Genomic DNA, 57,671 nt, shown 5'->3' on the forward strand with positions numbered 1-57,671 from the left:
AATTCTTTTTCATATTGTTTGGTGTATTTGTTGTTCTTGAATTTGACACCATCAGAAGTAATAGCAAAGTCTTTTAAACCTAAATCTATTCCACAAAAAGCACCAGTCTTTTCTTTTACTTGATATTGTTCTTCTGATAGTATTCGTGAGTATATTCTCAATCAGGGTTAGTCGCTTACATCCCACAGGATAAAGACCTGTGGGTTTTACGCTCCGTTTTATAAAACTTTAACATTCGCTTCTCCCAATTCGTATCTTTAATCTTATTTAGGAAAATTCTATATCCAGAATTCACTTCTAGAAGTTTTTCAATTTTATGAATATCATTTGGTATATGAACTGCTTTACCCTCCTTGTCATCCAAATGAAATGCATGTTCTTGAGCAATCCTTTCATCGGTATAGGCCGAGATTAAAAACCCTTTGCCATTGTCAATAGAGGGCCATTGGAACCTTTGCAGAACATAATCCTTATACCCCCGCTCCACCAAATCCTGAAAAAGCTGAATATTAACCTACTCAAAAGGTATATACATCATAATATCCTAATTTACAAAACTTTATATATATTATAAGCATATCCAATATTAGTGTGAATCTACTGGAGAACCAGCTATCATACATAAAGGATTTAAAAAATAGACTAATAGGATTGTCTTAAAAGCAAAAGACACGCCCTTGGATGCTGTACTGATTGGTAGCGTGGCGTGTACTGTTAGTTCAAGGTAAATCTTTTGTTAATCATTACAAAGATTATTAAGAAATATTTATTTAGTTTTTTGCATAGCATAGCATTCTATCGGAAGTTATCTGCTAATATTTTTAATTAAAAATGAATACCAGGGTAGGGAGCCCTGGTATCATTATAAAACAATATTACCAATTATTGCTGTAGAGAATTAAATTTATTATTTAAAAAATGAAAGGGTCTTATTTTTCGCTTTTAGCTATTTTGAATTTCCTTCCTTATTAATATGTTATTATGTATATGAAGGATCATCAATTAGACATAAAATATGACCAAACGGATCGCGAACCCGAGCAATCATTACTTGACCACCTAAAACAAAAGGTTTTTGTACTACATTAGCTCCCATTGAAATTAGCCGATTAAATATTGTTGATATATCCTTTACGCCTACATATGCCATGTTGGTCCGCGGTTTTTCTAAAACCTCATCTTTTTCAGGGTAAAGCGCCAACTCATATCCCCCCAATGTAAAACAGGTATAATCTGGCTCCGTAATATATGCAGGAGAATTAAAAGCTACTTCAAACCATTTGACTGCTTCCTTAAATTCTCGATCGTCATTTGTTTTAATTCTTAGCTTGATCATAATTCATCAAGATTTAATACTAACCATCAATACACCATATATCCAGAAGGACAACAAATGGTTAATTTGTAAATACAATTACCATGCTATTAACAATCTTGTTGATTCATAAAATCCAAAACAAAAACCATAAGGTAATTCGTTTTAGTAATACTCATTACATATCTCAATAAATATTTAACTTATTAAATAATGGGACCATTATTAGTATTTAAACGCACACCTAAATTTTAAAATGATCCCAAATTAATTCCGCAATAATATTTATTTAGAACTAGCTATATTTAAATTTTTTTAACGTATTTTAGGTGTTGTCTTCTACCTAACATATATTTTAGTATTCATTTTTAAATATTGATCAAAGTTAAAACAGCATTTTTAATAAACCGGTGACATATTTATCTATTTATGAATTTTACTAACAAAACTTTCAAAGACTTTGAAAATATCCCAGAAATGGATATTAATGAGCGTTCAGAAATTTTTACGGAATACTTATCATATGTAAAATACGATGATCAACAAACCTATAGGGTAATTGCGACAAGTGGTTGCAATTCGAAAATTAAATTAAAAAGTCAATTTGGCGATGAATTTATTAGTTATGTTTCGAATGACTATTTAGGATTTACTCAGCATCCACAAGTAAAAAAAGCTGCCATAGAAGGCATATTAAAATATGGTACAGGAGCCGGCGCATCACCTTTAATCGGCGGTTTTTTTGATTATCATAACCTTTTGGAAGAAAAAATTGCTAGTTTCTTTGGCTATAGTAGTGATTCATCAGTAATATTTACCACAGGATATACGGCTAATAGCGCTTCACTTCAAGCTTTATTACAAAAAGAAGATGTAGCAATATTAGATAGTGGTGTACATACCTCTGTTCACGAAGGTTGCATCTTAACAAATAAAAAAACATTTCCGCATAATAACATTGAAGCACTAGAGAGAATTCTTCAACAATACCAAAATAAATTTAGAACAAAAATGGTAGTGGTTGATGGAATTTATTCTCAAGATGGCGATACGGCACCATTAAAAGAAATTTTAACCTTATGTCGTAAATATGGGGCATACTTAATGGTTGACGATGCACACGGAATAGGCGTAACGGGCAATACAGGAAGAGGAGTATTGGAACGAGATAATATTATAAAAGAGGTTGATTTTATAACGGGAACCTTTAGTAAATCATTTGGTAATATTGGAGGTTTTGTAATCTGCAGCCCTAAAAACGCTAAATTTCTAAAGTTTCAGTCTAAACAACAAATTTTTTCAGCGACAGCTGGAGCATCTACTTTAGGCATAGTAAAGGCTATAGAATTAATAGATCAGGAACCACAATGGTTAAAAAACCTTCAAGAAAATATTCGTTATTTTAATAATGGTCTTAAGAAGATTGGTATTGAGCTTGGAGAAAGAGAGTCTGCTATATTTCCTATAAAAATTGGTGATGACATAAAGACATTATATATCAGTAAAGAACTAATGAAAAAAGGTATATACACTAACCCAATTCTATATCCAGCGGTATCACGAGGAGATTCTCGTATTCGAATGAGCTTATCTGCTGTACATACTAAACAAGAAATGGATTATACTTTAAGTACGCTTTCAGAATTAATTTAAAATGAAAACTATATGCGAAAAATTGTTGATGGGGAGGTTCGTAATAAAGAACGAACAAAAGAAAAGCTTATTGAAGCTGTCGGAGAAATTCTAGTATCCGAAGGTTATACTAAGTTAGGAATAAACAATATCGCAAGAAAAGCTTTGGTAGATAAAAAGCTTATCTATCGTTATTTTGGAAGTCTCGATGAACTCTTAGCACAATATTTTCGTAAAAGGGATTTTTGGACCCAGCTCAGCGAAGGAACCTTTGAGAATATTGATTTATCTTTCCAAGATCATGGTAAACACCTTGCATCAGAATTTTTGATTCATCTATTTGATAATCTTTATAATCTCGAGGAGGCAAGAAAAATATTAACTTGGGAAATATCTGAAAAAAGCGATCATTTAAAGAGGCTCAGTTTTGAAAGGGAACTTTTAGGGAAAGATATGTTTGCACAAACGGATGAATATTTTAAAAATAGTCATATCAACCTGAGAGCCTGCTATGCTATTCTTCTTTCAGGAGTATACTATCTTACACTTCATGCCAAATCCACTGGAGGAGATTTTTGTGAAATAAATATCAATACTCCAGATGGTCAAAAGGAAATAAAAAAAGCGCTTTTCGACATTATTGAATTGATTTTCAATACATCAAACAAAAAGTAACTTAGAGATAATAGTATAAAAGCTATTATCTCTTATCCACATACATATATAACCAATCCTAAACTCTAGAATATGCCTCTTGATCAAAATAAAATACACAGCCCTTATGATTCCTTAAGATAGTGGAAGGCCATTCTGTAGACAATTCACCTTTTAATGTTTGCTCTACAGCAAGTGACTTATGCATCCCTACGACCACACAAAATAAATATTTAGCTGAAAGCAAGGTCGGGATAGTAAGTGTAATGGCGGTTTTTGGCACATCTTCAATTCTACCAAAACAACCATCTATAACTTGCTGTTCCCTACAAGAAAAATCTAACTCTACTTCTTTTACTAAAACAGGATCATTAAAATCTGCAACAGGAGGATCATTAAAAGCTAAATGACCATTCTGGCCAATACCCAAGCATACAATATCAATGGGTTCGGCATTAATTAAATAAGAGATCCTTTCAATTTCCTTCTCAACACCTCGTGAAGGATCAATGAGATTTACTTCTTTGAAAGGAACCTTTGTAAATAATCTTTCATTCAAGAAAGAGGAAAATAATTCAGGAGACTCCTGATCGAGCCCTATATATTCATCCATATTAAATGCAACCACCTTTGACCAATCTATTTTATTGGAGTTCCTTAAATACTCCAACATATAATCCTGAGATGGTGCCGCTGCAAAAATAATCCGGATATCATCCTTATCTTTTTGCAATTCAACAATTTTTTCTTCTATATCTTTCCCTGCCTCATACCCAGCAAGTTTACTCGTTTGAAATACCTTAATATTATCTTCTACAATAAACATAATAAACCCCTATTCAAAGCTTCGCTTTGATTTCTATATAATAAAATTCATTTAATTTTTTAACCTTCGAACTTCACGCTATCAATAACGATTTCTTGTTCTTGCAACGTTTTAGGCATCTGTCCTCTAAATAACCATAGGTTGATTTTCAATCGTTCTTCTTTATCCATAGGGATATCTTCACCTGTATATTCCCATTTATGTAAAACATTCGTCCTGCCTTGTTTATAATATTCACTATGAAAAGATATTTTGTCCTTTTGCCAATTGAAACTATGTGTGGTAGGCCCTAAATCCCTTGGTATATCAAACCTTACTTTGTTTCCATTTTTATCCGAAGGCTGTACAGCAAACTGTGCATTCATATTATTATTAACGGACCATTTGGAAAATTCAATATCTATTTCTTCCGTATTGGTCAGATAAGTAAATAACCCTGCTACGACATTATCATCTAATTTGGAAACATCTGAGTTAATGAAAAACGTATACTTTCCATAACTCAGAGTATTTCTTAATGTTATACCAGAACAATACCATTGACCTCCCTTCTGTGTAATTTTCAGGTGTAACTTTCCCTGATTATCCACCCAAACATTTTCCTGAGAATCGGAAAATAAATTGGGTCCTGGCCCCTCTTTAGCCGATTTAGTTTTCCGTACAATCCAATCGTAGCCTGAAAATTTAATTATTCTCTCCGAGGGAGTAATAACTTGATTTTCTTCTGGAGTACTCCTCTTGTCACAATTGGTGAATAAGAGGAGTAGCAATACAGAAAGTGTTGTGTTTAATAAACTCATAAAACCCTTAGTTAGCAACAATTTTTAAGATTATATTCTCTAGAATTGCTCCCGCTCTATCTCTTGCCGTCAGTACAACATTATTTGTTCCTGTAGCATTGCCATCATGAATGAACACGATATTATTCAAATCAATATCCAACTGCGAGAATCTACTTCCTTGTTTCAAAACTTCTGCTCCTTTGACCAACCATCCAAAACTTGGCAGTTCTTCAATCGTATAAATTATATCAGCAGCTGTCGCTCCAGAAACGAGCAAATTCGCTTGATCCAATACTATGACTTCTCCTTTTGCCATGCTGATGTCCTTAACGTGCTCTAATTCTAGTTTGGAATTACCAGAAGCAAGCGTAGCTATAATCATTGGAGGAGCTAAAGTTGGATGTTCTTTCGAGGCAATTTCATCCGTTTCATCCGACCTATATTGTCCATCCAACATAAAAGAAACTAAAGAAGGTGGGTTTGCTGACTTGTAATAATCCGTAATATCGAAATTGAACTTAGTGGCTTTACTACTTTTTAATGTGGCAATTCGAGGTGTATTAGGAAATACAGCATTGTTAAATTTTAAAGACGATTCCGTCCAATCTGTGCTTGGTGTAACGTAAAGGTCAAAGTCCACCCCCTTACCATGTGAAAAGGATACAGAAAGTTGCATCTGCATATCTGTTACAACACCTTCTTTTTTGAAATCACTGAAATCAAACATTAAGAAACCTTTCCTATCATAATCCCCGTCGTTTGTTACATTCTTAATTTTAATCAATGTATTTGTTCCAAAATTCACTCCAGATTCTGCTCCTCCATTTACGTATGTATCATGTTTGGCAAAGATGGTATCTTGGACCAAGTCTGGATTTGGTAAATTCGTATCACCCGTTGGGGCTGAATAGTAAACAATATTGTTGACTACATGAATTACGCCATTATTTGCCACCAAATTTGATGTTCTAATTTGCCATTGGATTTTGGTTTTTTCATTTATTAATCCCACGAAAGTACTCGTGTGTGAAAGAAACATTTGCTGACCATTTTTAGTAGGATACGCTATCGGACGATTGCTGGCAAATAAATCAGGATCATTAAAATTCACTACATCCTCTACAATATGGTATTTCAATACATTTCTTAGAATTGGAAGTGGAATATCGCGTAGGCTTGCGTATTTATTTTCTTTAAGGTAAGTTCTGAAAGCTGCATTATTTGGAACAATAAATGTTAAGCCATCTTCAGTGTCGTATATCGAACTTAAGCCCGCAATTTCAATAGCTTCTTTCATCAAAGAAAGAGAATCTGTGGTGGAAATAAACTCTAATGTCGTCTGATTTAATTTTGAGTTATCCGGCGATGGTGTATATTCAAAATTGTCTTGTATTTCACAGCTTACCAAAAATCCTAAACTTGTTATCGATAATAACATTAGAAATCGATATGTTTTTATGATCTGTATCATAATAGTTCGTTTTATTAGGGTTGATAAAAATTATTTGTAAAACTCATTTTGCTCAAGATTCGGATTTCTGAGAATGGTGGTTTCAAAAATTGGCCACACTATATTTCTTTCATCCGATAATCCATTAATAGGTTTCATCGTAGGTATAGCCAGCCCTGTACGAACAAGGTCAAACCAACGATGTCCTTCGAAACTTAATTCTATAGAACGTTCATGCAAAATTGCACCTATTAAAGAGCCATATAGATTGTTTGCAGAGGATGCATCCATTATTTCCAAACCTGCACGACGACGTATCTGATTCAATAAAGTAAGGGCATCGTCATTCTGATTTAAATTGGCATGAGCTTCTGCTTTTAACAAAATAATATCCGATAATCTTGTTAATACAATATTATTGGACGAAGGGTCAGCACTTTCGTCATTGAAACCTTCGCCAAAAAATTTCCAAATTTTACGGGGCTGAGCTTGAGTTACATCATAAATTTTTTCTTTGCGCAGATCACCCTCTTCTATTGAAGCAATAAAGTTCGCGCTTGGCACATAATCACTATCTGAACCTAAAGCATAAAGTACGCGCAGCGCATTGGTCTGAGTTTCATTATATCCCACCTCAAAAATACTTTCTGCGGAACGACCCATAGTGAAAATATTATTCCAATCGCTGATAGACACCAAGGAATGCCTATTGCCTGTGATAATTTTATCAGCAGTTTCAATAGCTTTATCATATCTTTTTTGCCACATATACAGATGCGTTAGAAATGCTTGAGCTGCAGATTTGGTGAAAAGGACTTTATCCCTGTCCCCCGTATAATTATCAGCGCAATTTTCAGCAGCAAAAAGTAAATCTTCTTCTACTTGCTTTAACACATCGGCTGAGGGTGTTCTGGCAACGAAAATATCCTGTTCAACACTTTCATAAGGCTCAGTAATAAGTGGCACATCGCCCCAAATACGAGTTAAATAAAAGTATGCTAACCCACGTAAGCCTCTCGCCTGCCCCAAAAGCTGGTTTCGCAATGGACTATCCTCTGTTTGAAAAACAGTAGGAGTGTATTTTATAGCGTAATTAGCTCTGGAAATCAATGTATAGAAGTTGTCCCATTTGGCAGAATTAATTATCGGTGTTAGCGCATTTTGTTGCAAAGCGAAAGGATCACCAGAATGCCTTGTGGTCACATTGTCCGCCCTACCCTCTCCCCAATACGCAAAATTCAAACGCATGGTTGATTGCAAACTGTTATATATTCCGTTTACACCCGCTTGTGCATCACTAGCTTTCTTATAGAAACCTTGCCCCGAGAAGCTACTAATAGGATCTTTATCTAACAGAGATTCCGAACAACCATAGCTTAAAACACTAATTAACGCAGCGCCTAATATAGATTTTATAGTAATTTTCATAATTGTCAATTTTAAAGTCCTACAGATAAACCAAACATGAATGAACGATTCTGTGGGTAAGATCCTTCATCAACACCTACACGAAGACCTGAATAAGAATTCACATCTGGATCATATCCTGTATACTTTGTCCAGGTAATAAGATTAGTTGCTGTTACGAACATATCCAGTTTTCTCAACCCTATCTTATTTATCCATTGAGAATTAAACGTATAGCGAAGATTGACATTTTTAAGTTTCAGGTATGAGCCATCTTCCACCCATCTACTTTGCACTCTGCTGTCAGACTGCTTAGGATCGTTACGAATTAACCTAGGGAAATTTGTCACATCACCCTGCTCACGCCATCTGTTTAGTGCATCAGTAGAGAGGTTGTTATAACTTACTATAGAATTACGCTGGTGATTAAGTTCACTATAAATCTCATTTCCATATGAATATTGTAAGAACACATTTAATGAGAAATTTTTATACGAGAAGTCATTCGAAAATCCTCCAAAAAATTTAGGTTCAGCATAACCAATAATTTCTCGGTCATCCTGATTGATGATATTATCTCCATTCACATCTTTCCAAATAGGGTCTCCACCAACATATTTAGGTCCGTTTGCTCCATTAATCACGTTATTTACATTATCCTCATCACGGGCATACACACCTTGGAATCTCCATCCATAGAATACACCAATAGGCAAGCCTTCTTGCAAAATGTGATATGTTCCATTTTGAATAAATCCATTGGTCAACAATTCATTTGGAAGAGAAGTAACTTTATTACGATTAAAACTGATATTAAAATTAGAATTCCATTTAAAGGCATTCACTAAGTTTCGAGTCTGAAGACCAACTTCTAAACCTTTATTTTCTATGTTTCCAATATTTTGTGTTATAAACTCAAAACCTGTAGTATTAGGTATTGGAACATTATACAAAAGATCTCTTGTTTTCTTTAGGTAATAATCCGTAGTCAGGAGAATTCTATTATTCACAAATCCCAACTCCAATCCTAAGTTATATTGGGTAGTAGTTTCCCAAGTTAAGCTTGCATTAGGCATTACGGTAGGTGCAGCACCTGAAAAATCCAGGTAATTTGTACCTAATGTAAATTCACCTTGAGAAGTATAATCTCCAATAGCCTCATTACCTGTACTACCAACACTAAATCTTAACTTACCGTCACTAAGCCATCCCAATGATTTAATTCCCTCCTCCTCAACAAATCTCCAGCCCACTGAAGCTGACGGGAAGTATCCAAAACGCTTTTCTCTACCAAAACGTGAAGATCCATCAGAACGCATATTTAACTCCAACATGTATTTGCTCATGTAATTATACGTCAAACGGCCAAAATAGGACAACATAGCGTGTTCTGATCCGATATTCACCCCTTGATTGGAAATGACAGATGCAGCATTTAATGTTCTAATATCATCACTTGGAAAATACATACCATCTAAGCCTGTACGGTCATATCTCCAATTTTGGAAACTCATACCCAATACAGCACCGAAATTGTGCACATCATTCACAGATTTGTTATAAGTGAAATAACTCTCATTTCCCCACGTTAGGTTTGTTGTGCTACGAGTAGCTCCCGTATTATAACCTTCTCTATAGTCCAATATTGATGGCATAAACTCATCTTCTTTCATCGCGATGTAGTCTATGTTAAAATTAGTACGGAATTTAAGATCTTTAACAATATCTACCTCTGCATACTGACTTCCTATCAACCTGTTACTTTTTCCAAGATTTGTCGCATACAAGGCCATACCCACAGGATTTCTTTGACCAATCATATATCCATTTATAGACCCATCTGGTAAATACATAGACATATTAGGCGGTCTAACCAGCATACTTCTAATGATACTTAAGTTGCCAGTACCTGCCGCATTAATTCTATTATTGACCCCATTGGTATAGGAAGCACTTTGACCCACACGGATTCTATCTGAGAGTTTGAAATCAGTATTAATTCTAGATGTAAATCTTTTAAAATTAGAGTTTATAACTATCCCATCTTGATCAAGATAAGAAGAACTCCAAGCGAATCTATTCGATTCATTTCCTCCACGAACAGAAAAATCAACCTTATTTTCTCGAGCTGTTCTCATTAACTCATCTTGCCAGTTCACATCACCATTGTTCATTGGACTTAGTGAATCAATCAGCGTGTAATATGGTTCTTCAGGCACAGCAAGAGCACCATAAGATTCAAGCACAGCTTCTCTATATTGACGAGCATTCAAGACACTTAAAAAGCGTGTTATAGAACTTACACCTGTAGTTGCATTTACCTGAATTTCCGGTTTCCCCTCTGCACCTCTTTTTGTGGTAATTAAAACAACACCATTAGCTGCTCTTGAACCATATATTGCTGTAGATGCTGCATCTTTTAAAATTTCAATTGAAGCAATATCATTTGGGTTTATATCAGCAAGAGGATTAAGTCCAAAATTCTGCGTTCCATTTAAAGAACTAACAGAACCTGATTCAATTGGAATACCATCGACCACAAACAAAGGATTGTTACCAGAATTCAAGGATGAATTACCTCTCACACGGATAGTCATCTCACCCCCAGGAGCACCAGAGTTAGAAGTTACTTGAACCCCGGCAGCACGCCCCTGTAAAATAGAAATTGGATCTTGCAAAGAGGTTTTTTCAATCTCCTGAGATCCAACAGACACTATCGAGCCGGTTACATTTCGTCTTTTTTGAGTTCCATAACCGACCACTACGGTTTCCTCTATGGTATTTAGCTCAGAGGAAAGACGAATGATATATTCGTTTTGGTTGGAGACTTTAAAAGAATACTCCGAATAACCTACGGATGATACATTAATCGTATTTCCTATTACAACATCATTTAAAACAAATTGTCCATTCTGATCGGTAGAACTTGCTTTTGCTGTCTCAGCAACTTTTACACTTACCCCAGCAATAGGTAAAGAGGTTGACGCGTCTAATACTTTACCTTTAATACTTTTCTGTTGCGCGAACGCTCCAGAATTCAGGCAAACAAAAGAAAAAATAATTAACGATATTATTTTCGCTAGACAAGAATTAAAAATTCTAGGTAGGTAGTTAGTAGTTAAAACCATAATTCTGATTTTAAGTTTATAATAAATTAGTTTACAACACTAAGATAGATATTATTTTTTATTGTGCAAACATTTGCACAATAAAAAATACTTATATAGTTATATAATTAACAATACCATATAAAACTAATGCAATTGTTTGCACAATTATTATTCATACAATATTTTTTGATTCCCTATATTTTTAATTTATCTTAGCTTAGATAAACTTTTAAATGAAAAAATCAGACTCCAGACGTTTAACAATTAAAGATTTAGCCAAAGAGCTAAACCTTTCATCTTCGACTATCTCGAGAGTTCTCTCTAACAACCCTCGCATTAGTGAGGCAACCAAGAAATTAGTCAATGACAAAGTCAAAGAGTTAGGTTTTTCATTAGATCCCATTGCTTCCAGCTTTAGAAGCAAGAAGACTAAATCCATCGGTGTTGTAGCTCCAAGAATTGATGTAGATTTTCACTCGAAAGTAATTAGTGGAATAGAAGATTATGCCTCTGAATTAGGCTATCAAATCACTATTTTTCAGTCCAAAGATTCTTATATAAAAGAAAAAGAAATCCTAAAACTTCTAGAGACGTCACTCGCAGCTGGAATTATTATTTGTCCTTCCCTTGAAACACAAAAAGTGGATCACCTTAAGAAAGTAATAAAATCCAACATCCCTCTCGTCCTATACGATAGACCTATTGAGAATCTAGATACAAATATTGTATGTATCAATGATTATCAAGCATCATACGATGCAACTAAGCACCTAATAAATACAGGATGCAAAAGAATTGCTCATATATCTGGAAATCTAAATGTAAATATCTTCAATAAAAGATTTGAAGGATATAAAGCGGCATTGGTAGATAATGATTTGGAATTTGAAGATGCATTATTATACCAAACGCATAATTTATCCTATCAAGAAGGATTAGTTGCTGCTGAGAAGCTTTCAAAATTGAAAAATCCTATTGACGGAATAGTATGCGCCAATGATTATACCGCATCAGCAGCGGTCCAGTTATTTAAAAAATTGAATATTTCAATCCCTGAAAATATTTCTATTATAGGATTTAGTAATTATCCGATTTCAACCATTATTGAGCCTAATATATCCACCATTGATGACAATGCATACTATATGGGAAATATTGCAGCTAAAATCTTAATTCAACAAATCGAAGATAAGTTTCAGAAAAAAATAGACCACCAAGAAATACTTGTCAAAACAGATCTTATCATAAGAGATAGTACAAAAAAAGTAAAAAAATAAATGCTCCTTTTCTTTAAGGTGCATTTATAATAGACTTTATTTTTTCCAGCTCTTAATATTATATCCGTAAAAAGCGTAAAAGATAAGATAAATATAGCAAGGAACAAGTACCCAATAGGCAAACCGCAATCCTTCTGTATCGGCAAAATAACCATATATCATAGGCATTATGGCATTGCCACATAATGCCATGACCAACAAAGATGCGCCTACTTTTAGAAATTTACCTAAATTATTTAATGCTAATGGCCATACGCCGGCCCATATCATGGAATTGGCGAACCCCAGAGCGACTAAAAACCACACGGAAACATCCGTATGATGACCTAAAAGACTAACATGACCTGATACATATATTACGCCCAACGACAATATAAATCCTAAACAAGTACAAATTCGTAAAGCTAATAATTGGCTTAAGACTTTTGGGATAAATGTTATCCCCAGCAAATACCCTAGTATGGTTGCTGTTAGCGTATAGGAGGGAAATGATTTGGCTTCTAAAAAGTTCAAACCATGATATTGGGCATAATTAATAACACTGTCCACGGCAATAACCTGAGAACCAACATGAAAAAATATAGCGACACTTCCTAAAACCAAATAGGGAAAGGATAACACAGACTTTTTTGAACTATTACTACTACTGTTCTCGTCGGTTTCTTTCTCGCTATCTATTTCTGGTAATGGTGAATATTTTACAAGCAATCCTAGCGCTACAAGAATAAAGCCTATAACCATATAAGGCACAACAACCCTACCTACCAATTCATCCAAAGCAGCCTCTTTTTGTGCTATAGGAAGCAAGGATAAATTTTCAAAAAAGCTTTTGTCTTCAGGTTTTAGTATGATGGCTGCAAATAATAATGGCGCAATAATTCCAGCAACCTTATTACTAATTCCCATTATACTAAAACGCTGAGCAGCACGCTCCTTGTCGCCCAGAATCGTGACATAGGGATTGGCGGCAGTTTGCAAAATGGACAATCCCACGCCCAGTGTAAATAATCCCGTGAGAAACACCTCATAGATACGGTAGGCCCCAGCGGGAATAAAAAGAAATGCACCAATAGCCATCATAAAAAAGCCCAGCATCATCCCCCCCTTAAAACCGAAATATTTTAAGATATATCCCGAAGGTACCGCCATGACCAAATAGGCAATGTAAAAAGCAAAAGCTACTAAATAAGAAGCGAAATGGCTTAAATCAAATGCTATTTTGAAATAGGGAATTAAAATAGCATTTACCCAGGTAACAAACCCAAAAACAAAGAAAAGCACAGCGATTATTATCACTGATATCACCTTTTGCTGAGAGGTTAACTGATCTACACTTATAGGATTATGGATACTTTTCTTCATAACTTTTAATTAGGATGCGTGTAATAGGCAGGCAAACTTCCTTCACCATTATCGTTTAACACTCTAAAGACCATATTTTTGTTTGGTCTAATAGGTCCTGTGTACTTTTTACTATTTAAAGTCGGCATACTACCATCTTCAGTAAAATAAATTTTGAATCCTGGCAAATCTGTATTGGCATGCAACATCTCATCCACCAATGCCACACCTGGGGTTGGAATTCGATATTTATACCCCTGCTTATAATATTGAAGCCTTTTAAGCTCCTGATTACCCACAATGCCAAAAAACTCATTTAAATCTTTATGGTAAGCTTTTTCATAAGAATCCCCGTCCAAATTTTCCCACTCCCGAGCAGGTGCCCAAGCTTTTTCCACAAAAGAAAGCAATCGCGGGAATATCATTTTTTCCATCTGCTCTTCACTTTTTATAGTTTCCGACCAGAGCAAAGCCTGAATCCCTACAATATTTTTTTCCCCTTCTGGAGTAAGTTTTTCATGATTCTCTAATGTGTTATTAGGAAGTTTGCGCCCTAGCCAGTCCATTTGCTGGTTTTTCAAATAATTGTAAGGAATAAAACTAAAAGGTTTTTCCATGTCAATAAATCCTCCCCAATAAAATCCCTGTTCCTTGAAATTTTTTTGATAGGACATGTCCATATAGAAATTGCTCACAAAAGATAATTTGACCTTATAGCCTAAATTCGCCAACTTGTAGGCTAAATCTTCATTCCCCGTTAGATTATTCCAAACATTTAAATGAATATTTTTATTCGTTAATCCTTTATCAGCAAACCATTTTTTCCTACCTGTTTCTGTCACGCCTCTTTTCATGCCGACCTCTTCCCAGCCCGACAAATACAAACCTCGGGCATCTAATATTTCATATAATTTATTAAAATGACGAAACCATAAATCTTCAACACTTTTGATATTCGGGTCTTCATTTTTTAATTTTTTAAAGGCAGGAGAACCTTCCCAAACACCATTAGGAACTTCATCTCCTCCGAAATGAATGGTGTGCAAGGGCACATTTACCGATTTATAAATTCCAATGATATCATCGGTAATCTGTTCCAAAAAATTATATACTGAACTTAAAGAGACATCCATGACATTATCATTCCATTTCTGTACACTGGAATATTTAGAGGTATCTCCTACTGAATAAAGCAAGTATTTTTCAGCTTCACTACGATCTTTATCTTTCAATCTCTCATATCTATATTGCATAGCTTTCACCGCAGCTCGTGCATGACCCGGAGTTTCTATCTCTGGTATGACCTGAACATGTCTTGCATTAGCATACAATAAGATATCTTTAAAATCTTGTATAGAATAATATCCCGTACCTCTATTTTTAGCCAAAGGTCCTGACCCATAAGAGGGAGGAAGTGACGAAGAAGAAATAAATGCATGCGAACGCACCGAAGAAACGGAAGTAAGTTCCGGAAAAGATGGCAATTCTAACCTCCAGCCTTCATCATCATTAAGGTGAAAATGCAGGGTATTTATTTTATAAAAGGAAAGAATATCTATTAGTTTAAGAATCTGCTTCTTGGACTGAAAATTTCTAGCGACATCAATCATAAAACCTCTGCTCGAAAATCTCGGTTCATCGTACACTTCAACGCAAGGAATATATATTACGTCTTTTTTGCTCGACTTATAATCTTCGGCTTTTATTAAGGATTTAATAGACTGAATAGCATAAAAAGCTCCTTTTCCGCTTCTTGAAGTCACGACAATTGAATCTTTAGTCACCAAAAGTTTATAAGCTTCCTCTTTTAAGGTTTTATCTAGTTTAAATTTGATTACATCTTTTGACCTCGGCTTTTTGTGGATAGAAAAATTAATATGGAAAAGTTCTCCCATTTCATTGATGAAATAATCTATTTCATTTGTAAATAATCCTCCTCCTTGTATCAGCGTAGTACCAGATAAGGCAAAATAACCATCTACTGACACGAACTTGGATGGAGTGGGAAATATTTTTCCAGGCTGTACACTATGAGAATCCACATATCTTTTATTCTTCTCAAAGATCAAATCAGGGGTCATTTCTACGTCGTTCGCTACCCTATAAAATCTCTTTTTATCTACAGGCTCCAGCCTTTCCACCTCTCCTAACGGGGTAATTTTTCCATTATCCCAGGCTATATAAAATCCCTGAGGGGAATCATTAAAATTCACGATCCATGATTTAGAAACTATTTGCAGGTCTAATTCTTCGCCTGGAGCTAATGGCTTAAAAGAATCATTGGGCGTCAGTACAAACAAGTCTCCGTTGATGTGTTGTATATCAAAAACAGGATTAGAGTTCTTGGGCTCAAAAATTCGAATAAAATTGAAATATAACTTCCATCCGCTCTTATCAAGAACCGTTTTGCCCTCATTCTTAAATACAATTCGGGATAAAGCCTCTTCCTTTCCATTGTAATTATTTTCCAAAGGTTGCCAAGAAACTTTAATGCTAACATCCGAAGCACTTTGTGAAAACCCCCAAGAGGTCATAATTAACAAAAACACAACAATATATGCTAATATCTTCATAAATAATCTACTTTGAATTTTTACTTAACCTATCATACATCAGTTTAATCTTATTGTTGCGCAATTCGTTTTCCTGTCTTATTTCAGCAGGGAAAAGATAGTTTTTGTGCAATCTATTAAACTCCTTATTTTTATTTGAATTTTCCAACTGTTTTAACTGCTTTAGTATATGCGGAATTTCATCAGAATTGAAGTCTTTTGAATTAAGCCGCTCCTCTATAGTCATATATACTAGATAGTCATATCTGATCTCGGACATTAAAACATAATGCGCATATTCTTCCTTATTGTTTTTTGGCTTCAAACTCTTCAAATTATTTACCACCCACAAAGCGCTATCTGCCATTATTTTAATCGCAGGTCCACCAGCACTGACTACACCTTGATTTATTTCATAAGGATTTGCTTTAAGAGCATTCCAAAATAGTTGAGATTCAGAATCATTAAAACCATAACGCTGATAAGCATATTGCTGGACAAACTTTTCTATTTCTAAAGCTTCAGGTCTCTTTAGTGCTTCAAAATAGGCTTCCATAAGCATATTAAAGCCATTCAAAGGATATACTCGACGTATTGGATATAACTCAACCAAATCCTTTGGACTCTCCCAGACACTCGAATAAAGACCAGATGTAGACCATGAAGTCATTATGATTCCTTTATAATTGAACTCCTTAGCTAGAGGTATGAAATCTCTAATATTTTTAAAGTGTTTTTCCCATTGGGTGACAAAATAATTATCTGGATGACTACGAATAGATGGTGCACCCCAAATTTCAAAACCAGAATTCAACAGATTGCTATGTTTTCCAAACATATTAATGTCCCACCCATAATTCCAATCAATGAATACAGTTTGCTTTGGCAAGCCTTCCAAGGCATCTGGATATTTCATGGCAATATCAGCCCAAATCACAGGTCGTTTACCTAGAGAAACTACCAATTCACATAATAATTTTATATAATCACCATACAAGCGTCCTTTTCCAACTTCAGCTACTTTCTTTTGAGATTCTTTAGAGTGCCCCAACAGGTATGTCTCATCACCTCCAATATGAATGTATTCAGATTTGTGGGTCGATATTAAATCCGAATATAAATCCCTAAAAAGCTCTTTTGCCAACTCCTCCTTTAAAGGATTAATCTGAGAAAAATCTTTTTGATCTTCTCTGAGCTCTTTGTACTTATAGTGTCTTAGAATGTATTCTACGTGACCAAAACTTTGCTGCAGCGGTATTACATCAATGCCCAAATTCTCACAATACGCGATAAAATCTACAACCTGCTCACGTGTATAAGCATATTGATTGGGAATCAATGGATGTTTTTCAAAAGGATACGTTGCTTCCCATTCCATTACTAAGGTATTGATCCCTCCTTGATGGAGTTGTGTGGCCAACTTTTTTAAAGCATCAATCTGCATGGCTTGAACTCTCAGGTCCAAATGAAAGCCTTGAATGGGAAATTTTTTCTCTTGACCTACCGAAGGCTTACAAGAGAGTACATAAAAAAGAAGAATTATATAAGGAAATAGTTTTTTCATAATAGGGTAGTTTATAGTAAAATCATTTTAATTATCGTAGTATTTATAATTGTACTGGCTTATAATATCGATTGGCATGAACGTTTTTTGTACCCCCTTCTTTCCAAACTTTACATAATTGAACAGAGAGAGTAGCGCTTGATAACCTTGCTGTATGGGTTTATGACAAATCAAAAAATCAATGACATTTTCTTCTAAATACTGCAGGTTATCCTCTAAATAGTCAAACCCAATTAACAGTATATCTTCGTATAGGCCTTTAGACTTCAAATAGGAAGCTACACTTGATACCCTCGAATTGGTCACAAATATTACTCTAACTTTATGATGTTCAAAAAAACGATGCAATTCACGATTAATAACCTCACTTTCTGTCGAACGTATATCTAGCGTATGGATTTGTCGTTTCTTATGAGGTTTAAAATAGGAGATAAATGCTTCCTGCTTGATATAAAGATGATGCTCAGGATATAATTCCTTGGAGATATTTACAATCAATATAGATTCTTGAGGAGCAGAAGAATATTGAATCAAATTTGCTGCAACCAGCCCACTTTGGTAAAGATCTGGCCCAAAATAACCTATAGGACTAGCTTGACTTAGATCAGAATTAATCAACACATAAGGAATTGCGTTTTCCTCACATTTAGAGATTAATGCCAGAGTCTCTTGCTTAAACATTGGCGCAATAAGCAAACCATGTAATTCGTTGAAATTTAAATTTTCCTGCAATGCATTAAATGACGCGATATCATTTTGGTCAAACAATAGGATCTCTACCTCTATGCCATATTTTTTTATTTCCTCAATCGCATCGCGTATACCTTGCAATGGAGCCTGCCAATAGGTAGATTCCTTTGATGATTTTGGGATGATAGCTTTGAAATATTTAATATTTTTTTTGGTTAGTGATTGGGCAATAATATTAGGTTCATAATTGTATTGCTTGATTATCGCTAATATCTTTTCCTTTGTCTTTAAGGACACACCTTCCCTATTATGCAGCACTCTGTCCACCGTACCGATAGAAACATTCGCCAACTTCGCTATATCCTTTACACCTAAACTTTTAGGATTCATTCGAATTAAAATTTAATTTGTTATACTTTATGTGTCCCTCCACAATCGACAAATAGACATCTATATTATCATCAAAAACTACTACATCCGCATCATATCCCTTCTCTATCTTACCTTTACGGTGTGCAAACCCAAGGATGCGAGCTGGATTTTCGGTTATCATTTTTATTACCTCAGGGAAAGATGCTTTAGTATTATTTAGGAAATTTCTAACCAGCAAATTGGCTGTTGCAATGCTTCCAGCAAATGCAGAGCGATCGGCAAGTTTAGCCACACCATCCTCTACTATTACTTCGATACCATCGTGCAAACTTCCCAGAACACTTTTGTTAACATGGGTTCCAGCAGCGCGCATAGCATCGGTAATTAAAACTATTCTTTCTGAACCTTTTATTTTGTAAATCAGCTCCAGTAAAGGTTTGGGCAAATGCACCCCATCGGCAATAACCTCTACATCTATTTCATCTATCAGATAACAGGCTTCCACAGCTCCTGCATATCTGTGAGCATTCTTTCTTGTCACGCCCAACATAGCAGAATAAAAATGAGTGGCTAAACGATAACCGTGGTCAAAAGCAAGTTTTATGTCATCATACAATGCCTCAGTATGTGCAAAGGCTGCTATAATTCCTCTATCAGTTAGAAAATCTCCAAACTCTAACGCTCCCGGTAATTCAGGAGCTGAACTCCATCTAATTATATGAGGACTCATTTCCACTATACGAGAATATTCTTTGTAATCCGGATTGCGAATATATTTGGGATCCTGCGCACCGCGCTGATTCATCGCAAAATAAGGACCTTCTAGGTGAAGACCTAAAAATTTAGACCCTTTAGAATTATGTAGGTTTGCCTGTTCATATACGGTGAGGACTTTTTCCAAATGTTCTGAATCCGCGGTTAAGGTTGTGGGGCACATACTGGTAGTACCATATTTAATATGTGTATTAGCCACGCCTAAAAAGGATTCAACATTTGCATCCATAAAATCATATCCACCACCACCATGAATATGAATATCTATAAAACCAGCAGATATATATTTGTTGGCAACATTAATTTCTAGCGTATCTTCACTCACTTGAATATCGCCCACACCATACTCCTTAATTACGCCATCTTCCATGTAGCAATAAGCGGATTCTAATATGCCATTCGCGGTTATTAACCGACCATTATATAGTAATAATTTAAACAAGATGTTAAGTTTATAATTTCGTGTACGTACACGAAATTATAAAATACCCTTTACTATACCAAATTTTAATATGATTATTCTCTTAGAGATAATACTTTGGTTAGTTTTCAAACTAGACACTATGTAAATAATTATTTTGTGTGAATTTTTGTCTCGAACAATAAATTCATATATTTAACATAAATCATAAGCAAATAACACGCTATATGGCATAACCAATATATAAACAATTCCATTTCAGCATTTTTTAACATATAAAAAGCTAATAATAAAAATGAAATATTATGTTGTTGAATACGGTACCCAACAATTTATATGATAGATTTTTAATTAAGTAACCAAGATTTAAAAATGATTTTTTCTTAATATTCATTAAACTTTTAATTAACTCTACCTAGATACATTTGCCTTGTAATGAATCTAATTGCATCCATACAAAAAGATAATGTCCATGCGTTTTCGAAGGTATATGAAACCTTTCATCGCGAAATTTATGGTTTCATTTTTCAACGCACTAAATCCGAATTTTTAGCAGAAGAAGTAACGCAGTTAACTTTTATTAAGGCTTGGAAAAATAGAGCCAAATTGAATCACACATTACCCATAAATATTCAATTATTTGGTATTGCAAAGCAAGTTATGATTGATGAACTTCGCAAAGAAGCGAATCGATTTAAATATGAGGGAGAAGCTGCAGCAACCCCCTTTACAGATAACCTGATAAAAGCATTAGAAAGTAAAGATCTAATGCGCTTAATTGATGGAGACATTGCCAACATGCCTCCTGTTAGACGTCATGTCTTTGAACTTAGTAGAAAACAAGGTTTAACACATAAAGAAATTGCTCAAATGCTGAATATCTCTAACAAAGCCGTTGAACAACATATCAGTAAAGCATTACTCCAGCTTAAGCAGCATTTATACTCTATAATGCTATAATAATAATAACCACCTGAAAACCTTTCTTAAAGAAATACCTCCTACGCGACTTTTTACGTCGAATAAAAAATTTGATCTCGAGCTAGGGATAAGTCTTTGATAAACGTAATATGTATATGAAGGACAAGAAAAGGCTAACCAATAAAGAATTAAAACAATCAATCTGGCGCAATCAGGAGAAGATAGTTGACAACCTATTCGATATCAATCAATGGGAAAATTATCAATCTGAAAAAGATGATAATATTCCTTCGGATCAAATGTATAATAAGGTCAAAACCGAGATTAACAAAGATACGATTGCGCAATTCGATAAACGTGACAAAAAATATAAGATCTATAGTCTAATAAAATATTCCGCAGCAGCTTGCCTTATGCTGTTTTTTTCTTGGGTCTTTTACCAACAGCTGAATCATAAAACGATTAAAAACACGGATCTATCAGCAAATTATAGCCTCCCTGTAACGAATGAAGATATTTGGATAACCCAAGTCAATACAACTCAAGAAATTAAATGGATATACTTACCAGATTCATCAAGAGTAAAATTATATCCATCATCTGAAATTAGTTATCCAGAAGTCTTCTCAGCAATAAACCGAGACATACGGTTGAGTGGTAAAGCTTATTTTAACGTGAAAAAAGACGCATCAAGACCTTTTAGAGTATGGAGTGATTATACAAAGACGACTGCACTAGGTACGTCCTTTACTATTGATGCATTTCCAAATAAGCAAAATACAACCGTTACTTTGCATACTGGAAAGATTGTTATCAAATCTGTCAAAGAGGATTCCAAATTTGATGAAATCTATATGAGTGAAAAAGGTGAAAAACTCATCTTTAATAGTGCTACCCATCATCTAAGTCATATAAATCCAACATCAATCAATAAAAATAATCCTGTTGAAAATGTTAGCGATGAATATGCATCAGCAGTAGTAAAAATGGATAAAATTTCTCTTCCTGAAGCTGTCAATGTTTTAAGTCGTCTTTATAAAACAAAAATTGTCATTGAAAACAAAGCACTTGACCATATAACTTATACAGGCTCGGTAGATACGCGTACCGAAAACTTAGAAGATGCCTTAGAGGTCATCTGCCTAATTAATAACCTTGAATGGCGTAGAACTCAAAACGGGATCTATCACATCTACAAAAATAAAAACCACCAAAAATAAACTAAAATTAATAAACAAAAATTAAGGATTTAAAAATGCTTAAAAACCAACTAAACCCATTGCCAAAAATGGCTCTGATCGTTCTCTCATTAATTTGGAGTAACTTTCTTTATGCACAACAAGAGCAAGTTAAAGGTGCTACACAGGATGAAAATGGACAATTTCTTTCTGGCGTAAACATAAAGGCACTAAACACCAAAACTGGTAATACATTCAATACCAGCTCATCAAACAAGGGATTATTTTCTTTCAGCAATTTGCCTGAAGGAGGACCCTATCAGTTTATCTTTAGTAGCGTAGGCTATCAGAGCGATACCCTTTCGGGCTATACAATCAAAAATGGACAACAAATCGCATTGAGTGTAAAATTGATTTCAGTGAAGCAAACCATTGATGAAGTGTATATCGGATATGGAGTGACAACAAAAAAAGATCTTACGGGTTCTATCACCTCCATAAAATCTGAAGACCTCAATACTGGAGTCTTTAGTAATGTTGGTCAATTATTACAAGGTAAAGTTCCGGGATTAGTAATATCAAACAACAACAGTAATCCTAACGCAACACCTTCTGTAACCTTACGCGGTTCATCCACGCTACGTTCAGGCGAAGCAACAGAACCCTACTATGTTATTGACGGAGTACCCGGAGCATCTTTAGCTCTTGTATCTCCGCAAGATATTGAAAGCATTGATGTATTACGAGACGCTTCGGCTACAGCAATTTACGGCTCCAAAGCAGCCAATGGTGTTATCATTGTGACAACTAAAAAAGGAAAATCTGGTCAATCTGCCATTAACTACGACAGTTATGTCGCTATGGACAAAATTGCTAAACGTTTAGAAATGATGAATGCTCAGCAGTATAGATCTTATATCAACGATAATGGCTTTTCGATGGAACCAATAGATGATACCGGAGCAGATACAGACTGGCAAAAAGAGGTTAGCAGAATAGGAGTCTCGCACAACCATAATGTATCCATCTTGGGTGGAAGTGAGAAAACAAAATATAGCGCAAGCATCAATACCTTCAATAACCAAGGTGTTATTAAAGGTACTGATCTAGACAGACAGATTGCACGGGGATACGTTCAGTCCAAAGCTATGAATGACAAATTAGAAATGTCCTTCAATGTCAATGTCAGCTTAACAAAGCAAAACAATGTACCTGCACAAGGCCAAGGATTAAGCGTATTTGATGCAATGTATTATTACCTTCCCTATTCACCTCTTAAAAATGAAGATGGAACCTGGTTTGAAAATACGCCTCGTTCACAATATGCCAATCCAGTTTCACTAATTGAAGAAAACATCCTTCTGTCTAAGACGAAATTAATTCAAGGTCATGTCAAATTGGGATATCAAATCTTCGATGGGTTAAAATATAATTTAGACCTGTCGTTGCAAAATAGACAATTCAACTACAACGAATACAACAGCTCATTATCCATGATAGCGCGTAACATGAACGGAAGAGCGACTCGAGCTGCTGTAGAAGATCAACGTAAAGTCCTAGAAACCAATTTGGCTTATGACAAAACGTTTGCTGGTCTGCATAAAATTAGCGCATTATTAGGATATTCTTGGGAAGAATCCAATAACAATGACGGTATTCAGCTTTCGGTATCTGACTTCTATGGTGACGATCTTACCTATTACAATCCTGGAATGGCAAATGTCATTAATAGAAATGGCTTTGGAGGATATTATTTATCGACACTCCGTATGATTTCCGTATACTCTCGTTTGAATTATACCTTCAACAACAAGTATATCTTGCAGGGTACATTGCGTCGAGATGGGTCTTCTGCTTTCGGATTAAATAACCGCTGGGGTACTTTCCCTTCTGTGTCGGCAGCATGGAAAATTTCTGAAGAAGACTTTATGAAAGACAATAGATTATTTAACGAACTCAAACTACGCGCAGGCTATGGAGCCAGCGGAAACTCTCTGGGTTTTGATGTGTTTACAGCAAGATCGGTCTATGGTGCATCTGTAACTGATTTTGAAAACAGTCAAGGACAGATAGTACGTACTTTGAAAGCATTAAGAGACTCCAATCCAAACTTAAAATGGGAAAGGACCGATATGTTAAATATAGGGGTTGATTTCTCCTTATTTAGCAACGGATTGAGCGGATCTATAGAGTGGTACGATAAAAATACGACTGATTTGATATATAGTTTTGCTGTTTCCCCAGTAATATATCCATCAGGTTATCTTACTGCAAACATTGGAAAAATAAACAATAGAGGTTTTGAAGTTAGTCTTAATACAATTCCTGCAAAGACAGATAATTTCACGTGGAATTCGGGAATTAATCTTTCTCAAAATAAAAATATTGTTAAATCTATTTCGAACGAAAAGTTCTCTTCTCAATTCATCGAGTTAGCCTATTTAGATGGAGCTGGGCAATCAAATGCGAACCAGCAACGTCTTATGGAAGGTTATGCAATAGGCCAATTCTATACGTGGGAATGGGCTGGATACAATGAAAATGGCATATCTACATTTTATGTTAGAGATGAAGACATGGGAGAAAGAACTGGAGAAACAACTATTACTCCCGAACTCAAAGACAGAGCCTTTACAGGAACTGCACTTCCTAAATTTACGCTAGGTTGGAATAATGCTTTAGCATACAAACAGTGGAGTGCTTCCATTCTATTTCAAGGTGTATTTGGAGGGAAAATTATTAATGCTACACGAGCAAGACACTCTAACGTCGTAGGAAATGCCGGAAACAAGAATCTGTTGGCTGAAGTAGCAAGCACCGATAAGCCAACGGATATCAATGCACATTATTTATCTGATCGATATCTAGAATCTGGCGATTATTTACGCATTTCTACACTTTCATTTGGCTACACATTTAAAAATTTAGGAACCCAAATTAAAAACATTCGTCTCGCTGCGACAGTAAATAATCCTTATGTATTTACAAAATATAAAGGACTAGATCCTGAGGTCAATCTAGGTGGCCTTGAACCAGGTATTGATAATAGACAAACCTACCCACGTACACGTACCTTTATGTTTGGAGCAAATTTTAATTTTTAATTTAATTGGACACTAAAAAATGAGACATATAATCAAACCATTCTTTTTCACAGCTTTATCTTTTACAATATGGAGCTGTACAGACTTAGATGTTGACATAAAATCACAATTTACAGAATTTCCGGACAATGAACGCGCCGCAGAAGCAATATCCGCAGACGTGTATACAGCGTATCGCGGAGCGATGGGAAGAGATCATTGGATGGTACAAACCTTATCAGCTGACGAAGCAGTAAGTGTTTCTATGGGTTCAGATTGGTATGACGGAGGGCAATATAGACAATTTCATGTCCATAACTGGAATGCAGATAATGGCATGTTAACCAATATGTGGAATTCTGCCATCGTTGGGATAGTAAATAGCAATAATGTATTAACCATTATTAATAATGATGAAGCGGATATTGCAGCCCCAATTCGTGCTATGCGTGCGTTCTACCATTTTATTTTAATGGATAATTTTGGAGCTGCTCCTATACTAAAAGGTAGAGTAGAAGTGCAACCTGATAGGTCGCCTCGAGCAGAAGTATGTCGATTCATTGAGTCGGAATTACTGGAAATAAAAGATAAATTACCCACTACTGTAAACTCTAGTACATACGGAAAAGTAACCAAATACATGGCTGAGGCATTACTCGCTAAGCTGTATTTAAATTGGTCGGTGTATACTGCACAAAATGTAGAAGATTATACACCAAACGCATCGAACGAAAAGCTGCAAGAAGTAGTAAAAATGTGCGACAATATCATTGCTTCCAATCAATTTAACCTCACTAGTCATAAATTCTTAGAAAAATTTCGTCCCGATAATGGCCCTCAAATCAAAGATTTTATTTTTGTAATGCCCTACGATAAAGAAAGTCAACAAGGGATGACATTCTCACGCTTTTGGATACACCGTAGTGCCCAAAATCAATTTGCAAATCTACCACAAAGTGTGGGAGGAACTTTTCGTGTATTACCCACTTATTTAGATAAATTTAATTTAGCTGGAGACGAACGTAACGCGTCATATATTGGCGGAAAGCAATACTATTGGAGCAACTATCAAGAAGACAGAACTAGACCATTTTTAATTCGAACTTCCAAAAAGGGTATAGACCAAGATTACGTGGGCGCAGATGCTGATGCGCAATTTGAATGGCAATTGGACATAACCAGAGACATTATTCTTCGTCCCGATGGAGCGGCTACGCTTAATGTTGGGAATGATCAAAAAGGTCGATCAATGGGATATAGATCTATTAAATTTTACATGGATGTAAATGTAACTTCTGCTCATCAACGTAATCAAAGTAATGACGTGCCAATTTTTAGATATGCAGACATTTTACTAATGAAAGCTGAAGCCATTTTACGTGGGGCATCTGCGACAAATGGCGAAACGCCAATGAGTTTAATCAATCAAATACGCAGTTATGTTAAAGCTCCTTTGCTAACTATAGCCCCTTCCTTACAAGATTTGTTAGATGAGCGTGCAAGAGAATTTGCAGACGAATCCTGGAGACGTAATGATCTTATTCGTTATGGAAAATTTGAAGACAAATGGGGATTTAGAGATTTATATCCAGCAGGATATACTGAGAAATTCAGACGCATATTTCCTGTTCCAACAACAGTCCTGAATCTGAACAATATCTGGAAACAAAACCCTGGTTACGTAAATTAAAATATGAAGAGACGACAATTTCTGAAAAATACCATTAGTACAACTATTGGGACAGGTATAGCAAGTTCTGCCCTTGCCAATTTATCATTATCACATCCCATAACCAATATAGACAGTAAAGACATTGATGCAAGATCTAATTTAGAGCAGGAAGGTTTACTTAATTTCGTTGCAATAGGCGATTGGGGCCGTAATGGCGCTGACCATCAGTTACAGGTAGCCAAACAAATGGGCGATTGGGTCACCAATCATCCCAATGATTTTATTGTGTCTACTGGAGATAATTTTTATCCAAGTGGTGTCATTAGTGAACACGACCCTCTTTGGCATTATTCCTTTGAAAACGTCTATACTGATTTTGCTTTACAATGGGATTGGTATCCAATTTTGGGTAATCATGATTATAAATCTGACCCTGACGCTCAGGTTCGGTATACTAAAATCAGTAGACGCTGGAAAATGCCTGCTCGATATTACAGCAAAACTTTTAATCTCAAAGGTAAAGGAAAAGTGTTGATAGCATTTATAGACACAAACCCTATGATACCTGAATTTTATAAAAACAGTGAATACGGCCCACATGTTGCAGGTCAGTATCCCGAGAAACAATTAGAATGGTTAGACAAATTGCTATCCACTCAAGATCCCGATATAAAATGGAAAATCGTAGTGGGACACCATCCAATTTATACGGTTGGGCCTCGAACCAACAACTACGATACCTTGGCTGTAAGAAAAGTTTTAGAAGAGGTGCTGCAGAAAAATAAAGTAGATGTTTATCTTTCAGGACATGATCATTCACTACAGCATATAAAAGTTGAGAATATGCATTTTCATCAGTTTGTTTCGGGCTCGGGATCAGAAGCCACTCCCGTCAAAGCAGGTCTGGAGATTACAAATTTTGCAGCTTCGGATTATGGTTTTATGTATTTTGCAATAGATGATAAATGTATTAGTGCAAAAGTTATCAATCATCAAGGAATAAAACTTTATGATACCACAATTCATAAATAAGCAAAAAACATAATATGCTATATATTAAATTGGGAGACCTTTTAGGTCACCCAATTTTACTTTTTAGCTTCTTGTAAACTAAAAACTATCTTCCCTTTTGAATTGATTATAAAGCAATTAATTAGTTTTTTTATATTACCTTTTGCTCTCCTCAGGCTGTATAAAAATGTATTGTTTAATAAATAAATGTTTATTATTTCATGTTCGGATACATTCACAAATTGCAATAAAACATTGCTTTTAAAAGAATATTATAACCAAAAGTCTTATATTAGGAATAATACCAATTAGATTCCTTAAATAACTTATGAGCAACACCGATCATACACTCCATGAATTAAGCGACGCATTAAAAAATAACTCGCTACATATAAAAGATATTGCAAATAAAATTCCAGCCTCATTAATGATTCATGATATAGAAGATAATAAAATAGTAAAATGTAGTTACATGAATGATTGGGGCTGTAGATACTTACAAACAACTGCTCAAGAAATTAATGAATTAGGAGAAGAATATTATAATCGGTACTTTTTTATTGAAGAAATTAAAGATTACCTTCAAGATATTTCAAAATACATTGCATTTAATCAAATAGATAGTCAATACAACTTTTTTCAACGGGTAAAGCGTCCCGGTAACGAAGATCCAGCATGGTTTTTTACAGTCTGTAAATTAATACATGTAGATGCCATTTATCCAAACACTAAAAAACTCATAGTTATATCCTCTCCGGTAATTGGATTTAATAACTTAATAAATAGAGTAAATAAAACTTTAAATTTAGAAGGATACATAGGAAATAATTATAGAAAGTTCGCTCTATTAACAGCTCGGGAAAAACAAATTTTGAGCTTACTTGCCAATGGAATGTCCACCAACGAAATTGCAGAGAAACTTTATATCTCGCAATTTACTGTATCAACACACCGCCGGAACTTAATAAAAAAAATAAACTGCAAATCATCCACTGAGCTTTTAAGGTTTGCAATAGCTTTTGAATTAATTAAATAAGTACAATCGAGAAATACAATATGATGATATATCTAGGATGTAACGAATCTTTTTTGAATCGTTATTTAAAGACGAGACACTGTATAAAAATAAAAGGTGAATAAAAAATTATTCACCTTTTTTAAATTTTTAAAATTTTATCTCCAAGCTTTATACTGATTGATCAATCCATTTGTTGAACTGTCATGTGATTCTACATCGTCAGCTCCACTCAATTCTGGAAGAATCCTAGAAGCTAATTGCTTACCTAACTCTACTCCCCATTGGTCGAAACTGTAAATATTCCATATAATACCTTGAACAAAAATCTTATGTTCATACAAGGCAATTAAAGAACCTAAAGATTTCGGAGTAATTTGCTTCAAAAGAATAGAGTTTGTAGGTCTATTTCCTTCGAATATTTTATAATTTTTAAGTTTCTCAATTTCTTCTTTAGATTTCTCAGCTTTTTCGAATTCAGTTATAACTTCTTCTTCGGTTTTCCCATTCATTAATGCTTCAGTTTGTGCAAAGAAGTTGGATAGCAATAACTGATGGTGGTTACCAATCTGATTATGCGAGATCGCTGGTGCAATAAAGTCACAAGGAATTAATTTTGTACCTTGATGAATCAATTGATAAAAAGCATGTTGACCGTTTGTTCCAGGCTCACCCCAGATAATTGGACCAGTTTGGTACTCGATACGGTTTCCATTACGATCTATATATTTACCATTACTTTCCATATCTCCTTGTTGGAAATACGCTGCGAAACGGTGTAAGTATTGGTCGTACGGCAAAATGGCTTGACTTTCCGCCTCAAAGAAATTATTATACCATATACCTAATAAGCCCAAAATAACCGGAATATTTTCTTCAAATTCCGTAGTACGGAAATGTTCATCCGCCTCGTATGCACCTTTTAATAATTCTTCAAAATTATCGTATCCAATGCCTAAAGCGATAGAAAGACCAATAGCTGACCATAACGAATATCGACCTCCTACCCAATCCCAAAACTCGAACATATTTTTAGTATCGATACCAAAAGCCGAAACTCCCTTTTCGTTGGTACTCAATGCCACAAAATGTTTTGCTACATCAGCTTCTACAGCACCTGATTGCAAGAACCAATCTTTCGCAGACTGTGCATTAGCCATAGTTTCCTGCGTTGTAAAGGTCTTAGATGCAATTAAAAACAAAGTAGTCTCAGGATTAACTTTTTTCAACGTTTCCGCGATATGTGTACCATCTACATTCGATACAAAATGAAGATTTAAACGAGTTTTGTAAGGTTTTAATGCTTCTGTAACCATTACAGGACCTAAGTCCGAGCCACCGATACCAATATTAACAACATCCGATATTTCTTTTCTCGTAAAACCTTTCCATTCTCCAGAAACGATTTGGTTTACGAATTCTTTCATATGTGCTAATACGGCACGTACTTTAGGCATTACATCTTCACCGTCCACTATAACAGGTCTATCAGATTGATTACGTAAAGCCGTATGCAAAACTTGTCTACCTTCGGTTACGTTGATTTTTTCTCCAGCAAACATAGCTTTTATGGCCTCATCCAACTTACATTCTTTCGCCAATTGGATAAGTAAAGCTAAAGTTTGTTCGTTAATTCTATTTTTAGAATAATCTAACAAGATATCATTGAATGCGATGGAGAATTTTTTGAATCGCGCAGGGTCTTCGGCAAATAATTCTTTTAAAGTTTTTTCATTTAAGGTGATGTAGTGATCTACAAGATATTTATAAGAGGAAGTTTTCGTAAAATCTATATTGGGCAACATGTTTAAGTTTTTATTTGACAATAATTTAGTAACAAATATACAGCAAAAAGGTTGAATTTCTAATTTAGCATTATACTTACTACCTTTGAAACATGACCAAAGAACAAATTCAAGACTTGAGGGATAGAGTAACGTCCCTAAGGAGGCATCTTTGACATCGATGCGAAGAAGGCAGAGATAGAAAAAGATACTCAAATCACGCTTCAATCCAATTTCTGGGATGCTCCAAAAGAAGCAGAGAAAATATTACATGGAATTAAAAACTTAAAAATCTGGACGGATCACTTCGATAGAGTAGCTGCTACTGTTGATGATGTAGCTGTTATGTATGAATTTTTCCAATCTGGTGACGCTAGTGAACAAGATGCCGAAGAGCAATATCAATTGGCTCTAACGGAAGTCGAAGAACTAGAGTTTAAGAATATGCTTAGTGCGGAAGAAGATCAGCTAGATGCGATCTTACAAATCACAGCAGGTGCAGGTGGTACCGAATCCTGCGACTGGGCTTCTATGTTGATGCGCATGTACATTATGTGGGGCGAAAAGCATGGTTGTAAAGTAACCGAACAGGATTACCAAGAAGGTGATGTAGCCGGTATCAAGACAGTCACATTACAATTTTCGGGCGATTTTGCTTACGGTTATTTGAAAGGCGAAAACGGCGTTCACCGTTTAGTACGTATCTCACCATTTGACTCCAATGCAAAACGTCATACATCTTTTGCTTCGGTATATGTTTATCCTTTGGTGGATGATAATATCGAGATTGAGGTGAAAGATTCAGAAATTGAATGGGATACTTTCCGTGCTGGTGGTGCTGGTGGACAAAACGTAAACAAAGTGGAAACGGCCGTACGTTTACATCACAAACCGTCTGGTATTATTATCAAAAACCAGGAATCCCGATCGCAATTGCAAAATAAAGAAAATGCTATGCGTTTATTGAAGTCGCAATTGTACGAAATTGAAATGCGTAAACGTGAAGAGGCTTCTGCTGCTATTGAAGGATCAAAGAAGAAAATCGAATGGGGATCGCAAATTCGCAACTACGTCCTACATCCTTATAAATTGATTAAGGATTTAAGAACAGGAACCGAAACATCAAACACCCAAGCGGTATTAGATGGAGATTTGGATGAATTTTTGAAATCATACTTAATGGAATTTGGAGGGTAAAAGCAATATTATCAATATCATAAAAATCCCCTAAAAATATTTTTTAAGGGGATTTTTTACATATAAGACTTTACCATTCAACTAAGACTAAACCATCTTCATCACATAGCAAAAATATACACAAATTCATTTTTTGCAATAATTACTACAAACTTCACTTACCTACACCTGAATATTTTGATAAGGAATATAAATATATCGAATTCATAAACACATCCATACATAATGGTCTAAAATGAGAAATGTGCTTAAGAATTTTGAGTAGAATAAAATTACTTCTTTTCGGTATTTCCTTCAAAACGCGACACACCTTCATAATGAAAGAGGCCGATTTTGTCCATAAAAGGTTGCACACGTGATTGTGTAATTATAATTCGTACCTGATTGGTCATTATTTCCGGAAAGGTAACAATGCGTTTATACCCCACAGTAGTGCCAGTTGCTACTGTAGTCCATTTTTGGTCCTTCATGGTTTGAAGCTCAAACTTTTCAACACGTTGTCCCCACTTGATATATTCACCTAATTGAATAATGTTCGTCTTAAATGGTTCTTTAGCAGTATATTCGAAAACTAACGGTTGATTTTCCTGTTTTGTAGTCCATATCTTTTCTTCATCATCTTTCATATGAATTCGGTTTTTATCCGATTTTAATTTTACACCTTTTGTATTTAACAAATTCGTTGTAAAAATTGAATCCCTCAATTCCTTCCACTTCAATAGATTATTCTCATCAATAGTATGGAACAAACCTTCCCTGGTTGGTGGAATATTCAAAAGCAACACACCGTTTTTACCTACTGAATTAAAATAAATATCTAATAATTTTTCTGGAGTTTTTACTTTCGAATTTTGATTTTCGTGATAGAACCATCCTGGTCGAATAGATACATCTGTTTCTGCAGGATACCATACTAATCCTTCGGCTTTTCTGATTACTTCCCGGCTACCCACATCCTTTCTACGCATATCTCCTGCAGGTTTTATATTCATTTGTTGCTGCGAACCTTCGGCGATTTTATTCTGATCCAAATTGTTTGTAGGTACAACTGACCATTCTGTATCTCTACCATAACCTGTTTCGGTACCTACCCAACGTACATCAGGACCCATTACTGCTATCACGGCTTCAGGTTGTAACTCACGAATTACACTATAATATGATGCCCAATCATATTCTTGCTTCTTACCATTAGGCCCTTCACCATTTGCTCCATCAAACCATACTTCGTCAATTTTTCCATAATTTGTTAATACCTCTTTGAGTTGATTACGAAACATTTCGTTGTATTGATCAGAACCGTAAGATTTTGCATTCCTATCCCATGGAGATAAATAAACTCCAATTTTCATGTCGTATTTCTTACAAGATTCTGCCAATTCTTTTAAAACATCGCCTTGCCCATTTTTATATGGAGAGTTTTTAATTGAATAATCAGTAGTATTCGTTGGCCATAAACAAAAGCCATCATGGTGTTTTGCCGTAAGTATTAAAAGTTTTATACCAGATTCTTTTGCAATTCTTACCCATTGATCAGTATTTAATTTTGTTGGGTTGAATAGAGTGGGACTTTCGGTTCCGTCTCCCCATTCCATACCGGTGAACGTGTTAATTCCGAAATGCACGAAGCCGGTAATCTCTAACTTTTGCCAATTAAGCTGTCGCGTAGTCGGTTTTACAGAAGCAGCCTTTCTTACAAGCTCTTGTTCAGAGTCATTTGAGTTAAGCTTTACATAATTTTGTGCAGTAGCGGTTTGCAATATAAGCAATGCAAAAGCACAAAAGCTTGTTAATTTTTTCATACTAATTTCTTCTCTATTTAGTAACTATTCCAAATTTTAATTTGTCCTTTAATGGTAAATCATAAACACGCACATAATCAACTTCCATCTGAAATGGTAAATCCGCTTCAGCAAGTTTACCTGGCCAACCAGCCCCCCCTGCTTGATTTAGTATGATATAAAAAGGAACATCATAAGGCCACTCCTTATTCCCCCATTCTGGTTGCTTTGAATAGGTGTATTTAAGCTCATTATTTAAATAAAATTGAATCTCAGCTGGTGTCCAAATCAGGCTATAAACATTATAATCATTAATATTGTAATTAGATGATTTCGTAGCAGTACTTACGCCAGATTTGGCAGTATGCGCAGCATTATGCAACGTTTGATGAATCACGGGTTCATTATTCACATGTTCCATGATGTCGATTTCACCGCAATTAGGCCATGTGCCTTTGGCGAATTGTGGCTCGGGCATCATCCATATCGCAGGCCACGATCCTTTTCCCTGAGTAAATTTTGCCTTAACTTCTACTTTGCCATATTTGAGATTAAACTTAGTAGATGATTGCACCCCTCCAGAATGATATGCGATGGTGTCACCAGGAATCTGATTATTATCCATTCGTAAAACTAGATTTCCATTCTTTTGATGCACATATGCTTCATCATGTGTAATGAATTTATTCCATGCAACACGACCCCGCTGAGCGTAACTCCATTTATTCAGATCAAAAGAACCATCCTTATCAAATTCATCAGACCATATTAGCGTGAAACTCGAAGAGTCTTTTACTTCTAGATCAGATTGAGATATTAATTTTTTATTGCCACAAGACTTCATCGCTAACATTGTTATCATTAGCAATGGAGGTATTCTTAATAATTTTTTCATAGTTTATAATAGGAAGGCACTGTTATATTTAACGTATTTATTGAAAATAAAAGATCCAACTACCTGAATTTGGGTAGTTGGATATATGAGATTTTTAAATATTAATAACCGTAATTTTGGTCTTCATTTGTCAAACCACCATTGGTATTCAATTCATTTCTTGGAATAGGTAACAATAAATTTCTTTGCAGAAGTTCTGTTTTGTTAACATTATCCAATAATAGATAATCCATAAAAGCTAGATTGTTGTTTAATGATTTATTGTATTCTACCTGTGCTCTAGTGATATGATGGTTATCATGTCTTTCCAAAACTTTAGCAAAATACTCAACTCCACGTCTTCTAACATCAGTGAAATTGTCAAATTCTCCTGCCAGCTCAAACAAGCGTTCGTAGAAAATTTTGTCCCGCAATTCTGACTGGGTAGTTATCGTTATGTTTTTTGGATAAGTTCTATTAGGAGCAGAATTACGGGCTCTTGTCAATACTTTATTGATATGACTTATCGCATCAGAATTATTCCCCAATTCATTTTCTACATCCGCCATTATAAGCAAGAAATCTGCATAGCGGTAAACTAATAAGTTTTTATTGCTATTCTGCGCAGTAGCAGTAGCATCAAATTGCTTTTTGAAATATGGCCAGCTGTAATCTCTTCCCCCATTTCTCACGAAAGCTATCAACATAGCCTCTGATAATTCAGATACTTTAGGATTCGTAGGATCCTCTAATGTAGCATAGTTCACCGAGTCCGTAGGCAATGTGTTGGTTGTTGCAGCACCATACAAATATGGATAGGTATAATGTACTGTATTATTTGTCTTAATCAACTTAAATTGCACCATGAATGTTGTTTCCAGTCTTGGATCATCGGGATAAGTACCTCTAAATTGATCATAGAAGGCTTTTGATGCGCGGTATCTCGCCCACGATATACCGGGGTTAGAAGAGTTTGTTGGTGAAAATACCCAATTTCCTCTATTTCCGTAACCATTCGTACTGGATGAAAAATTGATTTGAAAAATGGATTCTACAGAACCTAAAGATTTATTTTCAAACAATTTGGAAAATTTATCTTCCAGGTTATAACCGCCTAAAGCTATGACTTGATCGCCCATTTCTTTCGCTTTTGCCCAATTAGGAGATGAGCTACCTTCTGCACTAGCAAGTGTCCAATACAATTTAGTCAAGTAAGCATATGCCGCATATTTACTAGCACGACCAGAAGTCTTTGAAGCATTCAAATTCTCAGCCGCAAATTTCCAATCTTGTTCCGCTTGGGCATATACTTGCTCACGTGTTGATTTTGGTAAATCTACAGTAGTTGATGTGGTAGGATCTACTCTTAAAGGGACTCCACCGAAAAGATTTGCTAGGTTGAAGTAACATAGCGCTCTTAAGAATTTAGCTTCACCAATCGCTTGGCTTTTAAATGAATCACTCAAATTGCTTTTCTCTACACCAGCAATCAAATAGTTACATTCACTAATTACTTTATAGAGCCCAGACCAACTCAATGATACAGTAGTATTTGTTTCACTAATATTTAGAGAAACGAATTCAGCATAACCAATATTGTTATTTTGTCCAAAAGCTAAACCGCTAGGCCCTACTAAAAGCTCTTGGAAATTTTGACCGTATAAACTATACTCTGTCAAATAAGCATAACAGCCTTGCAAAGCCATATTTGCTGAAGTTTCTGATTCAAAAGCAGTAATACTATTGACCGTATATTCTGGCTTTTCATCCAATAACTTCTCACATGAAGTTAAACTTAATACACCTAAGAGACTCGATATATATATAATTTTTTTCATTGTAGTACACATTAAAACTTAACATTAAAACCAAACACAAATTGTCTAGGATTTGAAAATGAGTTCAAGTCTATTCCTGGACGCAAACCGTCAAAAGAAAAAGTTCTCATCTCTGGGTCATATCCTGAATAATTAGTGATCACAAATGCATTCTTCACTGATCCAAATATGTTAATAGAACCGATTTTGTTGCCTAATGAAGCACTATCAAAAGTATAACCCAATGTAATATCACTACATCTCAAAAAGCTACCATCTTCTACGAATCGATCATAAATGTAATTCTTTACTGAACTCGTCAACGAAGGATACAAATTATTAGGCGCATCTACGCGCCAAGCATTGCTGTATGCATCGCTGGTAAGATTTGGCGTATTAGCAGCAGGAGTTTGTTCATAACGGATATTACCATTTAAAATATCACCACCTTGTACACCGTAGAAAGAAGTTGAAAATTGGAATTTTTTATAGTTCAAAGATGTCTGAAAACCATAGTTGAAATCTGGATTTGGATCTCCAATAATAGTCATGTCTAGTGCACTAATGACACCATCACCATTAGTATCCACGACATTAATTTCACCAGGTAACATATTAAACATAGTAGTAGTTGGTAAATTTGCCGCACCAGTTTGGATTATACCATCAGTTTTAAAACCATAAAACAATCCTGGAGCTTCTCCTACTAAAAATAGATTGGCTACACCAAAATGATCACCTATCGAGTTACCTAAATAACCAGCTCCTTTGACTGTACCTAAATCCATTATTGGGGAACCCAAAGACAATACTTTACGAGCATTCGTTCCAATATTACCTGAGATTTGCCACAATAAATTGTCATTTTTGATTAAGTCGCTATTTAATGCCACTTCGAAACCTCTATTGCTCAATGCACCTTGGTTTACAGTTATTGCAGAGAAACCAGCAGATGGAGCTAAGTTTTTATTAATTAAAAGATCAGAAGTTTCTTTGTAATAGTACTCTACCGTACCTCCTAATAATCCATTGAATAAGTTGAAATCCAATCCCGCATTATAAGCCGAAGTAGTCTCCCAAATAAGGTCGCTATTCGACAAGTTCGAAACTGTGATTGCTTTGTTCAACGCACCATTACCGTCGGTATATTCTCTACTTTGTGTATAATTGTAAATAGTATTATATGGATTAATGGATTGACTGCCTGTCTTACCATATCCAAGACGTAGTTTTAAATCTTTTACCCAAGTTGCTGAATTAAGAAACTCTTCTTGATTAATACGCCAAGCAACAGCTGCTGATGGGAATAATGACCATCTATTTTCAGGAATAAATTTGCTACTTCCGTCAGCACGAGCTGTCAAAGTAACCAAATACTTGCTTTCCAAAAACGATAAATTTACACGTCCTAAATAAGACAACAATTGGTAATCACTTTGACTAGGTGAAGAGATTGTTTGGTTGGTAGCCATGTGTAACCCTTTAGTTCCTAAACCTTTGAAATCAAAGTTTGAAGCCAAAATATTTCTATTTAACCAATTGTAATCGTCATAAGTAACACCTGTAGTCGCAGAAATTTTACCAATCTTCCCCAAATCCTCATTATAGTTAACTAAATTTTCGAAGGTGTAATTGTTACTATTAAGATTTGAATTGCCTAAATAGCCATTATTATTTAGACCTAACCAAATGCCTTCATCATACCATTTTGTACGGTCTTGCATCAAAATATTACCACCAGTACGCATAACATAAGAAAAACCTTTCGCGAAATTCCAAGTTAAATCTGCGGAAGCACGAATAGACTTTTCGTCAGCCAAATCGGCGTAATCTGTCAACCACGCTAAAGCAGTCGTGCGGAGTTCATCATTCTGTGCTAATGTAGGATCATCAGGTGGCATCTCAAAAGGTGCTGAGTCTATTGCCGAACGAGTAATTGATCCAGTAGCTCCACCTTTTGTATTTCCGCCAGCCATCATATTATTCGTTTTTAGATTAGCCGAGATTGATGTATTAAAAATTAGCTTTTGCGATAAATTTCCGCCTAAGTTCAAGCGTAATCCCCCCTGCTTCAATCCAGTTTCTTTTACGACACCTTTAATATCCTTATAATCTCCAGCGATGTAGTACTTTACTTTATCCCCACCATTCACCGATAGGTTGTAAGATTGAGAAAGAGGATTTCCATAAATTTCATTTTGCCAATTTCTACCTCTCACTACACGGTATGTAGAGTCTATATTTGGATCATAAATTTCCCCACCAAACACATAACGCATTTCATCTCCCTCTTTATAGAAAACCGGCGTACCACCATTTTTTTCATTTCTGTAGGCAGCATATTCTTCTAGATTAAGCATAGGTCTCAATCGTGTCGCTTCTGCCACAGTATAATTGGACATTAAATTAATCTTTGGCGCACCTGCTTTACCCCTTTTAGTTGTAATAAGGATAACACCATTAGCTCCTCTTGAACCATATATAGCTGTTGCTGAGGCATCCTTTAATATTTGAATGTCTTCAATATCAGATGGACTTAGATTTGTCAATGGATTTTGTTGTATATCAAAATCACCACTTCCTAATGCGCTTCCTGCAAAAGAACCTACAGACCCTTGCGGAATATTATCTATAACATATAATGGTTGGTTATCACCACGTAATGAATTTGCTCCTCTAATAACGATATTTGGTGCTGCACCTGGTGTTGCTACACCTCCACTTACATTCACACCGGCTACTTTACCTTGAATTAAATTATCAACAGAAAGAGATTTGGAAGCGTCTTTTTCATCTGGCTTAATACTGGAAATTGAACCTGTAAGATCACTTCTGCGCATCGTACCATAACCTACAACGACTACTTCGTCAAGATCCGAATTCATTCGCTTAAGTCGAACAACATCCAAATTACCCGTTGCTGCAACTTCAAATGATTCATAACCCAAAAACGATAACTGTATAACAGCATTCCTTTTAATATTCTTCAAAACAAAGCCTCCATTCGCATCAGTAGAAGTAGCTTCCTTTCCAGCCTTGACTTTTACGTTCACACCAGACATAGGAGCGTTATTTTCATCTAATACGGTTCCCTTAATATCTATTAATTCAGGTTGCGGAGCTTTTTTAATAACGACAGCCTTATCCTTAATGACATACGTCAAAGATTGATTTGCTAATGCCAAATTCAAAGCATCTTGTAATGAAGCTTCCTTAACAGATATCGTCACTGGACTTGCTTGTTTTATATCAGAAGAATGAAATACAAAATCGTATTTACATTGTTTTCTAATTTTGTTTAATATATTCTCAAGTGAAGCGTTTTCTTCTGTTAGTGTGATACGCTGTGCATTGGTATTCGCAATCGATTGAAAAAAGCAAACTAAAATGAGTGCTATAGTCAATTTCATAATCAACAAACTTTTATAGCTCAAATAGGTCGCCCTATTAGGAACTAAACAATTAAATTTCATAACTTTAAATTGGGTTTATAATTATATTTTATATAAGCAATAGAATGTATTGAACCTATCAATAGTCTTGTTGTGTTCCAGCACTTCAAGACTTTTTTATAGATTCATATATCAAAAAGTAAACTTTAATTCATGACTATGATCCTCCTTCCTTGAATTTTAAATTTTACTTTGTCTGTCAATTCCAAAAGATTCAATACGTCTTCAAGCTTTCTATATCTTGAAATTGCACCTCCGAATTGTGTTGTTTTATTAATATTGTTGTACTCAATTTCAACATCATACCATCTCGCGATATGGTTCATGATATCTTCCAATTCTTCATTATCAAAAATGAAGAAACCATTTTTCCAAGCAACAGCACTTTCTATGTCAACTGTTGAAACAGAAAATTGGCTATGTTGCTGATCCAGAATTGATTCTTGACCCGGTTTCAATACTTTACTCAGGTTTTTGAGATTAGATTTTACAAGTACTGACCCTTCTATCAACGTTGTTTTGATTCCTTTTTCTTTGGAATAAGAATTAATGTTGAATTGTGTCCCTAAGACTTTAACAGTTTGGCCTCCAGCTTCAACGAAAAAAGGTTTCTGTGAATTATAACTTACATCAAAGTAAACTTCACCTGATATTTCCACGCGACGATCATTGCCGCTAAATACCGTGGGAAATTTAATCGATGACTTTGCATTTAAGATTACCAAAGTTCCATCCGATAATTTAACTTGATATTCACCTCCTGCAGGCGTACTTATTGTATTATATGTTACTGGCGTATTTTGATTTTGATTTGCACTGATATCATAAATTAATTGACCTGTTGCGGTTTTGCTAATTTTAACATTATTAATAGATTTTATATCTCCTGCCTCAATATCATCTAAGACAATTTGTGTGTTATCATCTAATGTTAAAATTGCTCTTTTATCACCAGGAATTATAGCATCTTTGTTTTTGATTTTTGATGCAGAATTTGATATTTCAAGATTTGATTGATTTGTTTTAGGATTGAAGATTAAATATGAAAGACCAAACGTAAAAACAATTAGAATAGATGCTGCAACAAACCAAAATCTTTTACCTCTGCCCATATGTTTATAAGATGCTTCATTTTTCAGAGCATGAATATCAGTTGAGATCTTTAGTAAATCTTCTTCAATTTCTTCATCAGACAGCTTGACTTGAACATTTTCGTTAGCTTGTTGATTATACCAACTTTCCAAAATAGCCAATTCCTCATCAGTAATGGTACCTGAATGATACTTATCTAATAATTCTTTTGCTGTTTTATTGGTCATCATAAATTTAGGGTTATTTACCCGTTTCTAATGATGAGACGGATAAGTTAAATGAAAGTAGTACTCGGGGAGAATTTTTTTTAAAAAAAATATTTAAGCGTAAATGCTAAAATTAAAAAATCAGATATTCTAGTTCTTAATCTACTTAATGCCTTATTGATATGCTTACGAACAGTATTCTCAGCCATACCCAATTCTTGAGCAATGTCAGCATATGATTTATATTCTTTGCGACTCAATTCAAACACTTCGCGCATTTTATTTGGCAAACTTGAAATCTCTTTATTGATAATAGCTTCAAGTTCCTTCTCACGAATAAGGTTATCAGTTATGTAATATCCTTTGTGGATAAAATCTTCAAGAGATGCCAAATAATTTGTTTGAGATTTTTCCTTTGCAATTAGATCAAGTATTTTGTTTCGTACAGAAGTATACAAATAACTTTTGACAGAGGTATTAAAACTGATAGATGACTTATTAATCCATAAATTTGTAAATACTTCCTGAATTACATCTTGAGCTGATGCTCTATCGTTTAGCATTTTGTGAGCATGACGATATAATGCAGGACTATATCGTGTATAAATTTCCGTATATGCATCATAAACCCCATTGTTAAATTTCATTAACAATTCATCATCTTCCAGATTCTTGAAATTAATCTTGCTCACAACTATAAACTATTGGTTATCATAATTTGTAACACATTAAAAATAAGCATATATCATACATAATATAAGTGTCGTGCTGAAAGATTTTTATGGGTTATAATGGGTTGCAGTAAAACAAATTTAAAATATTACAACTTCCATTCTACGACGAGTAAAATATTCGACAAACTTTCATAACCACAGAAAGATTATCTACTATTCTGAACAAAAATCATATTCACGCAAGAAGATTAACCAATCAATATTTTCAAATATTAAATATTGATTGGTTAATGAATGAAATCCTTACTTCTTATACTCTAATAGAATTCCATCAATCGTATTATTTTTAATCACCTCATTGATTACTCGTTCAAAGAAAATTTCCTTTTTATTCCAATGGAATGCCGGATAATCAGAATTTGTTGTGATTTTATTATTAGAAAATATTATACCATCAACAGATTTAGCATAAAGCAAAGGTTTGTCAAACGTTTTGAATGTATTATTCTGAATTTTAATTCCACTATGAAAATATTTCTGTTGGTTTTTCAAATCTGGAATTTCAGGATAAATGGAAATTACGGCATTTGTAAATTGAAATTGATTTGTCAATGCATTAATAAATACATTATTCTTGATTAAAATATCACGCGTAGAACCTGTCTCATACCAACCATTACAATCACCACATAACAATATTGCTGTCCCTGAGGTATGGTCAAATAAATTGTTTGTTACCACAGTCTTTTGAGGCGTACTAAATAAAGCTCCTCGCGCTCTATTATTTCGAATAGTATTGTGTGCAAATTCAACCTTAGGTGTCCATGTAAAATTTTCTAAACCAATATCCATTAATGCAGGATCTATTTGAGAATCTAGATTCTTACTAAATGTGATTTTGAACTGGCGAATTGGATCCTCAGGCTTTTCACTTATGATTTCGATCGATGAAATACTATTGGGCTTTCCGATTAATTCCATTGTTTTAGATTGAACAAATTGTACCGAATCACCCACGTAACCCCAATCAAACCCATACGCCTGACCATGCATATATTTTGCTATTAGCGTATTATCATTTAATTTTTTAATTGCTTTTAGATAAGTTCCATGGATATTAATGGCGTCGTCCATCATATTTTCATAAAGACCATTATTAGAAATAATAACACCCTTACAACTCGAAAAATGTGTAGCGTCAGCTTGTGCTGTAAAGTATCTTGGATCTTTGTCACCTCGTAATGAAACATTAAATCCATCCAGATAAATATCTTCTGACAACTGTGCTAACAGTCCCATACCCTCACTGTAATGTACAGTAACGTTATTTAATTTAATATTTTTACCTTTATGTAAGAAAATACCAGGATTAGGTCTTTGCCATGTACGCATAGCTATAACCATACCTGCCTTTAGTTTCGAATTTTTCCAATTAAGAGATTTTATTACCCCCTTGGATAGCTCTACAACCTTACCTGTCCCTACGGCAATATCACTCGTATTGTATACTATGCGTTTGGTCTTTTCTTCGAAAACTATACCAGCACTTGGGCGAAGCTGCCAATCCTTTCCTGTATTATAAAAAACACTGTCTTTGATCGTATACGTCACCCAAGGAGCAGTCTCAAATGTGATGGTACCCTCTTCAATGTTATTTTCCAAAATTTTAACTTGACATATTTGTGGTTGTTTAAAATCTATATGTATATTTTTCAACGTCAAGTTTTCATTTCCTATGAGAGCTATAGGCAACATTCTGCCATGAAAAATAAAGTCTGCACCTTCACCATCAATGCTCACATTTTTGAGATTTTCTAGCGCTAATCCTACAGTTTTTGGGTTATCTTGATCATGATTTGATATATAATAAACTTTCTTCAATGCATTTTCAGGATGAAAATCGTATCGCCCTTTTTTGAATTTGAATAATATTTTTGCGTCTTTATTCGATTTATTCACTAACTCTAGTATAGTCCTATTTACCACATTACTTATATCTTTACCTGTGTTTGGTAATATCCCGTAGTGGGATAAATCATAAATCTTATCGAATTTCTGAGCATAGCTGCTTGTAAATAAAAATGTAAATGAGACTAAAAAAAATCGCGCTATAAAACTCCGTAGCATAAAAATGAAAAGTTAGGTGTTGGAAATAAACTGTGATGTATTTAAATAATATTTGTGGGTAAAACGATTGTTCGACCCACAATAGAAATGGCACTTAGGATAACTTTTTTGTGTCATATTTTTGTATTGAATATGGCTTCTGCTTCTTTATCCTCAAATTCTTTAATTTGCTTTAATAAAGCTTTTTTCAATTTCTTAACCACGTCTTTGTACTTTGGATCATCATAAACATTTTTCAATTCATTAGGATCATTTTGTAAATCAAAAAGCTCCCATGATTCTACGCGCTTATAAAAACGAATCAACTTGTAGCGTCCTGCTTTGACTCCAAAGTGCGGGGAAACAGCATGTTCACCATTTTCAAAATAGTGATAAAATATCTGTTTTCTATGTTCCTTATTAGCTGATTTTAAAACTGGAACAAAAGACTTACCTTGCATATCACTAGGGCGTTTAACGCCAGCCAATTCTAATAAGGTAGGTGCAACATCTGCATTAACAATACTTGCGTCCGTGTGCACTCCATTTTTAATTAAAGCTGGATATTTCATGATAAATGGTGTACGGAAAGATTCTTGGTACATGAATCTTTTGTCAAACCAGCCATGTTCACCCATGTAAAAACCTTGATCCGAAAGATAAATAACAATGGTATTTTGTTCTAAATTATTTGCTTTCAAGTAATCTAACACCCGTCCAATATTACGGTCCATAGATTGTGCCGTGTTCAAATAATCAATCATGTATCTTCTGTATTTCCATTCCGCTAAAGCTTTCCCTGATAGCTTATCTGCCTGCAATTTTTCGTAAATAGGCTGATAATAGGCTGCGTATTGCTTCTTTTGTGTTTCATTCATGCGTTTGAAGTTGCCGTCAGCCAGCATCTTTTCCCATGATTCAAACATTTTTAAATCATAGCCCATACGCATATCTTTATCAATCGACATTTCTTGACCAGCAGCAGCTTTTCGAGAGGAATAATCGTCATAAAAAGTTTCTGGCAATGGAAATTCATCATTATCATACGTTCCAAAGTCCTTTGGATCAGGCATCCAAGTACGATGTGTAGCCTTGTGACCAATGACTAGACAAAAAGGATTTTTGGTATCAATAGAATCGAGCCAATTAATAGCTTTGTCCGTCACAATATCCGACACATATCCTTCTACACGCTCCGTTCCTTTATATGAAATGAAATCCGGATTGAAATAATGCCCTTGATCATCCAGAATATCAAAATAATTGAAACCTTGCAGTTTATGACCTAAATGTATTTTACCAATCCATGCTGTCTTATAGCCCACACGCTGCAAATCTTTTACGAATAGATTCTGTGAAAAATCAAAATGAGAAGTTTCATTGTCTTTAAATCCATTTTTGTGACTGTACTTACCCGTAAGCAATGTTGCCCTACTTGGTCCACAAATGGAATTATTCACATAAGCATTATTAAACACTAGTCCTTCTTGCGCAATACGATCAATGTGCGGTGTACGACCAATTTTGGATCCATAAGCACCAATAGTTTGGTACGAATGATCATCCGAAATTATAATAACAACATTTGGTTTGGATTGCTGCGCATGAGAAATAATTACATTTCCCATCACAACAGCCAACATTATAAGCCTTTTAATCATAATTACCTTGCTTGGATTATCTTTATAACTTTTGAATCTTTATTAGTAGCATTAATTTCTATTGACACTTCTCGAGCGCTTTCTCCCGTATTCGGTGCGATTGAAATTTGCTGTGATACTTTAGCAGAACCATAAAGTCTATTAATAGTAAGCCAAGAAACATTTTCAGATTTTACAATCCACCATCCATTTGTTGTAGCATCGATAGTCAAATTGTATGAACCGCCTGATGTCGGTACAGTAGTTGGAATATCATGTGTTACTTCAAATGGTCCAGCTTGTGGTGCTACAGGTTGATCTTTACTACAAGAACTCAGGAGCAAAAGCAAACTAAAAATAGCTGAATAAATTTTAAAATATCTATGTGTTATAATTTTCATCGTATTCATAATTACCAATTAGGGTTTTGTTGCCATTTACCATCAGTTAACTCAATCATGCGTTGTTGGATTGGCAATAAATAATCTCTGTTCACTTTAAATCCAAATCCATTTGGAAGAACTGCTTTGTATGGATCTATGTATCGTAGAGCAGTACCTGCGCTTCCTGTTAAGTAAAAATTCACAGATTTACCAGCAGGGGCAGTATCGAAATATAATAATGAACTATTATAAAATCCTGTTGGAGAATTTTCAGTATCCAGATTAGACCCTACAAATAAAGCTCCCAGCGGTCTTTTACCAACAATTAGCTTATCCGCTGCTGCCCATCTGAAAATATCGGCTAAACGCGTGCCTTCTGCTACCATTTCCACACGACGCTCTCGACGTACTGCTTGGATTACTTTTCCTAAATCATTAAACGGATAATCTGCATTTGCATTAAATTCACGGTTAAAGTTCACATCAGGCATTCCCACACGTTGTCTTAATGGACGCAATGCCTCAATCACCTGTTGTGGATCTTCACCTAACTCTGCGACAGCTTCTGCATAGTTTAATAAAACTTCAGCATATCGAAAATAAATTACAGGTGCCGCACTCATGCCATCATCCAAAGTTGCCGCCATATTATTGAATTCAATATACTTATACATCGGGTATCCCGTTGTATTTCTGTTCATTCCACTTTGATTGATAGGTGGAAATGCAGCTACAGTACCACCTGGTCGAATGGGCTCTCCCGGAACTCCTACTGTTTGTGATAAGCGAGGGTCGCGAATTGTAGGAAGCAGTTCTTGACCATAAGTGCCTTGCACGGATGTTCTTTCAGCGCCAACAAATGGTCTTCCATCGCGTGTCAGATAATCATCCACTAAACTCAACGTAACCCCAATATCACCACCACCAGTAGATAAATATTTAGAAACACCATGACCAATATTTTCAGCAGGATTATATTTACGCCACATTAAGACCTCTCTATTGGTACTCAGGTCAGCGGTATTGAATAAGTCTCTGTAATCTGTCAATGCCGAGCCTGATGTGGAGATAGACCAACGATTACTATTTATTACAACATGAGCAGCTTCTTTTGCCGCCGTCAAATATTCTTTGATCTTAGCGTCGGTAACTGTACTTGTTGCAAAGCCTGTATTCTTAGCTTTGTGATATTTCTGCCAAGTTCCTTCGTATAAAGCTACTCTTGAAATCATTGCGTGCGCCACATCTTTATGTACACGCATTGAACTACTATTTGCTTTTGTACCAAGTAACGTAGTCGCCTTTTGCAAATCATTTAGCACTGAGTCTATGATTACAACCCTACTATCTCGTGCTAATAAAGTTGACTCATCATCCGAACTCAATAAAGAATTTACCCAACTTACGTCACCATATTTCTTAACCAACTCAAAGTAAAACCAAGCACGAAAGAAATAAGCTTCACCTCTATACTGATCTATATCACTTTGATTACCTTTTACGCCAGAGGCTTTATTTAAGAAAAAGTTTAATCCGCGAATATCTTGATATTCATTTAATGCCTGTGCATTTGATATAGTCAACTGACCATTTAATCTTGGATTTACTGTCGTAAAAATCATATTGTCCGTACGTGCATCATCGTAAGCAATACCTTCTCCTCCTGTGAATGCTGGATGATTGGGTAGCTTCTCATAAAATTGATTCATGTACAGTCGTAGTTCGTTCGCTGTAGCTAAACTCCCTGTAGTCGAAAGTTGGTCTATAGGCAAACGATCCAAAAAATTATCATTACACCCTGTTGTCAAAAACAAGAATGAAAAAGCATATATAAAGTTTTTAATTTTCATTTGAATACAATTAGAAAGTAAGATTAACACCAAAAGAATAAACCTTGCTTAATGGATACATTTTGCCCGTTCCTGAACCGCCAGCTAGCGTTTCTGGATCAAACATTTTCACCAATTTGGTAAATGTTAATAGATTTTCTCCACTGCCAAAAACGGACAATCTATTGATTCCAATGCGCTTACTCACCTCATTCGGCACACTATACTGTAAAGTCAAATTCTTTAGGCGTATGAATGAAGCATTTTGAACGTATCTACTTGAAGGCGACTGCGTTTTATTCGTATACGAACTAATAGCACCTACAGGAGAAGCATACGGATTAGGGAAATACGCATCTGGATTTTCTGGCGTGTAGTAATCTAAATGCTGTTGGAATACGGTAACTTGAGCAAGTGAGCCTGATCCCCAAAAATAAGCATCTAATGCTGCAGGCAAATAATTTTGTTTTCCAACCCCTTGCCATAGCATATTCATAGACCAATCTTTCCAAGTCAATCCACCCGAAATACTAAAATTATAACGTGGACTGCTGTTACCGATGATACTGTAATCCCCCATATCGCCCAATCGATTAGCACCAATATCAATCTTACCATCACCATTGATATCCTCATATTTGACATCACCTACTACCCAATCTCTTGCCGAAAGGTAACTACGGTTTAATTGATTGTATGCATTTGCTTCCTCCTCAGTCTTCAACAAGCCATGTGCGGTATATCCCCATATTTCACCAACTTCTTTTCCTTCATACCAAGCGCCTCCAGGATTGAAGTTTGTTGGATTTTGATATTTCGTAACAATAGATTTATAATCTGTAAGCATCATACCTACATCATAGCTCCAATCGTCATTGATTCTATCTCTCCATTTTAGAGAAATTTCCCATCCTCGAGTTTGCAAATCTGCATTATTCGTTTGCGGTGCGGTAGCACCAAACATATCAGCTACATCTCGCGATGGACCTAACATATCTCTGGTATTTCTTTGATACCACTCCAACGTACCCGATAATCGTTGATTTAACATGGTAAAGTCAGCACCGATATTCATACTTTGCACTTTTTCCCATGTAATTAATGGATTAAATGCTGCTGGAGCCTGAATATAGCTTTCACGGTCATTACCAAAATAATAGCGGCCGCCAGTTCCTGGACCAGGAATAATAATATTCATGCTTTCTAAGTAAGCATACATGTTTGCTCCTGCTTGATTACCAAGGTTACCGTAAGATCCTCTAATTTTTAGTTGATCGATCCAAGACACATTATCTTTGAAGAAATCCTCTTCGCTAATATTATATCCTGCAGATATCGACGGAAAGAATCCCCATCTCTGTGACGCTGCAAATCGAGAAGAACCATCGTAACGACCATTTACTTCTAAAAGATATTTATTCGCGAAATTATAATTCACACGCGCAAAAAAACCACGTGTAGCCCAGTGATTACGAGCTTCATTAGAGGACTTTGTACCCGTTGCCAAATCTGTACCTGGTCTATCAAAACTAATTAATTCAGTCGCTGATGACGTCAACTCTTTGTACTGCATGTACTCTTGTTGAAAACCCGCCGTTAAGTCAATTTGATGTTTATCAAATTGTATTTTATAATTCGTGTAAATATTTGGCGTAATATAATTTTGCTCCGACATCGTGCGGGAGAAACTACCCGTAAGTGGGATATTATATTCTGATCTATTTACAGAAATAGGTGTGCCATCAATACCATAGATTGTACCAGGCAGTTTTAAAGTGCTTCCATCGTAATTGCTTCTTCTAAAATTCAGATCAGCAAAAACTTTCCAATTTTTCAAGGGAGTAATCTCTAAACCACCTAAAAGAACTAAAGTTCCATTATTAGTCTTGCCTTCTGATCCAGATTGGAGGTAAGGAATCATTGATTGTTCATTCCAATTACCATAAAAATCATAGGGCGATACATTTGGACGCATGCGTGCCAAATTGTGAAAGAACATATCTTCGTAACCCGCTAATGGAGTTTTATTCGCATTTTGCGTATACTTTACATTTGATTTCACCTTGATGAAATCAGTCAATTGTGAATTTACTGACACATTAAAATTATAACGGTTATAATTGATGTCAGCATAACGCAATGATCCGCCTTCATCATAGAGACCACCCGAAACAAAGAATTGAGTTCCTTCATTCCCTCCACTTAGATTAACATTATAATTCTGACGCATCGCATAAGGTTTGTAGTGTAAGTCAAACCAATTTGTATTTGCTACACCATTCGCAGAATTCTCCCAACTTCCATATGTGTTGTTTGAAACCTCAGGAAATATTGAAACAGATGTGGGGTCGTTTATATATTGTTGCAATAAAGCGATTTTCTCTTCTGAATATTGTCTAGTACCCAACGCATTGAAAGTTGCCTCATTGAAATAATTGGCAAACTCTACCGAATTAACCATATCAGGCAATCGAATGGGAGTTGTAAAGCCGGTATTACTTGTAAAGTTTATCTGTTTTCTTCCTGCTTTTCCAGATTTTGTGGTTACTAATATTACACCATATGCTGCACGAGAACCATATATTGCACCTGCAGAAGCATCTTTAAGTACAGAGATATTCTCAATATCACTAGGATTTACATCAGCTAACGACATTTCCAATCCATCCACAAGAACATAAGGTTGGTCCGAACCACTAAGGTTTCCTGTACCTCTCACATTTAGTTTGAAAGATTGCCCCGGCTTAGTCGCGCCATTTACACTTACGTTTAGTCCTGGCATAGCGCCTTGTAAACTTTGTGTAGCATTCACTACCGGTCTATTTTCCAATTCACTCCCCGAAATTGTACTTACAGATCCAGTTAGATTAATTCTTTTTTGTGTACCATAACCTACTACCACAACTTCATCCAATTGCGCTAAATCTTCTTCTAATACAATTTGCATCAAGCCTTGCTCAGCCGGCAATTCTTTAGCTAAAAATCCAACTGAAGAAAAGTTTAAAACAATATTAGATCCTGTTGTTTCTAACGCGAATTTTCCTTCAGCATCGGTCAAAGTAGATTTTGTGCCGTTAACTTGCTTTACAGAAACATTGGACAATGGATTGTTATTTTTGTCCCTCACAATACCTGTAACTACAGTAGTCTGAACGGCTTTTGAAGCTTTAATAACCGCACGATCATTACTGATATATTCTATCTGCAACGAATTTTTGGATAAAATCGGTAATAGGAATTCTTTCCATTTTTTTCTTTCAACTGCGATATTTTCAATGCGGACATTTTTTACAGCATCCTCATTGTATATAAAAGCAACATCGGTCTGCTTTTCTATATCAGTCAAAATATTTTTAAGTTTTGCTTCCCTATATTTTAGGGTAACATAATCCTGAGCAAATGATTCATTTGCCATTAGATTAGCTGCGAAGGCAGTAATAAATACTACAATTAATTTAAGCATTATTAGGCACTTAAAGTAATAAGCAATAGGCACATGTGTATAAGCATGTGAGTTTTTTTTCATAATTTTAGATTTTCAATTAATCAATTGAGTATCACACTTTCCTAGGGCTTGATACTCTTGGTTAACACATTTTAGGGTAGTGACTACATAGTAGTCCTACCCTTTTTTCATCATTTACTTTTTCATTTAATGGATGTATATGGTATCATTTTTCAGTTGGTAGTTTATTTTCAAATTTGTTTTTTTCAGAATATCTAAAACCTGCGTACATTCTTTCTCTTGAAATGTTCCTGAAAAAGATAAATCGCGCAATTCATCTTTTTGAATAATGATTTCTTTATTATACCAACGCCCAAGTTTTACAGCAATCTCAGAAAGAGTCAGGTTATTAAAGACCAATTTATTATCAACCCAAAGCATGTCAGAAACCTTATCATCCTTCACGTCCGCCTTTGTATAACTCACAGCTTCTTTCAGGATTAATTCTTTTAGACTTAGATCTGCTGCGTTTTTTTCAATATTTGCTTTTGAAATTCTTACTTGATCTCCAGGGTTCATAATAATCTCTTTGGTATGATTTCCTCCTTCAATCTTTAGCGATACTTTACCTTCGATAAGCGAGGTCGTCGTCGCACCACTCTCTGGGTAAGCGCTCAGATTAAAAACAGTTCCAATTACTTTTACTTCAGTATCTTTTGTGTGAATGAGAAGCGGAAGTTTCGGGTTTTTAGCGACAGAAAAGTAACCTTCTCCTTTGAGTTCCATTCTTCGGTGTTCTTCACCGTATCCTTTTAAAACTTTAAGTTCACTTTCATTATTAAGCCAAACCTCTGTACCGTCTTTCAATGTTAAAAATTTCCTCTCTCCGCGATTGGTTGATATATATTGCCAATCATCATTTGCAGATTCGGATACGTAATAGAAATAATAAATGCTTGAAAAAGCCACAATAACTATTGCAGCAGCAATACTTGCTATTTTATATAAACGACTAGAATTTATGATTTTGGATGGTGCAGGTATAATTGTTTCTTCCTGAATTAAATCATTGGGTTTGGTTTTTTCATAAACAATTTCTGCTTCCAGTAAATCGGATGTATCCACTGATGATGTCAAATATTTGATGAAGCTTAATCTTACTATATCACCTTCAGAAAGCCGCATAAGTTCCTCACTTTCAGCCTTTGTGATATCCCCATGCAACAGTTTATTTATTAAAAAAAGATAATGTTCTTCCGTATTTGACATATTTATATTTGCGTTCTAAGTATATAGACACATCATAAAGTCAAATCCCCCATAGGATTATTAATTTTTTCAATAATTCTACGACTTTAAAAAGTTGAAAAGTTTTTTGACCGCATTTTGGATATGGCGATCAACAGTTTTAGGTGAGATATTCATGCTTTCAGCTGCTTCCTTATAAGTCATTTTCTCTTCTTTTACTAAAAGAAAAGCTTGTTTGGTTTTTTCAGGCAACTCTGAAATAGCCTGTTGTATTCTTGCTACAGCTTGCGATTCTATCATCAATTTTTCAGGATTCAATGAGTTATCCGCATAATCAAGTAAATCTTGATTTTCCACAAATATTGGCTTTCGCACTCGCATCATATTCAAGCATTTGTTTTTAATACTTTTAAGAATGTATTGCTCAACATTAGCGACATGCATTAAATCCTCTCCCAGATGCCAAATTTTCCAAATTATTTCGGATGCAACATCTTCGGCTAAGAATCTATCGTTGAGAATGCCAAAAGCATATTTTTCATACACTTTATAATTTTTGATAAAATAAGATTTAAAAATGGCCTCATCTCGCTTCAAAGCAATTTTTGATTTATTCTCAGAAGATAAGGTGGTCAGAATCATAATTTAATAAATGATTCAGCAATATACAAATATTATGTCCTACATAACAAATGTTATAAAAAAAAAGGAAACACCTAAAATTAGGTATCTCCTTTTCAATTTCTTTCATCTTATAACTTAATCTCTTCATCTTTCTGATTGAAGAAATGAAATTCTGTCAAGTAATAGGATTGAATAGATTTTACTTTAATCCATTTACCGTATTTAAAGAACCACTTCAATCTACGAGAAATCAATCCAGACGTAATGTAGGCGCCTATGTAAGGATGTACACATAATGTTACTCCTTTTTCGTTTTGTTCCTCTAGGATAAAACTTAAGTTATTCTCTATATCGTCAAGCAATACAATACTTGATCTTATTTCACCCGTACCATCACAAGCCGGACATTTTTCATTAGTCACGACGCTCATTTCTGGACGCACACGCTGACGTGTGATTTGAACCAAACCAAATTTACTTGGTGGCAATATAGTATGACGAGCTCTGTCCTCGCCCATACATTCTTTCAGGTAAGTATACAGATCTTTACGATTCTGTGGCTTGTGCATATCAATAAAATCGATGACCACAATACCACCCATATCGCGTAAACGCAGTTGACGAGCGATTTCTCGTGCTGCTTCTTTGTTTACTAAGAGCGCATTATCTTCCTGATTTTCTTTACTAGCAATTCGGTTACCACTATTTACATCTATGACGTGCAAAGCTTCTGTATGCTCGACAACAAGGTATGCACCTCCCTGTAAATTAACCGTTTTGCCGAAAGACGCCTTAATTTGTTTTTCAACTCCAAAATGGTCAAAAATAGGCTCTTTGTGTTTGTACAATTTGACTATTTTTTCCAATTCTGGTGAGATCTCCTGTACATATGATTTTACTTCCTCATATATAGAAGAGTCATTGACATGAATATGCGTAAACTCATCCGTCAAAATATCTCGTAGAATGGTAGAAGCTCTATCCATCTCCCCTAAAATCTTTTGAGGAGGCTCTACATTTTTAAGGCGTTTGGTAAATAATTCCCATTTCGCAATCAAGTCCAAAAGGTCTTTTTGAAGTTCTTCAACTCCTTTACCTTCCGATACGGTACGAATAATAACACCAAAATTTGCTGGCTTAATACTCTCCACGATCTTCTTGAGACGTGTACGCTCGGCACTAGCTTTGATTTTTTTGGAAATGGAAACCGAACTTGAAAAAGGTACTAATACCACAAATCTACCTGCAATTGACAGATCGGAACTCAATCGAGGTCCTTTTGTTGATATTGGCTCTTTAGCAATCTGTACCGGTATCAGAACATTACGGTTAAGTACGTCTGATATTTTGCCGGCTTTATCGATATCCTTTTCAAGTTTCAGACTATTCAGCAGATTCTCTTGATAACTGCCATTCTTTACTACTCGCGTAAGCTTAAGTAAGGACTGCACTTGAGGTCCTAAATCGAGATAATGCAAAAAAGCATCTTTGTCGTATCCTACATCTACGAATGCTGCATTCAGCCCTGGCATGATCTTCTTTATACGGCCGAGATAGATATCTCCCACCGAAAAATGACTGCCAGCCTGCTCTTTGTTTAGTTCGACAAGCTGCTTATCCTGTAGTAAAGCAATAGTCACTCCGTTCTCAGGAGTCGAATCGATAATTAATTCCTTTACCAACAGCTACTCAAATTTTGGGATATTGACACCTCGCGCATCAATATTAACTCCCTATGAAACATAAAAAACTTGTTTAATGAAAAAATACAATCTATGAATATAACCTAGGTTTTTCATAGATTGTATAATGTCTTTTTGAGATTGAATAAATCTTATAAGACTACCAACAAGAACTATTTTTTCTTGTGTCTATTTTTTCTTAAACGTTTTTTACGCTTGTGAGTAGCCATTTTGTGTCTTTTTCTTTTTTTTCCGCTTGGCATAGCTTTAATGTTTTTAAATAATGTTAAAAAATTCTGTTAATTATTATTTACTCAATTCTTCTATCTGACGATCAATGTATTGAGATAGGGTCGGATCAGCAGCTAACTCTTTGCTCTTTGTATAAGCAGCGATAGCTTCTGACTTTTGACCAATTTTTTCGTAAGCTGTTGCTAAATAGAAATACGATTCAGCGTCAGCCTTTATTTCTATGACGGTCTTAAAACGGTCGATCGCACGATCAAACTGTCCAGACTGCATTGAAAACAAACCTAAAGTTTTATTAGCGTCTAAGTTTTTCGGATCGGCTTGCACCACTTCACGCAATAAAGCGATACCTGCCATTGGATTATTAGAACCTGTTACCAATGAAGCACCAAGACCAGTCTTAGCCGCTAAATTGTTAGCATCAATATCCACCGCTTTCTGATAAGATTCAATAGCCAATTTGTTCAACGCAGATGCTAATGCAGTATCTTGTTGATTGGTATATCCCTCACGGAAAGCATCTCCCGACTTCACCCAATAGTCCAATTTTGGTGTCACCTCGGCCATCTCTTTGTAGATGAACCCTTGCGGAATAGGTTTCGCCAAATCCTCCCACTTAGAAGCTAATGACTGCAACAAAGAAACTTTCTCTTCTCCCTCTGCTTTCTCTACTTGACCTTCTAAAGCCGAAATTTCTTCAGCGATAGCGGTATTGATTCCTTGTTTTGCTAATTCAGAAACACTTTTCAATGTATACATTGAAGATGATTCGTCGGCAGCCGCAGTAGTGTTTTGCTCTTGCTTATCTACCAAACCCTTAATAGGCTGCGCTAACAAGGCACCTATCATCACCACCACGATTACGATTACAACAATTTGTTTGGTATTAAGCATAAAGCGAATTTAAATTATTTTTTTACTTTATTACCATTTTTTACTTTTTCTACAAAAACTTTTGCAGGTTTAAAGCTAGGCACGAAGTGCTCTGGGATAATAATAGCTGTGTTTTTTGATATATTACGTGCAGTTTTCTCCGCTCTTTTCTTTACCACGAAACTTCCAAAACCTCTAACATACACGTTCTCACCTTCAATCATCGCATTTTTTACAACCTTGAAGAACGCTTCAACCGTTTCTTGTACATCAACCTTCTCTAGACCAGTCTTGGTAGAGATTTCTGCAATAATTTCTGCTTTAGTCATATCTAATAATCTGTAATAATTTATTTCTCCACTACCCACATTTGGGGATGCAAAATTATCGTTTTTTCATGATGTTTAAAAATATTTTGAAGTATTTATCAAACATATTTTTTTCATAATCAAACGTTTAAGCATATTACCTATCTCTACCGTATTCAAAATAGTCTGCAAATCTACAATTATTTAGTTGATTTTCAAACTATTATTAAACATGACTCTGTAAAACCTCTGTTAGCTTTTGTATATCATTTTCGCTGTGTAAAGCCGAAATTACGATTCTATTTAGAAGCGCACTTGTCGGTAAAGGGTAGGGAAAACTGGAAATAAGTATATCATTTTGATATAAATGGCGATATAAATTCGAATTGATTGAAGTAAAAACCGGAAAATCTGAGACATGATTTATTCCCCAGCTCGGCTTTAAGTAAGAAGATAGAAGTCGGATATTCTGTTGAAGTTTATCGAAAGCTTCATTATAAATTGCTTGACTTTTTACTAAAGCATAAATAAAAGCCGGACTACTTGGCGAAGCCCCCATAAAAATTGGGCATTGCTTTATTTTAGCAATTACCTCCTTATCGCCTAAGACCAACCCTGCATCGGTTCCTAATCCTTTAGCCAAAGAAGCCACGACAACCACATCAATATGTGTACAAGCGGATAAAGCCAATATATTAGCCGAAATCGAATCTTTATTAACAACGCCTAAACCATGCGAATCATCTAAAATTAATATAACCTTCTTAGAGTGCTTGATATTTTTAAGAGGGCTGAAATCGTATAACTCTGGTTTCAGATTGTCTATTGCATTTGCAATTATCACAAAGTTTTCTTCAGATGAATCATTAATCTCCTTTACGACTGAAGTAATCCATTCACTAAAGTCTTCTGCCAACACATTTGGCTTGTCCGCAATCCATAAAGCCGGATGGGAATTTGGAGCATAATAGATTTTTCCATTCAAAGCCAAGCTTTTCACAGTCGCTTGCGCAGCCAAATATCCGCTGGAAAAGAGAGCCGTATCAGCATATCCAAATCGGGCAGCCAATACCGCTTCTGCCTCATCATATATTCCTAATTGTACGTTATTAGATCGAGAAGTCCCATTATTTAATCCATACAGTTGAATTCCTTCTTTTACCAAGAGTTGGTATTCGGGATTTACCAAAAAGCCTAAATATGCGGTGCCACCAAAAAATAAGTATTCCCTCTGGTCCATGGCAATGATACGACCTGTTGGCTGATGTAGATGTCTAAATGAATTCATCATAGGTTCAATTTGCAAGCAAATGTAGTCATTCAGAAAAATTAAGACTAATACAAATGATAATTCAACGGA

General features: G+C 35.2%; 40 protein-coding genes (1 of these 40 running past the window's edge). 10 read left to right on the forward strand and 30 right to left on the reverse strand.

The window, feature by feature from the left end; all coding sequences use genetic code 11:
• Positions 1 to 979: 979 nt before the first annotated feature.
• A complete protein-coding gene (locus tag H8B04_RS04050) occupies positions 980 to 1,336 on the reverse strand; it encodes a VOC family protein (RefSeq protein WP_190301526.1) in 357 nt (118 codons plus the stop codon).
• A 408-nt stretch (positions 1,337 to 1,744) separates the two neighbouring features.
• On the opposite strand from H8B04_RS04050, the gene H8B04_RS04055 reads away from it, so the two are divergent.
• Positions 1,745 to 2,968 carry an aminotransferase class I/II-fold pyridoxal phosphate-dependent enzyme gene (locus H8B04_RS04055; protein WP_165292299.1) on the forward strand — a complete coding sequence of 408 codons (1,224 nt, stop codon included), beginning with the start codon at positions 1,745 to 1,747 and terminating at the stop codon, positions 2,966 to 2,968.
• A gap of 12 nt (positions 2,969 to 2,980) precedes the next feature.
• A complete protein-coding gene (locus H8B04_RS04060; protein ID WP_165292300.1) occupies positions 2,981 to 3,622 on the forward strand; it encodes a TetR/AcrR family transcriptional regulator in 642 nt (213 codons plus the stop codon).
• Positions 3,623 to 3,680: 58 nt separating this feature from the next.
• Here the strand turns inward: H8B04_RS04060 and H8B04_RS04065 are convergent, their stop codons facing one another.
• From H8B04_RS04065 to H8B04_RS04085, 5 genes are read right to left on the reverse strand one after another with little or no spacing between them, the layout of a single operon-like run.
• Entirely contained in the window at positions 3,681 to 4,427 is a 747-nt protein-coding gene (locus H8B04_RS04065) for a 6-phosphogluconolactonase (RefSeq protein WP_165292301.1), read from the reverse strand.
• A gap of 59 nt (positions 4,428 to 4,486) precedes the next feature.
• On the reverse strand, positions 4,487 to 5,227 hold the full coding sequence (locus H8B04_RS04070; RefSeq protein ID WP_165292302.1) for a glycoside hydrolase family 16 protein: 741 nt from the start codon (positions 5,225 to 5,227) through the stop codon (positions 4,487 to 4,489).
• A gap of 7 nt (positions 5,228 to 5,234) precedes the next feature.
• Complete coding sequence (locus H8B04_RS04075; RefSeq protein WP_165292303.1) at positions 5,235 to 6,680, reverse strand: CBM96 family carbohydrate-binding protein; 1,446 nt, start codon at positions 6,678 to 6,680, stop codon at positions 5,235 to 5,237.
• Positions 6,681 to 6,710: 30 nt separating this feature from the next.
• Positions 6,711 to 8,087 carry a RagB/SusD family nutrient uptake outer membrane protein gene (locus H8B04_RS04080; protein ID WP_165292304.1) on the reverse strand — a complete coding sequence of 459 codons (1,377 nt, stop codon included), beginning with the start codon at positions 8,085 to 8,087 and terminating at the stop codon, positions 6,711 to 6,713.
• A gap of 11 nt (positions 8,088 to 8,098) precedes the next feature.
• A complete protein-coding gene (locus H8B04_RS04085; RefSeq protein WP_190301527.1) occupies positions 8,099 to 11,194 on the reverse strand; it encodes a SusC/RagA family TonB-linked outer membrane protein in 3,096 nt (1,031 codons plus the stop codon).
• Positions 11,195 to 11,409: 215 nt separating this feature from the next.
• Between H8B04_RS04085 and H8B04_RS04090 the strand changes: the two genes are divergently transcribed.
• Positions 11,410 to 12,453 carry a LacI family DNA-binding transcriptional regulator gene (locus H8B04_RS04090; protein ID WP_190301528.1) on the forward strand — a complete coding sequence of 348 codons (1,044 nt, stop codon included), beginning with the start codon at positions 11,410 to 11,412 and terminating at the stop codon, positions 12,451 to 12,453.
• Between the two features lie 36 nt (positions 12,454 to 12,489).
• On the opposite strand, the gene H8B04_RS04095 is transcribed toward H8B04_RS04090, so the two are convergent.
• The 5 genes from H8B04_RS04095 to nagA are packed head-to-tail and all read right to left on the reverse strand — an operon-like array spanning position 12,490 to position 20,188.
• Positions 12,490 to 13,815, reverse strand: a complete 1,326-nt coding sequence (locus H8B04_RS04095; RefSeq protein ID WP_165291300.1) for a sugar MFS transporter — start codon at positions 13,813 to 13,815, stop codon at positions 12,490 to 12,492.
• A 5-nt stretch (positions 13,816 to 13,820) separates the two neighbouring features.
• A complete protein-coding gene (locus tag H8B04_RS04100) occupies positions 13,821 to 16,367 on the reverse strand; it encodes a family 20 glycosylhydrolase (protein ID WP_190301529.1) in 2,547 nt (848 codons plus the stop codon).
• Positions 16,368 to 16,374: 7 nt separating this feature from the next.
• Positions 16,375 to 17,910, reverse strand: coding sequence for a family 20 glycosylhydrolase (locus H8B04_RS04105; protein ID WP_190301530.1), 1,536 nt, complete (start codon positions 17,908 to 17,910; stop codon positions 16,375 to 16,377).
• A gap of 27 nt (positions 17,911 to 17,937) precedes the next feature.
• The gene (locus H8B04_RS04110; RefSeq protein WP_165291297.1) at positions 17,938 to 18,990 is read right to left on the reverse strand and encodes a LacI family DNA-binding transcriptional regulator; all 1,053 of its coding nucleotides are present in this window, start codon (positions 18,988 to 18,990) and stop codon (positions 17,938 to 17,940) included.
• Positions 18,980 to 20,188, reverse strand: a complete 1,209-nt coding sequence (gene nagA, locus H8B04_RS04115) for an N-acetylglucosamine-6-phosphate deacetylase (RefSeq protein ID WP_190301531.1) — start codon at positions 20,186 to 20,188, stop codon at positions 18,980 to 18,982. Before nagA ends, H8B04_RS04110 begins: the two co-directional genes overlap by 11 nt.
• 414 nt (positions 20,189 to 20,602) lie before the next feature.
• On the opposite strand from nagA, the gene H8B04_RS04120 reads away from it, so the two are divergent.
• The 6 genes from H8B04_RS04120 to H8B04_RS04145 all read left to right on the forward strand — a co-directional run bounded on the left by H8B04_RS04120 (position 20,603) and on the right by H8B04_RS04145 (position 29,068).
• Positions 20,603 to 21,127 carry an RNA polymerase sigma factor gene (locus tag H8B04_RS04120; RefSeq protein WP_190301532.1) on the forward strand — a complete coding sequence of 175 codons (525 nt, stop codon included), beginning with the start codon at positions 20,603 to 20,605 and terminating at the stop codon, positions 21,125 to 21,127.
• A gap of 116 nt (positions 21,128 to 21,243) precedes the next feature.
• The gene (locus H8B04_RS04125) at positions 21,244 to 22,308 is read left to right on the forward strand and encodes a FecR family protein (protein ID WP_190301533.1); all 1,065 of its coding nucleotides are present in this window, start codon (positions 21,244 to 21,246) and stop codon (positions 22,306 to 22,308) included.
• Between the two features lie 35 nt (positions 22,309 to 22,343).
• The gene (locus tag H8B04_RS04130) at positions 22,344 to 25,370 is read left to right on the forward strand and encodes a SusC/RagA family TonB-linked outer membrane protein (RefSeq protein ID WP_190301534.1); all 3,027 of its coding nucleotides are present in this window, start codon (positions 22,344 to 22,346) and stop codon (positions 25,368 to 25,370) included.
• A gap of 19 nt (positions 25,371 to 25,389) precedes the next feature.
• Complete coding sequence (locus H8B04_RS04135; RefSeq protein ID WP_190301535.1) at positions 25,390 to 27,039, forward strand: RagB/SusD family nutrient uptake outer membrane protein; 1,650 nt, start codon at positions 25,390 to 25,392, stop codon at positions 27,037 to 27,039.
• 3 nt (positions 27,040 to 27,042) lie between these two features.
• Positions 27,043 to 28,053 (forward strand): metallophosphoesterase, encoded by a 1,011-nt coding sequence (locus H8B04_RS04140; protein WP_190301536.1) that lies wholly within the window; start codon positions 27,043 to 27,045, stop codon positions 28,051 to 28,053.
• A 307-nt stretch (positions 28,054 to 28,360) separates the two neighbouring features.
• Positions 28,361 to 29,068 carry a LuxR C-terminal-related transcriptional regulator gene (locus H8B04_RS04145; RefSeq protein ID WP_190301537.1) on the forward strand — a complete coding sequence of 236 codons (708 nt, stop codon included), beginning with the start codon at positions 28,361 to 28,363 and terminating at the stop codon, positions 29,066 to 29,068.
• A 137-nt stretch (positions 29,069 to 29,205) separates the two neighbouring features.
• Here H8B04_RS04145 and pgi read toward each other — a convergent pair whose 3' ends face one another.
• Complete coding sequence (gene pgi / locus H8B04_RS04150; protein WP_190301538.1) at positions 29,206 to 30,852, reverse strand: glucose-6-phosphate isomerase; 1,647 nt, start codon at positions 30,850 to 30,852, stop codon at positions 29,206 to 29,208.
• 92 nt (positions 30,853 to 30,944) lie between these two features.
• On the opposite strand from pgi, the gene prfB reads away from it, so the two are divergent.
• Positions 30,945 to 32,028 (forward strand): peptide chain release factor 2 gene (gene prfB / locus H8B04_RS04155; protein ID WP_165291288.1). Its coding sequence is split into 2 segments (ribosomal slippage): positions 30,945 to 31,004 and positions 31,006 to 32,028, totalling 1,083 coding nucleotides; the frame shifts between segments, so codons are not numbered across the junction.
• Positions 32,029 to 32,300: 272 nt separating this feature from the next.
• Here the strand turns inward: prfB and H8B04_RS04160 are convergent.
• The 18 genes from H8B04_RS04160 to H8B04_RS04245 all read right to left on the reverse strand — a co-directional run.
• Positions 32,301 to 33,830 carry an alpha-L-fucosidase gene (locus H8B04_RS04160; RefSeq protein WP_190301539.1) on the reverse strand — a complete coding sequence of 510 codons (1,530 nt, stop codon included), beginning with the start codon at positions 33,828 to 33,830 and terminating at the stop codon, positions 32,301 to 32,303.
• 13 nt (positions 33,831 to 33,843) lie between these two features.
• Entirely contained in the window at positions 33,844 to 34,704 is an 861-nt protein-coding gene (locus tag H8B04_RS04165) for a glycoside hydrolase family 16 protein (RefSeq protein WP_190301540.1), read from the reverse strand.
• A gap of 101 nt (positions 34,705 to 34,805) precedes the next feature.
• Positions 34,806 to 36,521: a RagB/SusD family nutrient uptake outer membrane protein gene (locus H8B04_RS04170; protein WP_190301541.1), complete on the reverse strand. Its 1,716-nt coding sequence runs from the start codon at positions 36,519 to 36,521 to the stop codon at positions 34,806 to 34,808.
• An 11-nt stretch (positions 36,522 to 36,532) separates the two neighbouring features.
• Positions 36,533 to 39,973 carry a TonB-dependent receptor gene (locus H8B04_RS04175; RefSeq protein ID WP_190301542.1) on the reverse strand — a complete coding sequence of 1,147 codons (3,441 nt, stop codon included), beginning with the start codon at positions 39,971 to 39,973 and terminating at the stop codon, positions 36,533 to 36,535.
• A 125-nt stretch (positions 39,974 to 40,098) separates the two neighbouring features.
• Entirely contained in the window at positions 40,099 to 41,274 is a 1,176-nt protein-coding gene (locus H8B04_RS04180; RefSeq protein ID WP_190301543.1) for a FecR family protein, read from the reverse strand.
• A gap of 77 nt (positions 41,275 to 41,351) precedes the next feature.
• A complete protein-coding gene (locus H8B04_RS04185) occupies positions 41,352 to 41,942 on the reverse strand; it encodes an RNA polymerase sigma factor (RefSeq protein WP_190301544.1) in 591 nt (196 codons plus the stop codon).
• 285 nt (positions 41,943 to 42,227) lie between these two features.
• Complete coding sequence (locus H8B04_RS04190) at positions 42,228 to 43,883, reverse strand: alpha-1,3-galactosidase-related protein (protein WP_317170638.1); 1,656 nt, start codon at positions 43,881 to 43,883, stop codon at positions 42,228 to 42,230.
• A gap of 281 nt (positions 43,884 to 44,164) precedes the next feature.
• A complete protein-coding gene (locus tag H8B04_RS04195; protein ID WP_190301546.1) occupies positions 44,165 to 45,691 on the reverse strand; it encodes a sulfatase family protein in 1,527 nt (508 codons plus the stop codon).
• A gap of 2 nt (positions 45,692 to 45,693) precedes the next feature.
• Positions 45,694 to 46,080 carry a BACON domain-containing protein gene (locus tag H8B04_RS04200; protein ID WP_223815263.1) on the reverse strand — a complete coding sequence of 129 codons (387 nt, stop codon included), beginning with the start codon at positions 46,078 to 46,080 and terminating at the stop codon, positions 45,694 to 45,696.
• A 2-nt stretch (positions 46,081 to 46,082) separates the two neighbouring features.
• Complete coding sequence (locus H8B04_RS04205; protein ID WP_190301548.1) at positions 46,083 to 47,903, reverse strand: RagB/SusD family nutrient uptake outer membrane protein; 1,821 nt, start codon at positions 47,901 to 47,903, stop codon at positions 46,083 to 46,085.
• A 10-nt stretch (positions 47,904 to 47,913) separates the two neighbouring features.
• Positions 47,914 to 51,345: a SusC/RagA family TonB-linked outer membrane protein gene (locus tag H8B04_RS04210; RefSeq protein ID WP_223815264.1), complete on the reverse strand. Its 3,432-nt coding sequence runs from the start codon at positions 51,343 to 51,345 to the stop codon at positions 47,914 to 47,916.
• A gap of 189 nt (positions 51,346 to 51,534) precedes the next feature.
• Complete coding sequence (locus tag H8B04_RS04215; protein WP_190301550.1) at positions 51,535 to 52,596, reverse strand: FecR family protein; 1,062 nt, start codon at positions 52,594 to 52,596, stop codon at positions 51,535 to 51,537.
• A gap of 78 nt (positions 52,597 to 52,674) precedes the next feature.
• On the reverse strand, positions 52,675 to 53,217 hold the full coding sequence (locus H8B04_RS04220; RefSeq protein ID WP_190301551.1) for a sigma-70 family RNA polymerase sigma factor: 543 nt from the start codon (positions 53,215 to 53,217) through the stop codon (positions 52,675 to 52,677).
• 110 nt (positions 53,218 to 53,327) lie between these two features.
• The gene (locus H8B04_RS04225; RefSeq protein WP_190301552.1) at positions 53,328 to 54,881 is read right to left on the reverse strand and encodes an Rne/Rng family ribonuclease; all 1,554 of its coding nucleotides are present in this window, start codon (positions 54,879 to 54,881) and stop codon (positions 53,328 to 53,330) included.
• A gap of 306 nt (positions 54,882 to 55,187) precedes the next feature.
• Positions 55,188 to 56,024: a tetratricopeptide repeat protein gene (locus H8B04_RS04230; RefSeq protein ID WP_190301553.1), complete on the reverse strand. Its 837-nt coding sequence runs from the start codon at positions 56,022 to 56,024 to the stop codon at positions 55,188 to 55,190.
• 14 nt (positions 56,025 to 56,038) lie between these two features.
• Positions 56,039 to 56,332 (reverse strand): HU family DNA-binding protein, encoded by a 294-nt coding sequence (locus H8B04_RS04235; RefSeq protein ID WP_132777778.1) that lies wholly within the window; start codon positions 56,330 to 56,332, stop codon positions 56,039 to 56,041.
• A 205-nt stretch (positions 56,333 to 56,537) separates the two neighbouring features.
• Entirely contained in the window at positions 56,538 to 57,602 is a 1,065-nt protein-coding gene (locus tag H8B04_RS04240) for an aminotransferase class I/II-fold pyridoxal phosphate-dependent enzyme (protein ID WP_223815265.1), read from the reverse strand.
• Between the two features lie 44 nt (positions 57,603 to 57,646).
• On the reverse strand, positions 57,647 to 57,671 hold the end of the coding sequence (locus tag H8B04_RS04245; protein ID WP_190301554.1) for a hypothetical protein. 434 nt of this gene lie beyond the right edge of the window; 25 of the gene's 459 nt are visible here — the last part of the coding sequence; its start codon lies beyond the right edge, outside the window — the gene reads right to left on this strand; it ends in the stop codon at positions 57,647 to 57,649.

Source organism: Sphingobacterium litopenaei, from assembly GCF_014692495.1.
In the GTDB taxonomy this organism is placed as follows: domain Bacteria; phylum Bacteroidota; class Bacteroidia; order Sphingobacteriales; family Sphingobacteriaceae; genus Sphingobacterium; species Sphingobacterium litopenaei.

Excerpts from the sequence above, each read along its gene's own strand:
- H8B04_RS04105 (WP_190301530.1), bottom strand. The coding sequence starts at position 17,910 with ATGAAAAAACTATTTCCTTATATAATTCTTCTTTTTTATGTACTCTCT.
- H8B04_RS04200 (WP_223815263.1), bottom strand. The coding sequence starts at position 46,080 with ATGAATACGATGAAAATTATAACACATAGATATTTTAAAATTTATTCA.
- H8B04_RS04080 (WP_165292304.1), bottom strand. The coding sequence starts at position 8,087 with ATGAAAATTACTATAAAATCTATATTAGGCGCTGCGTTAATTAGTGTT.
- H8B04_RS04210 (WP_223815264.1), bottom strand. The coding sequence starts at position 51,345 with ATGCTTAAATTAATTGTAGTATTTATTACTGCCTTCGCAGCTAATCTA.
- H8B04_RS04120 (WP_190301532.1), top strand. The coding sequence starts at position 20,603 with ATGAATCTAATTGCATCCATACAAAAAGATAATGTCCATGCGTTTTCG.
- H8B04_RS04230 (WP_190301553.1), bottom strand. The coding sequence starts at position 56,024 with ATGCTTAATACCAAACAAATTGTTGTAATCGTAATCGTGGTGGTGATG.
- H8B04_RS04145 (WP_190301537.1), top strand. The coding sequence starts at position 28,361 with ATGAGCAACACCGATCATACACTCCATGAATTAAGCGACGCATTAAAA.
- H8B04_RS04135 (WP_190301535.1), top strand. The coding sequence starts at position 25,390 with ATGAGACATATAATCAAACCATTCTTTTTCACAGCTTTATCTTTTACA.
- H8B04_RS04165 (WP_190301540.1), bottom strand. The coding sequence starts at position 34,704 with ATGAAAAAATTATTAAGAATACCTCCATTGCTAATGATAACAATGTTA.
- H8B04_RS04050 (WP_190301526.1), bottom strand. The coding sequence starts at position 1,336 with ATGATCAAGCTAAGAATTAAAACAAATGACGATCGAGAATTTAAGGAA.
- H8B04_RS04140 (WP_190301536.1), top strand. The coding sequence starts at position 27,043 with ATGAAGAGACGACAATTTCTGAAAAATACCATTAGTACAACTATTGGG.
- H8B04_RS04215 (WP_190301550.1), bottom strand. The coding sequence starts at position 52,596 with ATGTCAAATACGGAAGAACATTATCTTTTTTTAATAAATAAACTGTTG.
- H8B04_RS04085 (WP_190301527.1), bottom strand. The coding sequence starts at position 11,194 with ATGGTTTTAACTACTAACTACCTACCTAGAATTTTTAATTCTTGTCTA.
- H8B04_RS04060 (WP_165292300.1), top strand. The coding sequence starts at position 2,981 with ATGCGAAAAATTGTTGATGGGGAGGTTCGTAATAAAGAACGAACAAAA.
- H8B04_RS04195 (WP_190301546.1), bottom strand. The coding sequence starts at position 45,691 with ATGATTAAAAGGCTTATAATGTTGGCTGTTGTGATGGGAAATGTAATT.
- H8B04_RS04090 (WP_190301528.1), top strand. The coding sequence starts at position 11,410 with ATGAAAAAATCAGACTCCAGACGTTTAACAATTAAAGATTTAGCCAAA.
- H8B04_RS04220 (WP_190301551.1), bottom strand. The coding sequence starts at position 53,217 with ATGATTCTGACCACCTTATCTTCTGAGAATAAATCAAAAATTGCTTTG.
- H8B04_RS04065 (WP_165292301.1), bottom strand. The coding sequence starts at position 4,427 with ATGTTTATTGTAGAAGATAATATTAAGGTATTTCAAACGAGTAAACTT.
- H8B04_RS04100 (WP_190301529.1), bottom strand. The coding sequence starts at position 16,367 with ATGAAGATATTAGCATATATTGTTGTGTTTTTGTTAATTATGACCTCT.
- H8B04_RS04075 (WP_165292303.1), bottom strand. The coding sequence starts at position 6,680 with ATGATACAGATCATAAAAACATATCGATTTCTAATGTTATTATCGATA.
- H8B04_RS04125 (WP_190301533.1), top strand. The coding sequence starts at position 21,244 with ATGAAGGACAAGAAAAGGCTAACCAATAAAGAATTAAAACAATCAATC.
- H8B04_RS04055 (WP_165292299.1), top strand. The coding sequence starts at position 1,745 with ATGAATTTTACTAACAAAACTTTCAAAGACTTTGAAAATATCCCAGAA.
- H8B04_RS04235 (WP_132777778.1), bottom strand. The coding sequence starts at position 56,332 with ATGACTAAAGCAGAAATTATTGCAGAAATCTCTACCAAGACTGGTCTA.
- H8B04_RS04095 (WP_165291300.1), bottom strand. The coding sequence starts at position 13,815 with ATGAAGAAAAGTATCCATAATCCTATAAGTGTAGATCAGTTAACCTCT.
- H8B04_RS04130 (WP_190301534.1), top strand. The coding sequence starts at position 22,344 with ATGCTTAAAAACCAACTAAACCCATTGCCAAAAATGGCTCTGATCGTT.
- H8B04_RS04110 (WP_165291297.1), bottom strand. The coding sequence starts at position 18,990 with ATGAATCCTAAAAGTTTAGGTGTAAAGGATATAGCGAAGTTGGCGAAT.
- H8B04_RS04170 (WP_190301541.1), bottom strand. The coding sequence starts at position 36,521 with ATGAAAAAAATTATATATATATCGAGTCTCTTAGGTGTATTAAGTTTA.
- H8B04_RS04175 (WP_190301542.1), bottom strand. The coding sequence starts at position 39,973 with ATGAAATTTAATTGTTTAGTTCCTAATAGGGCGACCTATTTGAGCTAT.
- pgi (WP_190301538.1), bottom strand. The coding sequence starts at position 30,852 with ATGTTGCCCAATATAGATTTTACGAAAACTTCCTCTTATAAATATCTT.
- H8B04_RS04180 (WP_190301543.1), bottom strand. The coding sequence starts at position 41,274 with ATGATGACCAATAAAACAGCAAAAGAATTATTAGATAAGTATCATTCA.
- H8B04_RS04240 (WP_223815265.1), bottom strand. The coding sequence starts at position 57,602 with ATGATGAATTCATTTAGACATCTACATCAGCCAACAGGTCGTATCATT.
- H8B04_RS04070 (WP_165292302.1), bottom strand. The coding sequence starts at position 5,227 with ATGAGTTTATTAAACACAACACTTTCTGTATTGCTACTCCTCTTATTC.
- H8B04_RS04160 (WP_190301539.1), bottom strand. The coding sequence starts at position 33,830 with ATGAAAAAATTAACAAGCTTTTGTGCTTTTGCATTGCTTATATTGCAA.
- H8B04_RS04205 (WP_190301548.1), bottom strand. The coding sequence starts at position 47,903 with ATGAAAATTAAAAACTTTATATATGCTTTTTCATTCTTGTTTTTGACA.